Origin of the sequence: Agrococcus sp. DT81.2 (assembly GCF_049844935.1) — a bacterium.
In the GTDB taxonomy this organism is placed as follows: domain Bacteria; phylum Actinomycetota; class Actinomycetes; order Actinomycetales; family Microbacteriaceae; genus Agrococcus.
The window spans coordinates 1-55,707 of record NZ_JBNCLZ010000003.1 but is presented as its reverse complement, the minus strand read 5'-3'; the positions used below and the strand labels follow the sequence as shown (position 1 = coordinate 55,707).

The 55,707-nt window shown below is 72.9% G+C and carries 53 protein-coding genes and 3 tRNA genes (1 of these 56 only partly in view); 21 read left to right on the top strand and 35 right to left on the bottom strand.

Features of this window, described 5'->3' with window-relative positions; genetic code table 11:
* Positions 1 to 14, top strand: the final stretch of a protein-coding gene (locus ACLQ21_RS06610; protein ID WP_425662472.1) for a hypothetical protein. 832 nt of this gene lie to the left of the window's left edge; 14 of the gene's 846 nt are visible here — the last part of the coding sequence; its start codon lies beyond the left edge, outside the window; the stop codon is at positions 12 to 14.
* Between the two features lie 41 nt (positions 15 to 55).
* Here ACLQ21_RS06610 and ACLQ21_RS06605 read toward each other — a convergent pair whose 3' ends face one another.
* The 9 genes from ACLQ21_RS06605 to serS form a co-directional block, all read right to left on the bottom strand.
* Positions 56 to 508: a hypothetical protein gene (locus ACLQ21_RS06605; RefSeq protein WP_425662471.1), complete on the bottom strand. Its 453-nt coding sequence runs from the start codon at positions 506 to 508 to the stop codon at positions 56 to 58.
* A gap of 101 nt (positions 509 to 609) precedes the next feature.
* Entirely contained in the window at positions 610 to 1,038 is a 429-nt protein-coding gene (locus ACLQ21_RS06600; protein WP_425662470.1) for a hypothetical protein, read from the bottom strand.
* A gap of 163 nt (positions 1,039 to 1,201) precedes the next feature.
* Positions 1,202 to 1,274 (bottom strand) — tRNA-Arg (locus tag ACLQ21_RS06595).
* Between the two features lie 92 nt (positions 1,275 to 1,366).
* Entirely contained in the window at positions 1,367 to 1,570 is a 204-nt protein-coding gene (locus tag ACLQ21_RS06590) for a cold-shock protein (protein WP_092666090.1), read from the bottom strand.
* Positions 1,571 to 1,762: 192 nt separating this feature from the next.
* Positions 1,763 to 1,851 (bottom strand) — tRNA-Ser (locus ACLQ21_RS06585).
* Positions 1,852 to 1,948: 97 nt separating this feature from the next.
* On the bottom strand, positions 1,949 to 3,220 hold the full coding sequence (locus ACLQ21_RS06580; RefSeq protein WP_425662469.1) for an LCP family protein: 1,272 nt from the start codon (positions 3,218 to 3,220) through the stop codon (positions 1,949 to 1,951).
* Positions 3,221 to 3,237: 17 nt separating this feature from the next.
* Positions 3,238 to 3,322: transfer RNA gene (locus ACLQ21_RS06575), tRNA-Ser, on the bottom strand.
* Between the two features lie 102 nt (positions 3,323 to 3,424).
* Positions 3,425 to 4,225, bottom strand: a complete 801-nt coding sequence (locus ACLQ21_RS06570) for an HAD family hydrolase (RefSeq protein ID WP_425662468.1) — start codon at positions 4,223 to 4,225, stop codon at positions 3,425 to 3,427.
* The gene (gene serS, locus ACLQ21_RS06565; protein WP_425662467.1) at positions 4,225 to 5,484 is read right to left on the bottom strand and encodes a serine--tRNA ligase; all 1,260 of its coding nucleotides are present in this window, start codon (positions 5,482 to 5,484) and stop codon (positions 4,225 to 4,227) included. Before serS ends, ACLQ21_RS06570 begins: the two co-directional genes overlap by 1 nt.
* Positions 5,485 to 5,577: 93 nt before the next feature.
* Between serS and ACLQ21_RS06560 the strand changes: the two genes are divergently transcribed.
* A complete protein-coding gene (locus ACLQ21_RS06560) occupies positions 5,578 to 6,558 on the top strand; it encodes a diacylglycerol/lipid kinase family protein (protein ID WP_425662466.1) in 981 nt (326 codons plus the stop codon).
* A gap of 8 nt (positions 6,559 to 6,566) precedes the next feature.
* On the opposite strand, the gene ACLQ21_RS06555 is transcribed toward ACLQ21_RS06560, so the two are convergent.
* From ACLQ21_RS06555 to ACLQ21_RS06545, 3 genes are all read right to left on the bottom strand, one after another.
* Complete coding sequence (locus ACLQ21_RS06555) at positions 6,567 to 7,157, bottom strand: putative glycolipid-binding domain-containing protein (RefSeq protein WP_425662465.1); 591 nt, start codon at positions 7,155 to 7,157, stop codon at positions 6,567 to 6,569.
* Between the two features lie 73 nt (positions 7,158 to 7,230).
* On the bottom strand, positions 7,231 to 8,178 hold the full coding sequence (gene pheA, locus ACLQ21_RS06550) for a prephenate dehydratase (RefSeq protein WP_425662464.1): 948 nt from the start codon (positions 8,176 to 8,178) through the stop codon (positions 7,231 to 7,233).
* A gap of 49 nt (positions 8,179 to 8,227) precedes the next feature.
* Positions 8,228 to 9,610, bottom strand: coding sequence for a pyridoxal phosphate-dependent decarboxylase family protein (locus ACLQ21_RS06545; RefSeq protein WP_425662463.1), 1,383 nt, complete (start codon positions 9,608 to 9,610; stop codon positions 8,228 to 8,230).
* A 110-nt stretch (positions 9,611 to 9,720) separates the two neighbouring features.
* Between ACLQ21_RS06545 and pgm the strand changes: the two genes are divergently transcribed.
* Entirely contained in the window at positions 9,721 to 11,379 is a 1,659-nt protein-coding gene (gene pgm, locus ACLQ21_RS06540; RefSeq protein ID WP_425662462.1) for a phosphoglucomutase (alpha-D-glucose-1,6-bisphosphate-dependent), read from the top strand.
* A 206-nt stretch (positions 11,380 to 11,585) separates the two neighbouring features.
* Here the strand turns inward: pgm and ACLQ21_RS06535 are convergent, their stop codons facing one another.
* From ACLQ21_RS06535 to ACLQ21_RS06520, 4 genes are all read right to left on the bottom strand, one after another.
* Positions 11,586 to 12,845, bottom strand: coding sequence for a CapA family protein (locus ACLQ21_RS06535; protein ID WP_425662461.1), 1,260 nt, complete (start codon positions 12,843 to 12,845; stop codon positions 11,586 to 11,588).
* A 45-nt stretch (positions 12,846 to 12,890) separates the two neighbouring features.
* Positions 12,891 to 13,223: a hypothetical protein gene (locus tag ACLQ21_RS06530; RefSeq protein WP_425662460.1), complete on the bottom strand. Its 333-nt coding sequence runs from the start codon at positions 13,221 to 13,223 to the stop codon at positions 12,891 to 12,893.
* Between the two features lie 61 nt (positions 13,224 to 13,284).
* Positions 13,285 to 14,481 (bottom strand): CapA family protein, encoded by a 1,197-nt coding sequence (locus tag ACLQ21_RS06525; protein WP_425662459.1) that lies wholly within the window; start codon positions 14,479 to 14,481, stop codon positions 13,285 to 13,287.
* Positions 14,478 to 15,278: a M15 family metallopeptidase gene (locus tag ACLQ21_RS06520; RefSeq protein ID WP_425662458.1), complete on the bottom strand. Its 801-nt coding sequence runs from the start codon at positions 15,276 to 15,278 to the stop codon at positions 14,478 to 14,480. The genes ACLQ21_RS06525 and ACLQ21_RS06520 overlap by 4 nt, the downstream gene beginning before the upstream one ends.
* Positions 15,279 to 15,389: 111 nt before the next feature.
* Between ACLQ21_RS06520 and ACLQ21_RS06515 the strand changes: the two genes are divergently transcribed.
* Positions 15,390 to 17,168, top strand: a complete 1,779-nt coding sequence (locus ACLQ21_RS06515; protein ID WP_425662457.1) for an MDR family MFS transporter — start codon at positions 15,390 to 15,392, stop codon at positions 17,166 to 17,168.
* 70 nt (positions 17,169 to 17,238) lie between these two features.
* Positions 17,239 to 17,430, top strand: a complete 192-nt coding sequence (locus ACLQ21_RS06510; protein WP_425662456.1) for a CsbD family protein — start codon at positions 17,239 to 17,241, stop codon at positions 17,428 to 17,430.
* A gap of 57 nt (positions 17,431 to 17,487) precedes the next feature.
* On the opposite strand, the gene ACLQ21_RS06505 is transcribed toward ACLQ21_RS06510, so the two are convergent.
* Positions 17,488 to 18,339, bottom strand: a complete 852-nt coding sequence (locus tag ACLQ21_RS06505) for an HpcH/HpaI aldolase/citrate lyase family protein (protein ID WP_425662455.1) — start codon at positions 18,337 to 18,339, stop codon at positions 17,488 to 17,490.
* 59 nt (positions 18,340 to 18,398) lie between these two features.
* Between ACLQ21_RS06505 and ACLQ21_RS06500 the strand changes: the two genes are divergently transcribed.
* Entirely contained in the window at positions 18,399 to 18,620 is a 222-nt protein-coding gene (locus tag ACLQ21_RS06500; protein ID WP_425662454.1) for a hypothetical protein, read from the top strand.
* A 42-nt stretch (positions 18,621 to 18,662) separates the two neighbouring features.
* Positions 18,663 to 18,878, top strand: coding sequence for a hypothetical protein (locus ACLQ21_RS06495; protein WP_425662453.1), 216 nt, complete (start codon positions 18,663 to 18,665; stop codon positions 18,876 to 18,878).
* 8 nt (positions 18,879 to 18,886) lie between these two features.
* On the opposite strand, the gene ACLQ21_RS06490 is transcribed toward ACLQ21_RS06495, so the two are convergent.
* From ACLQ21_RS06490 to ACLQ21_RS06455, 8 genes are all read right to left on the bottom strand, one after another.
* A complete protein-coding gene (locus ACLQ21_RS06490) occupies positions 18,887 to 19,276 on the bottom strand; it encodes an RNA-binding S4 domain-containing protein (RefSeq protein WP_425662452.1) in 390 nt (129 codons plus the stop codon).
* A complete protein-coding gene (gene recQ, locus ACLQ21_RS06485; protein ID WP_425662451.1) occupies positions 19,273 to 21,321 on the bottom strand; it encodes a DNA helicase RecQ in 2,049 nt (682 codons plus the stop codon). The genes ACLQ21_RS06490 and recQ overlap by 4 nt, the downstream gene beginning before the upstream one ends.
* A gap of 109 nt (positions 21,322 to 21,430) precedes the next feature.
* Entirely contained in the window at positions 21,431 to 22,579 is a 1,149-nt protein-coding gene (locus ACLQ21_RS06480) for a serine hydrolase domain-containing protein (RefSeq protein WP_425662450.1), read from the bottom strand.
* 3 nt (positions 22,580 to 22,582) lie between these two features.
* Positions 22,583 to 23,341, bottom strand: coding sequence for an SDR family oxidoreductase (locus tag ACLQ21_RS06475; protein ID WP_425662449.1), 759 nt, complete (start codon positions 23,339 to 23,341; stop codon positions 22,583 to 22,585).
* Between the two features lie 113 nt (positions 23,342 to 23,454).
* The gene (locus ACLQ21_RS06470) at positions 23,455 to 25,650 is read right to left on the bottom strand and encodes a DEAD/DEAH box helicase (RefSeq protein ID WP_425662448.1); all 2,196 of its coding nucleotides are present in this window, start codon (positions 25,648 to 25,650) and stop codon (positions 23,455 to 23,457) included.
* A 198-nt stretch (positions 25,651 to 25,848) separates the two neighbouring features.
* Positions 25,849 to 26,856: a DUF2510 domain-containing protein gene (locus ACLQ21_RS06465; protein WP_425662447.1), complete on the bottom strand. Its 1,008-nt coding sequence runs from the start codon at positions 26,854 to 26,856 to the stop codon at positions 25,849 to 25,851.
* Positions 26,857 to 26,932: 76 nt separating this feature from the next.
* Positions 26,933 to 30,220: an efflux RND transporter permease subunit gene (locus ACLQ21_RS06460; protein ID WP_425662446.1), complete on the bottom strand. Its 3,288-nt coding sequence runs from the start codon at positions 30,218 to 30,220 to the stop codon at positions 26,933 to 26,935.
* 110 nt (positions 30,221 to 30,330) lie between these two features.
* Positions 30,331 to 31,074 carry a MerR family transcriptional regulator gene (locus ACLQ21_RS06455; protein WP_425662445.1) on the bottom strand — a complete coding sequence of 248 codons (744 nt, stop codon included), beginning with the start codon at positions 31,072 to 31,074 and terminating at the stop codon, positions 30,331 to 30,333.
* A gap of 71 nt (positions 31,075 to 31,145) precedes the next feature.
* On the opposite strand from ACLQ21_RS06455, the gene ACLQ21_RS06450 reads away from it, so the two are divergent.
* The 5 genes from ACLQ21_RS06450 (at position 31,146) to ACLQ21_RS06430 (ending at position 34,121) form a co-directional block, all read left to right on the top strand.
* A complete protein-coding gene (locus tag ACLQ21_RS06450; protein ID WP_425662444.1) occupies positions 31,146 to 31,541 on the top strand; it encodes a fluoride efflux transporter FluC in 396 nt (131 codons plus the stop codon).
* Entirely contained in the window at positions 31,538 to 31,912 is a 375-nt protein-coding gene (locus ACLQ21_RS06445) for a fluoride efflux transporter FluC (RefSeq protein WP_425662443.1), read from the top strand. The genes ACLQ21_RS06450 and ACLQ21_RS06445 overlap by 4 nt, the downstream gene beginning before the upstream one ends.
* Before the next feature lie 141 nt (positions 31,913 to 32,053).
* Complete coding sequence (locus tag ACLQ21_RS06440; protein ID WP_425662442.1) at positions 32,054 to 32,275, top strand: DUF3073 domain-containing protein; 222 nt, start codon at positions 32,054 to 32,056, stop codon at positions 32,273 to 32,275.
* Between the two features lie 69 nt (positions 32,276 to 32,344).
* Complete coding sequence (locus tag ACLQ21_RS06435) at positions 32,345 to 33,805, top strand: L-serine ammonia-lyase (protein WP_425662894.1); 1,461 nt, start codon at positions 32,345 to 32,347, stop codon at positions 33,803 to 33,805.
* A 73-nt stretch (positions 33,806 to 33,878) separates the two neighbouring features.
* Complete coding sequence (locus ACLQ21_RS06430; RefSeq protein WP_425662441.1) at positions 33,879 to 34,121, top strand: DUF5652 family protein; 243 nt, start codon at positions 33,879 to 33,881, stop codon at positions 34,119 to 34,121.
* A 54-nt stretch (positions 34,122 to 34,175) separates the two neighbouring features.
* Here ACLQ21_RS06430 and ACLQ21_RS06425 read toward each other — a convergent pair whose 3' ends face one another.
* The 3 genes from ACLQ21_RS06425 to purM all read right to left on the bottom strand — a co-directional run bounded on the left by ACLQ21_RS06425 (position 34,176) and on the right by purM (position 36,509).
* Positions 34,176 to 34,571 (bottom strand): hypothetical protein, encoded by a 396-nt coding sequence (locus ACLQ21_RS06425; RefSeq protein WP_425662440.1) that lies wholly within the window; start codon positions 34,569 to 34,571, stop codon positions 34,176 to 34,178.
* 90 nt (positions 34,572 to 34,661) lie between these two features.
* The gene (locus tag ACLQ21_RS06420) at positions 34,662 to 35,321 is read right to left on the bottom strand and encodes a DUF4190 domain-containing protein (protein WP_425662439.1); all 660 of its coding nucleotides are present in this window, start codon (positions 35,319 to 35,321) and stop codon (positions 34,662 to 34,664) included.
* A 90-nt stretch (positions 35,322 to 35,411) separates the two neighbouring features.
* Complete coding sequence (gene purM, locus ACLQ21_RS06415) at positions 35,412 to 36,509, bottom strand: phosphoribosylformylglycinamidine cyclo-ligase (protein ID WP_425662438.1); 1,098 nt, start codon at positions 36,507 to 36,509, stop codon at positions 35,412 to 35,414.
* A 140-nt stretch (positions 36,510 to 36,649) separates the two neighbouring features.
* On the opposite strand from purM, the gene tdh reads away from it, so the two are divergent.
* The 4 genes from tdh to ACLQ21_RS06395 all read left to right on the top strand — a co-directional run bounded on the left by tdh (position 36,650) and on the right by ACLQ21_RS06395 (position 41,756).
* The gene (tdh, locus tag ACLQ21_RS06410) at positions 36,650 to 37,753 is read left to right on the top strand and encodes an L-threonine 3-dehydrogenase (protein WP_425662437.1); all 1,104 of its coding nucleotides are present in this window, start codon (positions 36,650 to 36,652) and stop codon (positions 37,751 to 37,753) included.
* Between the two features lie 2 nt (positions 37,754 to 37,755).
* Positions 37,756 to 38,934, top strand: coding sequence for a glycine C-acetyltransferase (locus tag ACLQ21_RS06405; RefSeq protein ID WP_425662436.1), 1,179 nt, complete (start codon positions 37,756 to 37,758; stop codon positions 38,932 to 38,934).
* A 162-nt stretch (positions 38,935 to 39,096) separates the two neighbouring features.
* Positions 39,097 to 40,890 carry a hypothetical protein gene (locus ACLQ21_RS06400; protein WP_425662435.1) on the top strand — a complete coding sequence of 598 codons (1,794 nt, stop codon included), beginning with the start codon at positions 39,097 to 39,099 and terminating at the stop codon, positions 40,888 to 40,890.
* Positions 40,887 to 41,756: a hypothetical protein gene (locus tag ACLQ21_RS06395; protein WP_425662434.1), complete on the top strand. Its 870-nt coding sequence runs from the start codon at positions 40,887 to 40,889 to the stop codon at positions 41,754 to 41,756. The genes ACLQ21_RS06400 and ACLQ21_RS06395 overlap by 4 nt, the downstream gene beginning before the upstream one ends.
* A 2-nt stretch (positions 41,757 to 41,758) precedes the next feature.
* Here ACLQ21_RS06395 and ACLQ21_RS06390 read toward each other — a convergent pair whose 3' ends face one another.
* The gene (locus tag ACLQ21_RS06390) at positions 41,759 to 42,619 is read right to left on the bottom strand and encodes an SDR family oxidoreductase (RefSeq protein WP_425662433.1); all 861 of its coding nucleotides are present in this window, start codon (positions 42,617 to 42,619) and stop codon (positions 41,759 to 41,761) included.
* Between the two features lie 127 nt (positions 42,620 to 42,746).
* Here ACLQ21_RS06390 and purF point away from each other — a divergent pair, with 127 nt between their 5' ends.
* The gene (gene purF, locus ACLQ21_RS06385) at positions 42,747 to 44,204 is read left to right on the top strand and encodes an amidophosphoribosyltransferase (protein ID WP_425662432.1); all 1,458 of its coding nucleotides are present in this window, start codon (positions 42,747 to 42,749) and stop codon (positions 44,202 to 44,204) included.
* On the opposite strand, the gene ACLQ21_RS06380 is transcribed toward purF, so the two are convergent.
* Entirely contained in the window at positions 44,197 to 45,333 is a 1,137-nt protein-coding gene (locus ACLQ21_RS06380) for a hypothetical protein (RefSeq protein ID WP_425662431.1), read from the bottom strand. The two genes, purF and ACLQ21_RS06380, sit on opposite strands and share 8 nt — an antisense overlap.
* Before the next feature lies 1 nt (position 45,334).
* On the bottom strand, positions 45,335 to 45,847 hold the full coding sequence (locus ACLQ21_RS06375) for a hypothetical protein (RefSeq protein ID WP_425662430.1): 513 nt from the start codon (positions 45,845 to 45,847) through the stop codon (positions 45,335 to 45,337).
* 132 nt (positions 45,848 to 45,979) lie between these two features.
* On the opposite strand from ACLQ21_RS06375, the gene ACLQ21_RS06370 reads away from it, so the two are divergent.
* Together ACLQ21_RS06370 and ACLQ21_RS06365 are read left to right on the top strand one after the other, a co-directional pair.
* A complete protein-coding gene (locus ACLQ21_RS06370; RefSeq protein ID WP_425662429.1) occupies positions 45,980 to 48,880 on the top strand; it encodes a cation-translocating P-type ATPase in 2,901 nt (966 codons plus the stop codon).
* Between the two features lie 117 nt (positions 48,881 to 48,997).
* A complete protein-coding gene (locus ACLQ21_RS06365; RefSeq protein WP_425662428.1) occupies positions 48,998 to 50,320 on the top strand; it encodes a short-chain fatty acid transporter in 1,323 nt (440 codons plus the stop codon).
* A gap of 117 nt (positions 50,321 to 50,437) precedes the next feature.
* Here the strand turns inward: ACLQ21_RS06365 and ACLQ21_RS06360 are convergent, their stop codons facing one another.
* The 4 genes from ACLQ21_RS06360 to ACLQ21_RS06345 are packed head-to-tail and all read right to left on the bottom strand — an operon-like array spanning position 50,438 to position 53,208.
* Positions 50,438 to 51,448: a hypothetical protein gene (locus ACLQ21_RS06360; protein WP_425662427.1), complete on the bottom strand. Its 1,011-nt coding sequence runs from the start codon at positions 51,446 to 51,448 to the stop codon at positions 50,438 to 50,440.
* A 60-nt stretch (positions 51,449 to 51,508) separates the two neighbouring features.
* Positions 51,509 to 51,871: a sterol carrier family protein gene (locus ACLQ21_RS06355; protein WP_425662426.1), complete on the bottom strand. Its 363-nt coding sequence runs from the start codon at positions 51,869 to 51,871 to the stop codon at positions 51,509 to 51,511.
* A gap of 9 nt (positions 51,872 to 51,880) precedes the next feature.
* The gene (locus ACLQ21_RS06350) at positions 51,881 to 52,732 is read right to left on the bottom strand and encodes a cytochrome c oxidase assembly protein (protein ID WP_425662425.1); all 852 of its coding nucleotides are present in this window, start codon (positions 52,730 to 52,732) and stop codon (positions 51,881 to 51,883) included.
* A gap of 2 nt (positions 52,733 to 52,734) precedes the next feature.
* Positions 52,735 to 53,208, bottom strand: a complete 474-nt coding sequence (locus tag ACLQ21_RS06345; protein ID WP_425662424.1) for a DUF2243 domain-containing protein — start codon at positions 53,206 to 53,208, stop codon at positions 52,735 to 52,737.
* 147 nt (positions 53,209 to 53,355) lie between these two features.
* Between ACLQ21_RS06345 and purD the strand changes: the two genes are divergently transcribed.
* Both purD and ACLQ21_RS06335 read left to right on the top strand, forming a co-directional pair.
* Entirely contained in the window at positions 53,356 to 54,615 is a 1,260-nt protein-coding gene (gene purD, locus ACLQ21_RS06340) for a phosphoribosylamine--glycine ligase (protein ID WP_425662423.1), read from the top strand.
* Positions 54,612 to 55,511, top strand: a complete 900-nt coding sequence (locus ACLQ21_RS06335; protein ID WP_425662422.1) for a phosphoribosylaminoimidazolesuccinocarboxamide synthase — start codon at positions 54,612 to 54,614, stop codon at positions 55,509 to 55,511. Before purD ends, ACLQ21_RS06335 begins: the two co-directional genes overlap by 4 nt.
* Positions 55,512 to 55,707 lie beyond the last annotated feature (196 nt).

Genomic DNA, 55,707 nt, shown 5'->3' with positions numbered 1-55,707 from the left:
GTGCGACAACGTAGCGAGACAGCGCTCCACCGATCGCGCGAGGCCTACCTGCCGATCAGTACCCGCACAGCTCGGGTTCCGCCGCCTCGACGACGATGCGGTACTCCTCGGCCGTCCACCCGTACCGCTCGGCCTGCTCGGCGTGCTCGCCGGCATCGCCCATCCTGCCCTCATCGATGTAGAGGCGATCGCACCACTCGTAGCCCACGCCGACGACGACGTGCCGGAACACCTCGAGCGACTCGCCCTCCGCGGGCGCCAGCGGCGAGCCGGCGGCCGCGAGCTCGGTGGCGACGGACTCGGCGAAGTCGAGCTCCCAGGCTCGGTTCTCGTCCTGCCAACGCTCCTCGACCGCCGGGTCGAACTCGTCGTAGCCCGAGCCGTAGGGCGCTGATCCGCCGACGAAGCCGAAGCCGTAGGGGTCGGATCCCGGCGGCGCGATCACGCAGCCTGAGAGCGCCACCGCGGCGGTTGCGGCGAGGGCGAGCGAACCGAGGGTGCGATGCATCAGCGGCCTTTCAGAGGACGATCGGGCGGCCGCGCTTGGGTGCTCGTCGCTCGAGATCGAGTGTCGCATGACGGGGCGCCGAGATGCCGGCCCGCCGCTCGTCAGCGCGAAGGCGCGTCGACGGCTTCGAGCGGGAAGAAGAGGACCGGCGGGGCGACCGACGGAGCGTCGAACCAGAACAGCGCCGCGTACGAGCCGACGAGGGCGACGCCGACAAGGCTCCACGCCGTCGCGAGCACGAGCCCGCGCACCCGAGCCACGAGCTCGCGATCATGCCGTCGCCACTGCGTGACGATCCAGGCGAGGGCGATCATGCCGACGACGGCTCCCTGCACGGCGGGCATTACCTCGATCACCACCGACCACGCCGGCTCGTCGGCGCTACCGCCGCCGCCACCGCCACCCGATGAGCCGAAGGGACCGGAGAGCACCCACGCGGCCAGCCCAGCACTCACGAGGAACCCGAAGCCCCACTCGCGACGCTCGGTGACGTCTCGCTCGAGCTCGGTCGCGTGGTGAGTCTCGCTCATGTGCTCATCATCACCGCAGCAGGGCCCGGACGCAACGGCATCCGTCACCGCGTGGCCGCGCATCCTCGATCTGCGTGACATAGGCGGACGTCCCGGACGCTCGGAAAACCACGAAGGCCACCTGCTCTCGCAGGTGGCCTTCACTCACTGTCTCAACACAGTGCGCGCCCGGAGGGATTCGAACCCCCAACCTTCTGATCCGTAGTCAGATGCTCTATCCGTTGAGCTACGGGCGCTTGGCCGAACGGCCAGGGATCAGACTACCTGATCCCTGGCCGTCAGCGCGAATCGAGCCGCGTCACGCGCTCAGCGCGTCACGCGACGAGGCTCACAGGGGGCGAATGTTCGCAGCCTGCGGGCCCTTGTTGCCCTCGACGATCTCGAACTCGACTGCCTGAGCCTCTTCGAGGGTCTTGAAGCCGTTGGACTGGATCTGGCTGTAGTGAGCGAACAGATCCTTGCCGCCGTCGTCCGGAGCGATGAAGCCGAAGCCCTTGCCGGAGTCGAACCACTTGACGGTGCCGGTTGCCATAATTCCTTCAATCCTGCTGTGCGGCCTGGGCCGCGTTGAAAAGCGCAGAACAAGAATCGTCCTGCGCCTTGGCCACAGTAGCGTGCTTGACCCCGCCGACGCTGAGAAACTTTCCTCAGGTTCCACCGAGGGCCGCCGCGGGCCGCCCTGAGACGACGAATGCCCCTTCGTGGCGAGACGAAGGGGCAGACGTGGAGACGGAGGGATTTGAACCCTCGGTCCCCTATTGGGGACTCCACCTTAGCAGGGTGGTGCACTAGGCCGGACTATGCGACGTCTCCTGGGCCCACGCGACGCGGGCCGACGGCAAGCCTACCAAAGTCCCGGAGCGGTCTCGGTACAGGCGGCCTGAGCACGAGGGGCCAGCCGCGTTCCCGGTCAGCTTCCGTACGGCACGACGCACGACTGCTGCGACGCATCCTGCCCGACGACGCCGTCGAGCTCGTCGGTCGGCACCGGCGTCTCGGTCGCTCCGGGCGTCTGCGACGGCAGCGGGGTCTCGGTCGCGGCCGGCGTCTCGGTCGGCGCGGCCGAGCCTGTCGGCGCTGGCGTCTCCTCCGTCGAGCCGACGCCGAGGGAGTCCTCGCCCAGGTCGATCGGCAGGTCGAGACGGATGCGTCGCATGAGCTCGTCCGCGCGCTCCGAGTCCGGGATGACGCGGGGTCCGGACGGGACGTTCGGGTAGAGCACGAACTGCATCGTCTCGAGCGGGATGTCGGCGAGCACGCGGGCCATCGACACCATGGTGCCGATCTCGCCGAGGCCGGACGACAGAGTCATGTTCTCGATCGCGACCTGCGCGATGGAGTAGAGCTTCGTGACGTCGGTGAGCACCGCATCCGACTGCAGCGTGCGCACGAGCGACGACAGGAACACCTGCTGCGACGAGATGCGGGCCAGGTCGGAGCCGTCGCCGACGCCGTGGCGGGAGCGAAGGAACGCGAGCGCCTGCTCGCCCTGCAGCTCGTGCGTGCCCGCCTCCTCGACGACGAGTCCCGTGTAGGGATCGTCGATCGGGCCGGCGAAGCACACGGGGACGCCGCCGACCGCGGTCGACATGCTGATGACGCCCTGGAAGGTGATCATCGCGGCGTACGGCACCTCGATGCCCGTCAGGTCGGAGACCACCTCGGCGACGCACGGCAGTCCGCCCCGGGCGAGCGCCTGGTTGAACTGCACGTTGCGGGCGGCGGGCACCGTGTCGCCCGTCTCCGGGTCCTCGCAGGTGGGGAAGTCGACCATCAGGTCGCGCGGGAAGGAGACGACGCGCGCCTGCTGGTGGTCCTCGCTGACGCGCAGCAGCATGGTGACGTCGTTGAGGCTGCCGCCGTCGTACGCGGACTCGCCGAACTGCTCGCCCTGCCCCTCGCGCTGATCGGAGCCGACGAGCAGGATCGTGAAGCCACCCTCGTAGGGCGCGAAGCCGGCCTGCGCCGGCGGCACGTCGGCGGCGAGCTCGACGGTCTCGATGCTCGTGGTGAACCGCAGGATCGAGAAGCCGACGACGCCGACGATCGCGACGAGCAGCACCGCCATGCCGAGCGCGATCCAGCGGAAGACGTGCGCGACGCCCGAGTGGCGGCGCAGCCGTCCGTGGCGAGGCGACATCGACGAGGTGTCGACGACGCTCCCGGTGCGCTCGGTTGCCATGCGTTCTCCTTCTGACGCGGAGGGCGTGGGATTCGAACCCACGAGGCATCGCTGCCCACCGGTTTTCAAGACCGGCTCCATCGGCCGCTCGGACAGCCCTCCCGGCCCCTGACCGCGGCGGCGGGCGGTGGGCCTCCGGACGATTCTACGGCGAAGCCGGGGGGCTCCACTGCGAGCGCTCTCGCGACCGGCTGCGAGCGGCGCTCAAGCGGGGACGAGCAGGCCCTCGAGCACGAGCGCGAGCCCGTCCTCCTCGACCGAACCGGTCACGTCGCTCGCGGCGTCCTTGACCTCGTCGGGCGCCTGGCCCATCGCGACCGCGCGGCCGCCGCCCTCGACGACCCAGCGGAACATGTCGATGTCGTTGCGACCGTCGCCGACCACGACCATCCGGTCTCGCGGGATGCCGAGCTTCTCGCCGACGATCTCGAGCCCGGTCGCCTTGTTGACGCCGTCCGGTGCGATGTCGAGCCACGACGAGTAGCCGATGGCGTACGAGACCTTGTGGAGCCCCATCGACTCGACGATCTCGAGGAACTCGTCGACGTCGTGGTCGGGGCTCATCACGACCACGCGCAGTGCCGGCTTCTCGAGCAGAGCCTCGAACGGCACCATCTCGCCGTCATCGAGGTTCCAGTCGACCATGCCGTTCGTGTAGCGGCGGTGCCCCGTCGGGTCCTCGACCATGAACGAGCCGGTCGGCAGCCCCTGCGCGATGGTCCTGAGCGCTTGCGAGGGGTCGAACGTCTCGACGTGCACGGCCTCGTACGCCTCGCCGTGGCGCTCGAGCACGAGCGCGCCGTTCGCCGCGACGAGGTGGCTCGGCTCGATCCCGAGCCGCACGGCCGTCGACTCGGTGGTGGCCTGCGAGCGGCCGGTGGCCAGCACGACGATGTGGCCGGCGTCGACGACCGCACGCACGGCGTCGAGCACGCGGGGTGCGAGCGAGTCGTCCTCGTGCACGATGGTGCCGTCGATGTCGAGGCCGATGAGCAGGCGCTGCATCAGCTGGGCTCGATCGTGGAGATGCCGCCCAGGTAGGGCTGCAGTGCGGCCGGCACACGCACGGAGCCGTCGGCCTGCTGGTGCGTCTCGAGGATCGCCACGAGCCAGCGCGTGGTGGCGGCGGTGCCGTTGAGGGTCGCGACCGGCGCCGTCTTGCCGGAGTCGGTGCGGTAGCGGGTGCCGAGCCGGCGCGACTGGAAGGTGGTGCAGTTGGAGGTCGAGGTCAGCTCGCGGTACTGCTGCTGCGAGGGGATCCACGCCTCGATGTCGAACTTGCGCGCAGCCGAGGAGCCGAGGTCGCCGGCTGCCACATCGATGACCCGGTAGTCGAGCTCGCACGCCTGCAGCATGCGCTCCTGCAGCGCGCGCATCCGCTCGTGCTCCGCCTCGGCGTCGTCGGGCCGCACGTACGAGAACATCTCGAGCTTGTTGAACTGGTGCACGCGCAGGATGCCGCGGGTGTCGCGGCCGGCGGAGCCCGCCTCGCGCCGGTAGCACGTCGACCAGCCGGCGTAGCGGAGCGGCTGCGAGAGGTCGACGATCTCGTCGGCGTGGAAGCCCGCGAGCGCCACCTCGCTCGTACCGGTGAGGTAGAGGTCGTCGGCGGGCAGGTGGTAGACCTCGTCGGCGTGCTCGCCGAGGAAGCCTGTGCCGCGCATGATCTCGGGGCGCACGAGCGTCGGCGTCATGAGCGGCGTGAAGCCGTCGGCCAGCACGTGGTCGAGTCCCATGAGCATGATCGCGAGCTCGAGCCGCATGCCGATGCCGGTGAGGTAGTAGAAGCGGCTGCCGGCGACCTTGGCGCCGCGCGCGATGTCGAACGCCTTCAGGCTCTCGCCGAGCTCGACGTGATCGCGAGGCTCGAAGTCGAAGCTGCGCTCCTCGCCGTGGGTGGCGAGGGTGACGAAGTTCGACTCCTCCCCTGCCGGCACGTCGGGGTGCACGAGGTTGCCGAGCTTCGAGACCGCCGCGTCGAACGCGGCCTCGGCCTCGCTGACGCGCGCCTGTGCCTCCTTCACACCGGCTGCCAGCGCCCTGCCCTGCTCGATCAGCGCCGCGCGCTCGTCCTTCGCGGCCGCGCCGACGAGCTTGCCGTGGGCGTTCTGCTCGGCCCGCAGTCGCTCGAACTCGGTGATGGCGGCGCGCCGGGCGCTCTCCGCGGCGAGCGCCTCGTCGACGTAGCCGACCGGGTCGCCGCGGCGCTCCTGGCTTGCCTTGACGAGGTCGGGCTGCTCGCGCAGCAGCTGAGAATCGATCACACGCCCAGTCTACGAGCGCGACGCTCCCGCACCCTGCGCACGCGGTGCGCGCGCTCGCGGCTCGTCCGGCGGATCCGGCACTACAGTGCGAGGATGCGCGCTGGCATCGTCTACAACCCCGTCAAGATGGACCGCGACACGCTCGCGCCGGAGATCGAGTCGGTGCAGCCGCTCGAGTGGTCGGAGCCCTTCTGGATCGAGACCGCCGCAGACGACGCCGGTGAGGCGGCCGTGCACGAGGCGCTCGACGCGGGCGTCGACCTGCTCATCGTCGCGGGCGGCGACGGCACGGTGCGGGTGGCGGCGGATGCGGCGACCGGCGCGCGCGTGCCGCTTGGCATCGTCCCGGCCGGCACGGGCAACCTGCTGGCTCGCAATCTCGGCATCGACGTCGCGAACGTGCGGAACGCGGTGCGAACGGCGTTCGAGGGCGACGACCGCGAGATCGACCTCGGCGAGCTCGAGATCCAGTCGCCCGACGGCAGCCGCTCGAAGCACGCGTTCGCGGTGATGGTGGGCTTCGGGCTCGACGCCGAGATGATCGACAAGACCGACGAGGACCTCAAGAAGAAGGTCGGCTGGCTGGCCTACATCGATGCCGCGGGGCGCGTCATCTCGACGCTCGACAAGGTCCGCGTGCACGTGCGGCTCGATGGCGGGCGCACCGTGCGCTCGACGGTGAACACGATGCTCATCGGCAACTGCGGCACGGTCACGAACGGGATCATCATCCTGCCGGACGCCGCGATCGACGACGGGATGCTCGACATCGCGCTCGTGCGGCCGCGCGGCGCGCGGGGATGGCTGCAGGTGGCCGGCTACATCGCCCGCAACAACCTGCTCGTGACGAAGCTGCTGCGTCGCCGCGGTCACCTCGGCCGCCAGCGCAGCGGCGCGGCGCTCGGCTACGGGCAGGCGAAGGAGACGCAGGCGAGGCTCGACGAGCCCCGCGCGGTGCAGGTGGACGGCGATGTCGTCGGTGAGGCGATCGCTCTGCGCGCCGGCATCCGGGAGGACGCGCTCGTCGTGCGGGTTCCCAGGGAGCACGCGCAGGACGAGGGCCCCGCGGTCTGAGGCCCCGCTCAGGGGTCGCGCACGCGCGCCAGCCCCTCGTAGTCGAGCACGACACCGTCGGCGTCGATGGTCAGCGTCGCTGCGAAGCTGCGGTCGGCGCTCGCGTACTGCACCCTGCCGGCGGCGTCGGAGGCGTACAGCTGCACGTCGCGCAGCACCCGCAAAGACGGCACCTCCACCCAGGCGGCGACGATCGCGGTCTCGGCGACCGGCCCGTCGAGCAGCCCGAGCCGACGGATGGGCATCGTGTTCGTCACCGGGCACAGCCCGAGGTCGCAGTCGACGGCTCCGGCCACGACGTCCGGGTCGGCGAGCCCCGGCGGAGGGAGGCGGCGCTCCCCTCGTGCCTCGGCATCGGCGCGCCACCGACCGGCGTCGCTGCGCTCGAGCCGCAGCGATCGCGACCAGCCGTCGCCCTGCACCGCCACCTCGAGCAGGCGCGTCGTCCAGCGCTCGTCGACGTCGAGGCGCCAGGCGAGCGCGTAGCCGGCGGTGGTCGACGAACCGTGGCCCCGGATGCCGCCGGCGTCGACGGACAGCACGGCACGGTCGGTGCGACCGGGGTCGTCGACACCGATCCAGGTGCGATCGATGAGCACGGCGCGCACGCTACTCGCCGCCGGTGCCGACTGCCAGGGGTCCTCCCCGTGCGCCGGCTCGGCGCGAGCCGCCTCAGGCTCCGGCGGCGTCCGGCTCGCCCGCGATGAGTCCGCGCAGCCAGTCGCGTGCCTCCTCGAACGAGCGGTCCGAGTAGCGGCGCTCCACATGGATCCGCTGGCCGTCGGCGCGCGGGTACGAACCGAGGAACGTCACCGAGGGGCTGAAGCGCTTCAGGCCGAGCAGCGCATCCGCCACGCGCTCGTCGCGGATGTGGCCGTCGGCGTCCATCACGAAGCGGTAGCGGCCGAGCCGGTCGCCGATCGGCCTGGACTGGATGAGCGACAGGTTGACGCCACGGGTCGCGAACTGCTCGAGCATGTCGAGCAGCACGCCGGGCTGGTCGCTCGGCAGCTCGACGACCAGGCTCGTCTTGTCGGCGCCGGTCGGCTTCCCCGGGGCGCCGGCGCGACCGACGTAGAGGAAGCGGGTGACCGCATCCGGATTGTCACCGATCCGGTCGGCGAGCACGTCGAGGCCGTCGACCCACTGGCTGATCGTCGGTGTCGAGAGCGCGGCCTGCGCGGTGCCGGAGCCCAGCTCGGCCGCGGCCGTCACGTTCGACGCCGCCGGCAGGTGGGCGCGGCCCGGCAGCTCGCGCTGCAGCCAGCCGCTGCACTGCGCCCACGCGACCGGGTGCGCGGCGACCACGCGGATGTCGTCGAGCCGCGTGCCGGCGGGCGCGACGAGCGAGAAGTTCACGCTCACGACGTGCTCGGAGATGATGCGGATGCCGGGGGTCGCGGCGAGCGCGTCCTGCGCGGCCGTGACTCCGCCCTCGATGGAGTTCTCGATCGCGATCATCGCGGCGTCCGAGCGACCTTCGGAGACCGCCGTGAGCGCCTCGGCGACGTTCGCGACCGGCACGCGCTCCGTGCGCTCGAGGCCTGGCACCTGCTCGAGCGCCGCCTCGGTGAAGGTGCCGCGGGGCCCGAGGAACGTGACGGCGCGCGGCTGGAGCATGCGACCAGCCTACGGTCGCGCCATCCTGCCCCGGCGCCGTGGCGCCGGCTCAGCCCGCGGCGAGCGAGCGGATGGCCGCGAGCGTGCGGTCGATGTCGGCGGGCGTCGTCGCCCACGACGACATCGCGCACCGGAGCGCCGCCCTGCCTCGCCACTGCGCGCCCGTGACGACCGCGGTGCCCTCCGCGAGGATCGCGGCGCCGAGCGCCGTCGTCTGCTCGTCGGTGGGCATCCGGAACATCACCTGGGTGTAGTCGACCTCGTGCAGCAGCTCGATGCCGTCGATCGCAGCGAGCCCCTCGGCCATCGCTCGCGCGTTGGCGTGCAAGCGCTCGATGAGCTCGACGACGCCGGTGCGGCCGAGGCTGCGCAGGGCCGCCCAGGCCGGCACGCCGCGCGCGCGGCGCGACAGCTCCGGGGTGACGTCCCACGGGTCGAGGCCGGTGTACACGAGGTAGTCGCCGCCGGTGCGGAGCGCCGCGATGGAGTCGGCGGGGTCGCGCACGATCGCCATGCCGCAGTCGTAGGGCACGTTGAGCGTCTTGTGCGCGTCCGTGGCCCACGAGTCGGCGGCCTCCATGCCGGCGGTCAGGTGCGACAGGCGCGGGCTCGTCGCCGCCCACAGCCCGAAGGCGCCGTCGACGTGCACCCACGCGCCGTGCTCGCGCGCGATGGGGATGAGCGCGCCGAAGTCGTCGAACGCGCCCGTGTGCACCTCGCCCGCCTGCAGGCAGACGATGAGCGGCTCCTCGCTCTCACCGAGCGCCGGCTCGAGCGCCTCGGGGAGCATCCGCCCGTCGTCGTCGGCGGGGACGACGATGATGTCGGCGCGACCGATCCCCAGGAATCGCACGGCCCTGTCGATCGACCCGTGCCGGTCCGCGCCGACGACGACGCGCACCCTCGGCGCACCGCGGAGTCCCTGCTCGCCGTGATCCCAGCCGGCACGGGCGAGCACGGCGCTGCGCGCCGCCATCAAGCACGCGAGGTTCGCGATCTGGCCGCCGGTGACGAAGCCGACGCTCGACCCCTCGGGCAGTCCGAAGAGGTCGAGCATCCACTGCCCGGCGATGCGCTCGAGCGCGACGGTCGTGGGCGTGAGCATCGCCGAGCCGGAGTTCTGATCCCACGCCGAGACCAGCCAGTCGGCGGCGAGCGCCGCCGGCAGCGTCGCGCCGATGACGAAGCCGAAGAAGCGGCCGCCGGGGATGCCGACCAGGCCTGGCCCCGCGCCGGCCGCCAGCTCGCCCACGACATCCGCCGGGTCGAGCCCCTCCTCGGCAAGCGGGCCGCCGAACGTGTCGAGCATCTCGTCGAGCGTCGCGCGCGGCCACACGGGCCGGTCGTCGAGCGAGCGGAGCCAGTCGAGGGCCGCCGCGTGCGCGGCTTCGAGCGCCCTCGAGCGGTCGTCCGCGCCCTCGCCGTCGTCCACGCGCGCCAGTGTGGCATCGGGGCGCGTGGCCGACAACGGGTCTCTTCGCGCCTGCGCAACCTGACAACCGGCTCCTCGCCCGCTGGGCGCCGCGATGCTTGGATGGGGCCATGACCCGAGCAGGCACCGTCGCCCAGCCCCAGGACCTCATCGATGTCGCCGCGCTCGAGCGCGCCTACTTCGAACTGCGGCCCGACGTGACGAACCCCGACCAGGCGGTCGCGTTCGGCACGAGCGGCCACCGCGGCAGCGCGTTCGACACGGCCTTCAACGAGGCGCACATCCTCGCGATCACGCAGGCGATCTGCGAGTACCGCGCGTCGCAGGGCACCACGGGACCGCTCTTCATCGGCCGGGACACGCACGCCCTCTCGCTGCCGGCCGAGCGCACCGCGCTCGAGGTGCTCGTGGCGAACGGCGTCCGGGTGTGCGCGGACGCCCGGGGCTCGGTGGCGCCGACCCCCGCGGTGTCACGCGCGATCCTCGCGTACAACGCGGACGCATCCGAGACCGCCGACGGGAATGGAGACCGCGCGGACGGCATCGTCGTCACCCCCAGCCACAACCCGCCGCGGGACGGCGGCTTCAAGTACAACCCGCCGCACGGCGGCCCCGCTGACTCCGACGCGACCGGCTGGATCGCGAAGCGCGCGAACGAGCTCATCGCGGGCGGCCTCGAGGGCGTGCAGCGGCTCGAGGTGACGGGCGGCAGCGACCCGCGGGTCGAGCTGTACGACTTCCGCGAGGCGTACGTCAACGCGCTCGGCGGCGTCATCGACTTCGAGGCGATCAAGGCGAGCGGCATCCGCATCGGCGCCGACCCGCTCGGCGGCGCGGCCGTCGACTACTACGGCGCGATCGCCGAGCGCTACGGCATCGATCTGACGGTGACGAACCCGACCGTCGACCCGACGTGGGCGTTCATGACGCTCGACTGGGACGAGAAGATCCGCATGGACTGCTCGAGCCCCAACGCGATGGCCTCGGTGCTCGCCCGCCGTGACGAGTTCGACATCCTCACCGGCAACGACGCCGACGCCGACCGGCACGGCATCGTGACGCCCGACGGCGGGCTCATGAACCCGAACCACTTCCTCGCGGTCGCGATCGAGTACCTCTACGCGCACCGCCCGCAGTGGCGGCCCGACGCGGCGATCGGCAAGACGCTCGTGTCGTCGTCGATGATCGACCGAGTGGCGGAAGCCCTCGGCCGGCGGCTCTGGGAGGTGCCGGTCGGCTTCAAGTGGTTCGTGCCCGGGCTCGTCGACGGCTCGGTCGGATTCGGCGGCGAGGAGAGCGCCGGGGCGTCGTTCCTGCAGGCGGACGGCACCGTCTGGACGACCGACAAGGACGGCATCCTGCTGTGCCTGCTCGCGTCGGAGATCCGCGCGGTCACGGGCAAGAGTCCCTCGCAGCTGTACGGCGAGCTGACCGAGCGCTTCGGCGCGCCGGTCTACGAGCGCGTGGATGCGCCGGCGACGCGTGAGCAGAAGGCGCGGCTCGGCAAGCTGTCGGGCGACGCGGTCACGGCGACCGAGCTCGCGGGCGACCCGATCGTCGCGAAGCTCACGGAGGCACCGGGCAACGGCGCCGCGATCGGCGGGCTCAAGGTCGTGACGGAGCGGGCGTGGTTCGCGGCCCGGCCGTCGGGCACCGAGGACGTCTACAAGATCTACGCCGAGTCGTTCGCGGGCGCCGACCATCTGCGGCAGGTGCAGTCGGAGGCGAAGGCGATCGTGGACGCGGCGCTGGCGGCTCCCGCCGGCTGAGCCGCTCGCTGAACGCGGCAGCTCCGTTTCGACACGCTCAGCTCGCTTCGCGCGCGGAGCGGCTCAACGAGCGGAGAGGGCGCCGCCCCGCTGGCTGAGCCAACTCGTGCGGCATGCCAGGACCCGCTCGAGCGACGGGGACCCGCTGCACCGATCGGGACCCGGTGCACCGGGTCCCGATCGGTGGACGGGGTCCCGCGGGGCGGTCAGCGGGCGAAGGAGTCCGTGACGATGCGCACGTCGGGGCCGAGCACATCCGTCACGAGGGCGACGCCCGACTCGACCGTCAGCTCGTTGCGCCACGCCGAGCGCGTGATGGGCTCGGCGGCGTCGACGAGCGGATGCAGCTGCAGGTTGCGGCGGTGGATCCAGTCCTGCGACACGAACTGCTGCGGCGTGAGGTCGAAGTGCATGTACAGCGGCACCGCGGCGGGGTCGACGACCTCGACCTCGCCACCTGGCACGCCGACGAGGTCGAACTGCGCGACGGCGCTCACGACGCGCGGGATCGCCATCTGCGTGGTGAGCGCGTTGCCGATCGAGTAGTAGACGAACGCGCGCGAGCCGTCGGCGCGCGACAGCCACTCCGCCTCCTGCAGCACGTGCGGATGCGTGCCGATGATCACCTCGGCACCCAGGTCGGCGAGCCGCTGCGACTGCTCGCGCTGGCGGTCGTTGACGACGCCCGAGTACTCGTCGCCCCAGTGCACCGCGACGATCGTGGCGTCGGCGATCTCCTCGGCCTCCGCGAGCTGCTGGTCGACGAGCGGATCGTCGAGCCAGGTGACGACGGTGTCGTTCGTGGGCGTGTTCGAGAGGTCGACGAAGTTCAGGAACGCGACCGTCAGCGGGTGCTCGCCGTCTGTGGGCACCTCGGCCGTCGGCACCGCCGCCTGCTCGGCCTCCGAGCGGAACGCGCCCGAGATGAGCAGCGGGTCGAGCTCGTCCCACACCGCCCGAGTGCGGTCGACGCCCTCCTGGCCGCGGTCGAAGGTGTGGTTGTTGCCGAGCCCGATCGTGTTGCAGCCGGCCGCCGCGAGCCCCTCCGCGAACTCGACCGGCGCGTTGAACGCCGGGAAGTACGTCAGCCCCAGCTCGACACCGGCTGACGGCGCCTCCTGGTTGCAGTAGACGAGATCGCTGTCCTCCCAGATCGGGCGGGCCGCGTCGAAGAACTGCGCGTAGTCGTAGCTGCCGTCGGGCTGCTGCGCATCCATCGTCACCGAGTCGTGCGGCAGCATGTCGCCCATCGCCGACACCGACACCGTGCTCGGCTCGGGCGTCGGGGACGGCGTGGCGGATGAGGTCGGCTCGGTGACCGGGTCGCTCGCGACCGGTGCGGGGTCGAGCGAGCCCTGCGCGCAGCCGCTCAGCACGAGCGCGGCGGCCGTGGCCGCCAGCACTCCCCGACCGGCCCGGGCTGCGATGCCGCCCGCCGAGGAACCGCTGCTGCCCGCCGTGACCATGGCACCAGGCTAGGCCCAGGGCAGTTCCGGGGCGGGGTCGGGTCGTCAGCTGCCGCCGAAGTACCAGAAGAGCACGAGCAGCACCACGATCGCGATGACCGCGAGCGTCCAGTCGCCGCCGGCCGACGGACGGCCGCTCGAGCCGCGGGAGCGATGCGACGAGCGCGGGCTCGAGCCCCAGCTCCACGAGCCGCCGGAGCGACCTGACGAGCCCGAGCCACCTGACCAGCCCGAGCGACCCGACGAGCCCGACCGGCCGAACGAGCCGCCGCCGCCCGACCGCGAGCCGCCGCCGAAGAAGCTGCGGGAGCCACCGCCGAAGCCGCCGCCACCGCCGCGCCTGCCGCCCCCGCCGATCGATCGTCCGATTTTCGCCATGGCTGCAGGCTAAGGCAGCGTCGCTGCGATCCGCCCGGGTCGCGGGGTCGCGGGTGCGGTGTCAGGGCTCGACGAGCGTCACCTCGGGACCGAGCGCCGCGGCGATCGCGGCCCGCTGCTCGTCGACGGTGGTCTCCCACGCCGAGCGCGCGAGCGGCTCCGCGGCATCGCGGAGCAGGTAGAGGTGCGGGTTCGAGCGCGTCGCGAGGTTGCCCGCGCGGCGGTCGGCGACCGTCCAGTCGAAGTGCATGTAGATCGGGATCGCTCGCGGGTCGCGGATCTCGACCTCGCCGCCCTCGACGACGATGTCGAACTGGCCGATCGCGCTGAACACGCGCGGCACGTCGACCTGCGACGAGAGCGCGTTGCCGAGCGAGTACCAGACGAGCGTCCGGCCGCCGTCGTGCTCGATCCACTCGACCGGCTCGAGCACGTGCGGATGCGTGCCGACGATGACGTCGGCGCCGAGCGACGCGAGCCACTCGGCCGTGCTGCGCTGCGACGCGTGGACGGTCGGCGCGTACTCGACGCCCCAGTGCGCGGCGACGATCACCACGTCGGCCTCCGCGGTCGCCCGCGCCATGAGCGCCTCGACGATGGCGCGGTCGGAGAGCATGGTGAGGCTCGTCGCGGGACCGGCGATGTTCGTGAGCGCCGTCGCGGAGACGAACGCGATCCTGACGCCGTCGACCTCGGTGATCGCGGGCCGCAGCTGCTCCTCGGCCGAGCGGGCGGTGCCGTGCCAGATGACCGGCAGCGTGTCGAGCACGTCGAGCGTGCCCTCGAGGCCCGGCACGCCGGCGTCGAGGGCGTGGTTGTTGGCGGTGCTGAGCGCGTCGCAGCCGGATGCGGCGAGGTCGCGCGCGAACGCGCCGGGCGCGTTGAAGGCGGGATACGCCCGCACGCCGAGCATGTCGCCGGCGACCGGCGCCTCGAGGTTGCACGTGACGAGGCCGCTCGACTCGAGCACGGGGGTGACGTCGCTGAAGTACTGCGCGAAGTCCCAGCCATCGCCGGCGCGGGCGCCGTCCAGGATCGTCTGGTGCGGCAGCATGTCGCCGAGCGCCGAGACGCGCACGACCGTCGCATCGCTCGTCGGCGACGCGGTCGGCACCGACTCCACGGACGGCACCGACTCCGCGGTCGGCGCGGCGGGGGTGGTCGTCGCCGCGCTCGGGGACGCGACCGGCTCGGGCGCCGCGGTGCAGCCGGCGAGCCCGACCACGGCGATCGCGACGATCGCCGCCGGCAGCCTCACGACGCGTCCTCGGCATAGGCGGGCGCGGGCTCGAGGCCGAAGTGCTCCTCGAGCGTCCGGGTGCCCCGCTCGTGCATCGCGGTCGACACCTCGGCGCCGACGAACCGCAGGTGCCACGGCTCCCACGCGTAGCCGGTCACGGCATCCGCACCCTCCGGGTAGCGCACGACGAAGCCGAACTCCCACGCGTGCTCGGCGATCCACCGGCCGGCGGCGGTCTCGCCGAAGCAGTGGTCGAGCCTGCACAGCTTCGCGGTCGACATGAGGTCGATCGCGAGCCCGGTCTGGTGCTCGGAGTGCCCGGGTCTGGCGCTCGTGGTGTCGGCGGCGGCCTGCCCGAAGCTGGCGATCGCGTTCTGGTAGTACTGCGCCTGCAGCGCGAAGGAGCGGTAGGAGGAGGTCACGAACGTGCCCTCGCCCACCTCCGCGCGCATCGCGGCGTCGAGCTCGGCGAGCGCCGCGTCGAGCTCGGGGCGCACGACCTCACCGCCCTCCTGCGCGGTCGAGACCGGCACGAGCTCCGGCGCGAAGTCGGGCGGATCCATCGGCCGCAGCTTGTTCACCACCACCTGCAGGCTGCTCGCGGTCGAGACGTCCCACTCGGGCGCCGGCTGCTCGGGCTCCGCGGTGACCGGTCCGCTCTCGCTCGGCGATGCGCTCGCGCTCGCCGCGGGGGCGGACGCGGTCGGGGCGGATGCGGCGGGCGACGCGGGCGGGCGCGTCGGCTCCGGGGTCGCGACGGTCGCGCATCCGCTCACCATCAGCGCCGCGGCGAGCGCCGCCATCACCCTTCGCACCGCACCATCGTGGCACGCGGGTCGGCGCGGCCAGCGACTCCTCGCCGGAGGTGGCGCAGAGGGCATTCCATTCGCTAGACTAACGATCTCTCTCTACCGAAGGATCCCTCCATGCCGCAGCGCGACCCGCGCTCCGTCGAGCCTGCCGAGCCCGACGCCCCCCTCATGTCCCGCCGCCAGATCATGCTCGTGCTCGTCGGGCTGATGATGGCGATGTTCCTGTCGTCGCTGTCGCAGACCGTCGTCGGCACCTCGATGCGCACGATCGCCGACGACCTGCATGGCCTCGACCTGCAGGTGTGGGTCGTGACGGCGTTCCTCATCGTCTCGACCATCGTCACGCCCATCTACGGCAAGCTCAGCGACATCTTCGGCCGTCGGCCGCTGTTCATCATCGCGATCGTGCTGTTCCTGGTCGGCTCCATCGCCTGCTCGTTCGCGGTCGACATGGTGCAGCTCGCCGCGTTCCGCGCCCTGCAGGGCCTCGGCGCCGGCGGCCTCATGTCGCTGCCGCTCACGATCATGGGCGACGTCCTCAGCCCCCGCGAGCGCGCGAAGTACCAGGGCTACTTCCTCGCCGTCTTCGGCATCTCGTCGATCATCGGCCCGCTGATCGGCGGCGTGTTCGCCGGCGAGGAGCAGATCCTCTTCCTCGACGGCTGGCGCTGGGTCTTCCTCTTCAACCTGCCCATCGGCGCCGCGGCGCTGTGGATGGTGTGGCGCTACCTGCACCTGCCGGCCCACCACGAGCGCGTGCGCATCGACTGGTGGGGCGCGGCGCTGCTGGTGGTCGGCGTCGTGCCGCTGCTGCTCGTGGGCGAGCAGGGCCGGGAGTGGGGCTGGGGCTCCCTCGCGTCCATCGCCTGCTACGTCGTCGGCGTGGTCGGCATCGCGCTCTTCATCTGGGTCGAGCACCGCATGGGTGACGCCGCGCTCATCCCGCTGAAGCTGTTCCGCAACCGCACGTTCTCGATGGCGACGCTGCTCGGCGTCTTCACCGGCTTCGGCATGTTCGCGGGCATGATGATGATCCCGTTCGTGCTGCAGATCGTGCACGGCATGAACCCGACCGAGGCGGGCCTGTCGACGCTGCCGATGATCCTGGGGCTCATGATCGCCTCGATCGGCTCGGGCCAGGTGATCGCGCGCACCGGCCGCTACGGGTTCTTCCCGGTGCTGGGGCTCGCGGTCATGGCGGTCGCCTACGGCGTGCTCGTGACGCTGCAGTACGACAGCCCGCTCTGGATCCTGCTCGTCGGGCAGCTGCTCCTCGGGCTCGGCCTCGGCCAGCTGATGCAGACGCTCACGATCGCGTCGCAGAACTCGGTCGAGCCGAAGGACATGGGCGTCGCGACGAGCGCCGCGACCTTCTTCCGCCAGCTCGGCGGCACGGCCGGCGTGGCCGTCGTCTTCTCGATGCTGTTCGCGCGACTGCCGGAGACGCTGCAGGCGGCGTTTGGCAGGCCGGACCTGCGCGCCGACCTCGCGGTCGCGCTCGAGGACCCGGCGGTGCTCGCCGACCCCGGCAACGAGCGCATCCTCGGCATCCTGCAGGACCCGTCGCAGATCGGCACCGCGCTCAACGAGGACTCGTCGTTCCTGAACACCGCGGACCCCCGGCTCGCGGCTCCGTTCCTCGACGGCTTCTCCAATGCCACGACGGGCCCCTTCTGGGTCGCGCTCGCCGTCGTCGGCGTCGCGCTCGTGCTCGCGTTCTTCTTCAAGGCGCCGCCGCTGCGGCAGAAGTCCGCGATGGAGGAGGCGATGGAGGCACGCGCCGCGCAGTCGCAGCTGGAGGCTGACGCAGCGGCTCCGGGATCGGTCTCCCCTCCCGTCACGACGTCGTCGAACCCGGTCATCCGCCCAGGGGCGAGGCCTGGAGCATCCTGATTGCACTCCCAGGTTGCGCGCCTACGTTGGCACAGGGAGCAAACGACTCCCAATGATCAAGGAGGTTGAGATGGGTCTCGACGACAAGATCTCGAACGCAGCCAAGGAGACCGTGGGCAAGGCCAAGGAAGGCATCGGCGACGCCACGGACAACGAGCGCCTCGAGGCGGAGGGCCACAAGGACCAGGCCGCCGCCAACGCGAAGCAGGCTGGCGAGCACGTCAAGGACGCCGCGGACGACGTCCGCGACACCTTCCGCTGAACCTGACGGACGAGTGAAGGGCGGGGCGCATGCGCCCCGCCCTTCCGCATGCCCGGCTCAGTAGTTGAGGCTGTCGAGCTCCGCCGCCTCGGCCTGGATGCCGAAGTCGCGCGCCTGCGTCTGGATCTTCTGCGCGCGCGCGAGCCGCGGCAGATCGCTGCCGTCGGTGATCTTGCCGCCCGACTCCTCGAACGCCCGCACGAACGCGTGCGCCCATGCGACGTCCTCGGGGCTCGGCGCGAGCCCCGCGTTGATGGTGGGCGCCTGCGTGTGCGTCAGGCACAGCTTGCCCGACATCCCCATCTCCTTCGCGAGCCGCGTGCCGTCGGCGAGCGCGTCGGTCGAGAGCGTCGGCCCGTCGATGGGCGCCGGCAGCCGAGCCGCTCGCGAGGCGATGACGAGCTGCGAGCGCGCGTACGCGAGCGCCACGGGGTCCTCCCCGGTGGCGGTGTCGCGCTTGAAGTCACCGGTGCCGAACGCGATGCGGAACGTCGAGGGCGCGTTCGCGATCTGCTCGACGTGCAGCACGCCGCGCGCGGTCTCGACCAGGGCGAGGATCCGCATGCCCTCCGGCAGGCGGTCGGCGGTGTCGTGCACGTGGCTGGAGGACTCGGTCTTCGCGAGCATCACGCCCTCGAGCCCCGGCACGTCCTTGAGCGCTGCGCAGTCGGTGCTCCAGAACTCGCTCGCGGCATCGTTGATGCGGACCCAGGCGCGGTGGCCGCTCGAGAGCCACGCGACCGTGTCGTCACGGGCCTGGGCCTTGTCCTTCGCGGCGACGGCGTCCTCGATGTCGATGATGATCGCATCCGCCTCGCTCTCCTGCGCGATCTGGAAGAGCTCGGGCCGCGAGGCCGGGACGAGCAGCCAGGAGCGGGCGATCACGGGCGAGATGTCTGGGCGAGGCACGTGCTCGAGCCTACCGAACGCGCTCCGCGGCGGCGCGGGCCGGCCGCTACGCTCGCAGCATGGGAGCCGGGATGCTGACGCCGCTCGTCGTGCTCATGCTGCTCGCCGGTGCGGCCGCGATCGCGGGCGGGATCGTGCTGCTCGTGCTGGGATCCCGGCGCCATGACGACTCGACATCGCGACCGCTGCTGGCGTTCGGCGTGACGGCGCTCGTGATCGGCACCGCGCTCGCCGTGCCGTCGCTCCTCGCGCTGCTGGCGCCGCTCGCCGCGGCGCGGTGAGCCGCGCCGAGCAGTCAGACCTGAGCATGGTTCACTGAGGCCATGCCCGCGCCGTTCGCCGCCCTGCTCGCCCTGTTCGCCATCGCCGTCGTGGTGCTCGTCGTCGGCATCGTCATGAGCATCCGCGGCACCGGCTCGACGCCGCGGGTCGGCGGGTGGCTCGCGATCATCAGCGGCCTCGTCGCCCTGTGCTTCGGCGTCGTGCTCGGCATCTCGCTGATCGGCTCGGCCATGGACGACGTGCCGGGCATCTGGTAGCGGGCGACTCAGTCCCGGCCGCGCAATCGGTCGATCTCACGCCGCTCGCGGCTCGACGGCCGGCCAGCGCCGCGCGGCCGATGCGGCACCTGCGCCGCCTCGATCGCGGTGGGGCGCGCGGGCGAGCGATCCTCGTACGCCTCGACGGCGATCGCGGCGCCCACGCGCTTCGACAGCAGTTGCCGCACCACCACGACGCGGTCGAAGCCCGAGATCCGCACCCGCACCTCGTCGCCGATGCGCACCGGCTGCGCCGCCTTCGCGGCCTGGGCGTTGAGCTTCACGTGCCCGCCGCGGCACGCGGCCGTCGCGGCCGCACGCGTCTTCAGCAGCCGCGCCGCCCAGATCCAGACGTCGAGCCGCACGGAGCCGGGCGCGCCCGATCCCTGGGCGCTCACGACGCCGCCAGCACCTCGAGCACGGCGTCGCCGTAGCGCTCCAGCTTCGCCTCGCCCACCCCCGAGATGCTCGAGAGCTCGACCATCGTCGCCGGCTTGCGCTCGGCGATCGCCGCGAGCGTCTTGTCGTTGAAGACGACGTACGCGGGCACCGCCTGCTCCTTCGCGGTCGTGGCACGCCAGCTGCGCAGCGACTGGAAGCGCTGCTGCTGCACGTCATCGAGCTGCACCGCGCTCTCGGAGCGGCGCGCCGCCTTCGCGGGCGCCTTCGTCTCGTGCCGCAGCCGCACCTCGCGCTCGCCCGCGAGCACCGAGGCAGACGCATCCGTGATCGCGATCACGCCGTACTCGCCCTGCACCTTCAGCAGGCCCTGCGCGAGCAGCTGCCGCACGATGCCACGCCACTGCGCGGCGGGCAGGTCGCTGCCGATGCCGTAGGTCGCGAGCCGGTCGTGCCCCTGCGAGCGGATGCGCTCGGTGTCGGCGCCCACCAGGATGTCGACCAGGTGGCCAGCGCCGAACGCCTGACGCCGCTCGCGCTGCAGGCGCACGACGGTCGAGAGCAGCTTCTGCGCCGGCACCGTGCCGTCGTAGGACTCGGGCGGCGTGAGGCAGGTGTCGCAGTTGCCGCACGGCTCGCTCGGCTCGCCGAAGTAGGCGAGCAGCTGCTGGCGGCGGCACTCGACCGTCTCGCACAGCGCCAGCATCGCGTCGAGGTGCAGCGTCTGGTTGCGCTTGCGCTGGGCATCGCCGTCGCCGTCGGCGATCATGCGCCGCTGCTGCACGACGTCCTGCAGGCCGTACGCGAGCCACGCGGTCGACGGCTCGCCGTCGCGGCCCGCACGGCCGGTCTCCTGGTAGTAGCCCTCGACCGACTTCGGCAGGTCGAGGTGGGCGACGAAGCGCACGTCGGGCTTGTCGATGCCCATGCCGAACGCGATCGTGGCGACCATCACGACGCCGTCCTCGCGCAGGAATCGCTGCTGGTTGGCGGCGCGCGTGCCGGCGTCGAGGCCCGCGTGGTACGGGAGCGCGTCGATGCCCTGCGTCCGCAGCCAGGCCGCGGTGCCCTCGACGGACTTGCGCGAGAGGCAGTAGACGATGCCCGCCGCGCCGGGGTGCTCATCGCGGATGATGCGCAGCAGCTGCGCCTTCGCGTCCTGCTTGGGTGCGATGCGGTACTGGATGTTGGGCCGGTCGAAGCTCGAGACGTAGACGCGCGCGTCGTGGAGTCCCAGCCGCTCGACGATCTCGGCGCGCGTCTCGGCGGTCGCGGTCGCGGTGAGCGCCACGCGCGGCACGTGCGGCCAGCGCTGCCCGAGCACCTGCAGCTGCAGGTAGTCGGGGCGGAAGTCGTGGCCCCACTGGCTCACGCAGTGCGCCTCGTCGATCGCGAACAGCGCGATCGGTGCGGCGTCGAGCAGCGTCTGCGCGACCGGCAGCCGCTCGGGGGCGAGGTAGAGCATGTCGAGCTCGCCGGCGAGCAGGCGACGCTCGACCTCGCGGCGCTCGTCGATCGACTGCGTCGAGTTCAGGTAGGCGGCGCGCACGCCGAGCTGCTCGAGCGCGTCGACCTGGTCGTGCATGAGCGCGATGAGCGGGCTGATGACGACACCCGTGCCCTCGCGCACGAGCGAGGGGATCTGGTAGCAGAGGCTCTTGCCGCCGCCCGTGGGCATGAGCACGACCGTGTCGCGGCCGGCGACGACGTCGTCGATGATCTGCGCCTGCTCACCGCGGAAGGCGTCATAGCCCCACACCCGCGTGAGCGCCTCGAGCGGGGTGGCCGCCTTGGCGGTCGCTGCGATCCCCGGCGCACGAGCCGCCTGCGGCCGGGCTGGGCCGCGGGTCGCCGTGCGCGTCGCCCCGGCCGAGCGGGCGGTGGGTCCGCCGGTCGCGCGGCCGGTCGCCGCGCCGAAGGGTGCGTCGTCGTCCGACGGGGGCACCCAGCCGTCGTCCGGAGCACCGCCCTGCCAGGTGTCCCAGGGCTCCGGCGCGTCGTCGTCGCTCGGCGGTGCCCACTCGTCGTGCCTCGCGTCCGTCACGCGTCCCCCTTCGCGGCCGTCACCCATCCAGCCTAGGCCGCGCCACGCACACGCCATGCCGGGTCGCGGCGACGGTGGGGACGCGCCTGGTCGGTCAGCGCCGCGGCGGTCAGCGCCGCGCCCGCGTGGCCGCGAGCGTCAGCATCGGCACCATGCGCTCGGCGTCGTCGGCGCCCGCGAGCTCGCGCTGGGTGAGCCACACGGCGACCTGCCCCGCGGCCGGGTACACGTACAGCGCGGTGCCGGAGCCGCCGATCCAGCCGTAGCGACCGAGCACCTCCCACGGCCGGCGCTCGACGACGTCGACGCTGCCGCCCAACGACCACGATTGCCCCTCGAGGAACGGCTGGTCCAGGGCGGAGGGCTCGCCCGGCGCGAGCAGCCGCGCGACCGACGCCGCACCGAGCACCCGGCCGCCGGGACCCTCGCCGCCGTCGACGAGCATCCGTCCGAACGCCAGCAGGTCGTCGGCCGTCGAGACGAGGCCCCCGGACCCCGACTCGAACACGATCGCTCCCGTCCAGGCGCCGTCGGGCTCGTCGGTCGGCTCGAGGCCCTCGCCCCGCGGCGTGTAGGCGGTCGCCGTGCGCGCGACCTGGTCGGGGCGCAGCCGGAAGCCGGTGTCGGCCATGCCGAGCGGGTCGAGGATCGTGTCGGCGAGCACCTCGCCGAGGCTGCGCCCGGCGGCGCGCGCCAGCAGCACGCCGGCGATGTCGAAGCCGGTGTTGTAGGTCCAGCCGTCGCCCGGCTGGTGCGCGAGCGGCAGCCGCCCCGCTTCGGTGAGCCACGAGTCGGGCGACGGCCAGCCGACCGGGGTGTCCGGACCCTGGTGCAGCCGCTGCACGAGCGCCTCGGCGAGCGGCGTCGCCATGTCGTCGGTGAAGCCGAGCCCGCCGCGCAGCGAGAGCAGGTGCTCGACCAGCACGGGCCGCTCCGCCGGCACCGTGTCGTCGAGCTCACCGCCGGGATGGCGGAGCACCCGCAGTTCGGCGAGCTCCGGCAGCCAGTCGGCGACGGGAGCGTCGAGGCGGATGGTGCCCCGCTCGACGAGCGCCATCGCGGCCGCGGCGATGATCGGCTTCGTGACGGATGCGATGCGGAAGACGGTGTCGCGCGTCATCGGTGCGACGCCGATCGTGCGCTCCCCCGCCACGGCGACGGATGCGGCGTTGCGGTCGGCGATGGCCGCCACGGCTCCGGGCACGCCGTGCCGCTCCACCGCCTCGTCGGCGATCGCCTGCAGCGCCGCGTCGAGCATGGCTCAGCGCCTGCGCGCCAGCCATTCCTCGAACGTGACCCGGCCCTTGCGCTGCTCGGTGAGGTTCGCGCCGCTGCGGAGGTAGTCGAGCATCGACGGCGGGAACGGGCCGTTGACGATGTGCCCTCGAGCACCGGTCGCCGACTGCCAGGCGCGGGCGAGCTCCCGCGAGACCCGCACCTGCGGTCCGGCGAAGTCGATGATCTGCTCCCCCGACGGCGCCGTCGCCTCGTCGGCGACGAGATCCGCGACCTCGCCGACGTCGACGGGCTGCAGCCGGCCGCCGAGGAACACCGGGATCGCGCCGACGGCGGCGCCGGTCTCGAAGAAGTCGACCGACCACTCGTGGAACTGCGCGGCACGGACGATGCAGACCTGCATCGAGGAGCCCAGATAGGTCAGCTCCTGCTCGTGCTTCTTGCGGTGGTACTGCAGCTTCGAGCGCTCGACGCCGAGGATCGACAGCAGCACCGCGCGGCCGACGCTTGCGCGCTCCGCGGCCGCGACGACATTGCGGGCGCCGATCGTGAAGGGCCGCAGGTCGAGCGGGTTGCGCGAGTTCGAGGCGTCGACGACCGCGTCGGCGCCGTCGAGCGCGGCGTCGAGCCCCTCGCCCGAGACGATGTCGGCCCGCACGCCCGGCGCCCCCGCGATGGCCTTCCCCGAGCGCGACATGGGCACCGCCTGAGCGCCACGCCTGCCCAGCGCACGGACGATCGCCGCGCCAGCATTCCCGGATCCACCGACGACGACGACGCGCATGCCCTCACGCTACGCCAGCGCCCGCACAACGCAAGCCCGCGGGCCTCCGGATGCGGCAGACGGCCCGGATCCTGAGGATCCGGGCCGTCGTGGCGCTGTGGGCTTGGCGGGGGCTAGCTCGCCGGGGTCGCTGCCAGCTCGCGCTCGGGCGAGACCGGCGGGACCGTCAGCGTGTCGAGCAGCTCCGAGCTGGGACGCACGGGGATCATCGGCGCCTTGATCTCGGCGCGCTGCAGCAGGTCCTGCATGCGCTTCCGGCGCGCGGGAGCGATCACGGTGACGACCCGGCCGTTGTTGCCCGCGCGGCCGGTGCGACCCGAGCGGTGCAGGTACGTCTTGTACTCGTCCGGCGGGTCGGCCTGCACGACGAGCGCGACATCGTCGATGTGGATGCCGCGGGCGGCGACGTCGGTCGCGACCAGCACGTCGATCTTGCCCCGGCGCAGCTTCTCGAGCGCCCGGTTGCGCTGCGACTGGTTCAGGTCGCCGTGGAGGCTCGCCGCCTCGATCCCGGCGTCGTCGAACTGCTCTGCGAGCCGCTCGGCGTAGGCGCGGGTGCGCGTGAAGACGATGATGCGACCCGGGTTGCGCACGATCTGCTCGAGCACGGCGTCCTTGTCGAAGCGGTCGGCGACGAGCACCTGGTGCTCGATCGTCGAGGTCTCCTGGTCCTCGCCCGCGACCTCGTGCACGGCCGGCTGCGGCAGGAACTCGCGCACGATGGTCGCGACCTCCGAGTCGAGCGTCGCCGAGAAGAGCAGCTTCTGGCTGCCCGGTCGGGTGCCGCGGAGGATGCGCTGGACGGGCTCGAGGAAGCCGAGCTCGCACATGTGGTCGGCCTCGTCGACCACCGCGATCTCGACGCCGCCGAGCTTGAGGCGGCCCTGCTCGACCAGGTCCTCGATGCGGCCGGCGGTGCCGATGACGATGTCGACGCCGCGGCGCAGCGCCTCCACCTGGCGGTCCTGCTTCACGCCGCCGACGATGACGGTCGTGAAGATGCCGACGGCGCGGCCGAGGCCCATGACCGTGTGGTTGATCTGCTGGGCCAGCTCGCGTGTCGGCGCCAGGATGATGGCGCGCGGCGGGCGGCCGATCTCACGCCGCTCGGGGCGGTTGCGCATGAGCAGCTCGATGATCGGTGCGCCGAACGCGATGGTCTTGCCGGAGCCGGTGCGGCCGCGGCCGAGCACATCGCGGCCCGCGAGCACGTCGGGGATCGTCGCTGCCTGGATCGGGAACGGCGTCGGCGCGCCCATCGACTTCAGCGCGCCGGCGATGCCGGTGCCGAGGCCGAGGTCGGCGAAGGTGATGCCCTCGATGTCCTCGGCGCGGGTCGCCTGGGCCTCGAGGCGGTCGAGCACGACGTCCTCCTTCGGCGCGAAGGGCTTCGAGTCGGCCGACGGGTAGTACGTGCTGTCGCGCCGGGGGCGGTCGTCGAAGCTGCGCGGACGCTCGTCCCGGCGGGGGCGGTCGTCCGAGCGGCGGTCGTCGCGCGCCGGGCGGCGGTCGTCGAAGCGGCGCTCACCGCCGCGGTCATCGCGAGCGGGACGACGGTCACCGAAGGAGCGGTCATCGCGCGCCGGACGGCGGTCGTCGAAGCGACGGTCGCCGCCGCGGTCGTCACGAGCGGGACGACGGTCACCGAAGGAGCGGTCATCGCGCGCCGGACGGCGGTCGTCGAAGCGACGCTCACCCGAGCGGTCGTCGCGCGCGGGGCGGTCGCCGAAGGTGCGGTCGTCACGAGCCGGACGGCGGTCGTCGAAGCGACGCTCGCCACCGCGGTCGTCGCGCGCAGGACGGCGGTCGTCGAAGCGACGCTCGCCACCGCGGTCGTCGCGCGCGGGACGGCGGTCGTCGAAGCGACGCTCGCCACCGCGGTCGTCACGAGCAGGACGGCGGTCGTCGAAGCGACGCTCGCCGCCGCGGGAGTCGGGAGCGGCGCCACGGCCGCGGCCGTTGTGCTCGTCGCGGGCGCGGTCGAAGCCGCGGGGGCGCTCGCCGCGGTGGAGGCGGTCGTCGCGCTGGTGGTCGCGGCCGCCCTGGGCGCCGCCACGGGTGCGGAACGCCGGGCCGCGGCGGTCGCCGCGCTCCTCCGGCGGGGTCCAGTTGGGGCGGCGCGAGGCGCCGTCGGCCGAGCGGCCGGGGCCGGCCTGGTCGCGGCGGTCCCGGTCGTCGCGGCTCCAGCGGCCCTTCGAGGGCTGCTCGTCGCGGTGGCCGCGGTGCCCGGGGCTGCGGGAGCCGGGGCGGTTCGGCTGTCGGTCGGTCGGTCGTTGTGCGCCGTGCGGGCGCTGTTCATTCCGTGCCATTGCTCATCTCGGGATTGCGCGCAAGAGCGGCTTGCGCGGGTCTGCCGCAGTCATCGCGGATCGTGTGGTCGACCGCGAGGATGCTCGCGGGAACTCCGGCCGCGGCGACACTCCATGTGGCGCACAAGTACACGCCTGTCCCGAGCCGACCTAGCCACCTTACGGCAAGGGCCGACCCGGCGACAGGGGCAATCAGGCTCAGCCCGGCAGGTCGTGCGCTCGCGCACCCTGCCGCAGCACCGATGACGACCACTGCCTGCCGTCGAACCAGCGCGCATCCGCACGCCGGTACGGGTCGGGGTACCAGCCGGCCGGCGCCTGACCGGTGCTCGCGCCGGGAAGGAGGCCGACCGGCTCGGGCGCGCCGTCGTCGGACGATGGCGCCGGCTGCTGCGGCGCACCCTGCGCGGCCGCCTGAACCGCGGCCTGCGCGCGCTGCTGCTCGACCCACGCCTCGTAGGCGCGCGCCTGCGCCTGCAGCGCCTCGCGCTCGAGCCGGTCGAACTCGGCGGGCGTCGGGATGGGCGGAGGCTGCCGATCCCCGGCGACGACCGGGCGCCCGTAGACGTCGAGCTCCACCGGCGGCTGCGGGCGCTGCCCGAAGGACGGGCCGCTCGACGACGGCGGCTGCGTGGGCGAGCCCGCCGACGGCACGACCGGGTCGACGAGCGCACCCTGCCGGTGGCCGAACGACGAGGGCTGCGCCGGCACGGATGCGGTGGATCCGGGCGTCGGACCGACCGCCGGCGTCGGCGCGGCCGGCCGCGGTGCTCCGGGGCTCATCACCCGCAGACCGGCTTGCGCGAGCTGGCGGCCTCCGCCGACGTGCGGCGTCGGCACCGAGGACGGCGCCGGAGCGGCGAGCGTGCGCGCATCGCGCGCGGCGTAGTAGTGCATCGACGAGTCGGCGGGCCACTGGCCGTCGATGCGCAGGTGCGAGGCGCCGCCCGGCTGCAGGGGCGGCACGAACGTCAGCCGCGTGCCCGTGCCCGCCGGCGCGCGCACTGTGATCATGGCGCCCTCGACCTGACCGGAGGTGCGGGTCACGAAGACCGTCACGGGCAGGTCACCCGCGGGCACGTGCAGGGTGATGTCGCCCCAGTCGAGCGGCACCCGCAGACCGCCGACGTCGAGCGTCGGCGGCTGCCGGTACTCGTCCAGGCGGCCGTCCTGGCTCGCGCAGTGGACGATCAGGAAGCTGGGCACCGGCATCCTCCTTCCGGGCGGTCGACGGGCAGGACCAATACAAGCAATGCGCGCCACGCATCGCCTGTGAGTGCTGTCAGCGTGCGCTGGCCGCCGCCAGCTCGCCGCGCCGCTCGGCGCGGGTTCCGGTGCCCGCCCGGACGCGACGGCGCTCGATCGCTCCCTCGACCACGAGGTAGAGCACGGGCAGCACCACGAGCGTCAGCACCGTCGACGAGATGAGGCCCCCGATGACGACGATCGCGAGCGGCTGCGAGATGAAGCCGCCCTGCCCGGTCAGTCCCGCGGCCATCGGGATGAGAGCGAAGATCGTCGCGGCCGCGGTCATGAGGATGGGCCGCAAGCGCCGCTCCGCGCCCTCGACGAGCGCCTCGCGCACGCTCAGCCCGCGATCCCGGTACTGGTTGACGAGGTCGATGAGCACGATCGCGTTCGTCACGACGATGCCGACGAGCATGAGCACGCCGACCATCGACGCGACACCGAGCGGCACGCCGGTGATGAGCTGCATCGCGATCGCGCCGGTCGCCGCGAAGGGCACCGACACGAGCAGCAGGAACGGCTGGAGCAGGCTCTTGAACGTCGCCACCATGACGACGTACACGAGCAGCACGGCGATGAGGGCCGCGATCCCGAGCTGCGTGAACGCATCCGTGATCTGCGTCGCGACACCGCCGACCGAAGCGGTGGCGCCGTCGGCGAGCTCGAGCCCGTCCAGCGCCTGCGCCACGCCGCCCGAGACTCCGCCGACGTCCGCCGCGTCGGGAGTGACGGTAACGGTCGCGGTGCGGGCGCCGTCGCTCGTCGAGATCGACACGGGCCCCTCGATCTGCGTGACCTCCGCGACGTCCGAGAGCGGCAGCGGGCCGGTCGGCGTCGGCAGCTCGAGCTCGCGCAGCTCGTCGAGCGTGCCGGCCGGCGCGATCGCGTCGAGCCAGATGCGCACGAGCGCGCCGTCGAGCTGGATCTCCCCCACCGGCGTCGGCTGCATCGCCTGCGCGACGAGGCCCGAGACGGCGGCCTCGCTGAGCCCGAGGCTCGCGGCGAGGTCGCGGTCGACGGCCACCTGCACGAGGGGCTGCGCGCCCTCGAGCGAGTCGGTCACCTGCGCGACGCCGTCGAGGCCGGTCACGGCGTCGACGACGGATGCGGTGGCCGCGTCGAGCGCGTCGGGCGTCGGCGCCTGCACGTCGATGTCGATGTCGCTGCCGCCGAGCCCCGCCGACTGGCCGACGGTGATGTCGCCCTCGGCGCCGTCCGCGGTCGCGAGGATGCGCTCGCGCAGCGCCGGCATGTCCGTGCCCTCGGCCGCGATGACGCCGTAGCGGATGCCGCTGCCGCCACCGCCGCCGGTGAACGCGGCGAACTGCGACGCGCCGCTCGAGACCGTGGCAGAGACCGTCTCGACGCCCTCGAGCTGCTCGAGTTCGGCCGTGAGGGATCCGGCGGCGTCGAGCTGCGCGTCGAGCGACGCCCCGGGCTCGAGCTCCTGCGAGAGCTGCACGGTCGTCTGCCCGTCGTCTCCGAGGAAGTTCGTGGCGATGAGCGGCAGCGCCGCGACGCTCGCGCCGAGGATGACCGCGGCACCCGCGAGCACGATCCACGGGTGGCGCAGCGTCGCGAGCAGGATCGGGCGGTAGCCGCGCCGCAGCCGGTCAGGCCGCTCCGGCACGTCGACGGGCGCAGGCTCGGCGACGGTCGCGATCGGCGCGCTCGCGGGCGCGCTGCGCCGCCCGAGCCGGCCGAGCAGCGAGCGCCGCGTCGGCCGCGCGTCGGCTGCGGCGGGGCCGTGCGCAGTGCCTTGGGCGGCTTTCGCGGCCGCGGCCTCGGCGGCGACGACCTCCTTCGGCCGCTTGAGCAGCCACGACGCGAGCACCGGCACGATGGTCAGCGCGACGACGAGCGACGACAGCAGCGCGAGCGTGACGGTGAGCGCGAACGGCCGGAACAGCTCGCCGGTGATGTCGCTGACGAACGCGAGCGGCAGGAACACGATGACGGTCGTGACGGTCGACGCCGTGATCGCGCCCGCGACCTCGCGCACCGCATCCACGATCGCCCTCGACTTCGACGCCGTGAACGCGAGGTGCCGCTTGATGTTCTCGATCACCACGATCGAGTCGTCGACGACCCGGCCGATGGACAGCGTGAGCGCGCCGAGCGTCAGGACGTTGAGCGAGTACCCGGCACCCCACATGCCGATGAACGTCATCAGCACCGAGATCGGGATCGACACCGCGGTGACGAGCGTGGACCGCAGCGACCAGAGGAAGACGAGGATGACGAGCACGGCGAAGAAGAGGCCGAGCACGCCCTCGACCGCGAGCGCCTCGATCGAGTGCTCGATGTAGGGCGCCTGGTCGAGCACCGTCGTGAACGTGACGCCCTCGCCGAGCTCCGCCTGCAGGCCCGGGAGCAGCGCCTGCACTGCGCGGGAGACGTCGACCGTGTTCGACGCCTGCGTCTTCGTGATCGAGAGGATGATCGCGGGCTCGCCGTCGACGAGCGCGATCGAGCTCACCGGGTCCTGCTCGAGGGCGACCTCGGCCATGTCGCCGATCGTGATCGTCTCTGTCGCGGGCGGGGCGTTGGCGGGGTTCGCGGGGTCGGGCTCCGCGGCCTGCTCGCGGCTGAGCGGCAGGCTCGCGACGTCGTCGACGGAGCCGAGCCGCTCGCCGATCTGCACGCTCAGCGTCTGGTCGCCGTCGTCGACGGTGCCGCCGGGCAGCAGCTGGCCGTGCTCGTCGATCGCCTCGGTGATGTCGAGCCGGGAGAGACCCGCTGCGGTGAGCGCCGCGTCATCCGGGTCGATGGTGATGCGTTGGCCGGGCGCGCCCTGCAGCTGCACCGCGCGGACGCCGTCGGTGCGCTCGAGCTGGGGCACCGCGATCGTCTCGATGCGGTCGACGAGCGCCGACTGCTCCCCCGGCCCCGAGATGGCGATGCGCAGCACCGGGAAGTCGGCGATCGAGCCCGTGAGCACCGTCGGCTCGGCGTTCTCGGGCAGCTGGGAGAGGATGCGGTTGACCGCCTGCTGCACGCGCTGCTCGGTCGTCGGGATGTTGATGCCGTAGGTGAACTCGGCGAACACCACGCTCGAGCTCGTCGACGACGTGCCGGAGGTGCCCTCGAGCCCCGGCACCGACTGGATGGCGCGCTCGATGGGGCCGGTGACGTCCTCGCTCATGATCTCGGGGCTCGCGCCGGGCAGCGTCGTCGTGACGACGACCGCCGGCAGCTCGAGCTCCGGCGTCAGCTCGGTCTTGAGGTTGGCGAGGGCGACCCCGCCGAAGATCGCGATGCACAGCGTCGCGAGGACGATGAGCGCTCGGTTCTTCAGGCTGGCGAGCGAGAGCAGATGCACTCGCGCATCCTCTCACCGTCCGCCATGGGGCGGATGGGGGCCGGCGCCCCGCATCCGCCCCTGGGTCCGATCGGCCGCGCCCCGCGGTGGGCGCGCGGGAGCGCAGCCCGCTACTGCCTGCGCTTCGCCGCGAACGCCCGCATCGCGTCGCGCACGTACTCGGCGCCCTCGGTGCCGCCGTAGTTCGCGGCGAACCGCTCGTCGGCGACGTACATGTCGCCGAGCCCGGCGAACATCTCGACGTCCGGCTCGGCCGTCTGCCAGCCGGCGCCCACCCAGCGGTAGTGGCGCTCCACGAGCGCCTGCACGCGCTCGGAGTCGACGCTCTCGCCCGCCTCGCGCGCCGCGGCGTAGCCGCCGGCGACGTCGAGGTGCTCCTGCTGGAAGCGGCGCTTGTCGTCCGCCGACATGCGCTTCCACCAGTCCTGGCCGCGCTTCCACGCGTCGGCGCCCCAGCGCTCGGTGACCTCCTGCTCGTACTGGCTCTGGTCGAACCCGTCGAGCGCTTCCTCTGCCGTCATGGCGGCTCCCTTCTCTCGTGCCCGCAGCGTCTGCTCGACGGCGCGGATCTGTCTGCGGATGCGGTCGGCCTCGCGCTCGAGGTCGGCGAGGTGCGCCGCGAGCGCGTCCTCGTCGGATGCGCGCTCGAGGCTGTCGGCGATCGCGGGGATCCCGACACCCAGCCCGCGCAGCAGCAGGATGCGCTGCAGGCGGGCGAGCGACGCCTCGTCGTACCAGCGCATCCCGCCCGCGTCGGTGCGGGCGGGGGCGAGGATGCCGACGGCGTCGTAGTGCCGCAGGGTGCGGCTCGAGACGCCGGCGAGCTTCGCGATGCGCTGGATCGACCACTCCATGACGACGACGCTAGAGGTTGACGCAACGTCAATGTCAAGCCGCCCGCGGGCGCCCGACCTACGCTTCTCTCATGCCGCTCGCCCGCTCCCTGCTCGCCGTGGCGGTCGGCGGCGCGATCGGCACTGCGGCGAGGGCGCTGCTCGAGTCCAGGATCTCCGACTGGTGGGCGCTGCTCGTGGTGAACAGCCTCGGCTGCGCGCTGCTCGGCATCTCGGTCGCCGCCCTCGCGAGCGCTCCCGACTGGCTCCGGCACGGGATCGGCGCGGGCCTGCTCGGCGGCTTCACCACCTTCAGCGCGGTCGCCGTCGCGAGCGTCTCCGCGGGCGGAGCGAGCGGCGGATGGTCGACGCTCGTGCCGGCGCTCCCGGGCATCGCGCTCGCGCTGGGGATGCTCGCGGCCTGCCTGCTCGCGGCGTGGGCCGGCCTGCTGCTCGGTCGCCGTCTCGTCAGGGAGCGCTCGGCATGACGCCGCTCGAACTGCTGGGCGTCGCGGTCGCGGGCGGCGCCGGCGCGGTGGTGCGCTTCCTGGCCGGCGCCGCGCTGCGCGAGCGGCCGGTGCGCGCCACGATCGCCGTCAACCTGGTCGCGAGCCTGCTCGCCGGCATCCTCACGGGCCTGCTCGTGCTCGACGACACGTGGCGGGCCCTGCTCGTCACCGGCTTCTGCGGCGGCCTCTCCACCTACTCCGCATTCGCCGTCCAGGCGGTCGAGCAGCTGGACGGGCGCCGCGGCGGCCGGGCGCTCACGACGATCGCGGTCACCGTCGTCGGCGGCGCGATCGCCGCATCCGCGGGTCTGCTGCTCGGCGCGCTGCTCGTGCCGGCGGTCGCGGCATAGCCCCGCGGAACCCCATCCCCACGCATGGCGGCGCCACAGCCGACCGGCGGGCGCGATGCTACGATGGAGGTTGGACTTATCACCGCAGTTCTCTCACCGTTCGTCGGCTCCGCGCCGACGCCGTCCGCAAGGGGGTCCAGCATGGGACGTGGTCGCCAGAAGGCCAAGCACACGAAGCTGGCGCGCGAGCTGAAGTCGTTCAGCCCGAACATCAACTACAACATCCTGGCTGCAGAGCTGGGCGCCGCCCCCGCGGACAACTCGGAGGCCGACAAGTGGGCTGACTACGCCCAGTACGAGTCGGGCTCCGAGGCCGAGGACGACGACTACGCTGACGAATACCAGACGGGCCGCAGCGCCTGAGCCGCACCCGGCTCCGCTGCGCTTGACGCGAAGGAGCCGATCGTGACCTCGCACGTCCCCACCGCCCCGCTGAACGCGCCCGCCGCCCTCGGCAGGCATGCGACCGAGACCGCACCGGTCTTCGAGTCGCTCTCGGTGCTCGACCTGTTCAAGATCGGCATCGGACCCTCCTCGTCGCACACCGTCGGCCCCATGCGGGCGGCGCTCGACTTCGTCGTGCAAGCGGATGCGTCGGGCCGCTTCGACGACATCGTGCGGCTCCGCGTCGACCTGTTCGGCTCGCTCGGTGCGACCGGCTCCGGGCACGGCACCGACACCGCCATCATGCTCGGCCTGTCAGGACTGGCGCCCGACACCGTCGAGACGCCGCAGATCGCCGACACCCTCGAGCGCATCCGGGCGAGTTCCGAGCTGCTGCTCGCCGGCCGACGAGCCGTGCCGTTCGACGAGGCGAAGGTGTTCGTGTTCCGCCCGCTCACGGTGCGGCCCGAGCATCCCAACGCGCTGCGCATCACCGCCTACGACGCCGACGACGAGACCGTCGCGAGCGCGGGCTACTACTCGGTCGGCGGCGGCTTCGTCATGCGGCACGACGAGGGCGATGTGCTCTCCCCCGTGCCGGCGCCCGCGGTGCAGGCGCACCCGGTGCGCTACCCGTTCACGCACGGCGACGAGCTCGTCGCGCGCTGCCGCGAGACCGGCCTGTCGGTCGCCGAGCTCATGCTCGAGAACGAGACGGCCTGGCGCTCGCGCGAGGAGACCATCGAGCGGCTCGAGCGCATCTGGGCCGTCATGCAGGAGTGCGTCGCGCACGGCATCGAGACCGACGGGATCCTGCCGGGCGGTCTCAACGTGAAGCGCCGCTCCAAGGACTGGCAGGCGAAGCTGCTCGAGCGCGACGCCGCTCCGAAGACGGGCAGGCCCGACCTGCTCGAGGGCATGGAGTGGGTCAACCTCTACGCCCTCGCCGTGAACGAGGAGAACGCCGCCGGGGCGCGCGTCGTCACCGCGCCCACGAACGGCGCCGCGGGCATCATCCCCGCCGTCATGCACTACGCCGACCGCTTCGCGAACTGCGTCGACGACGAGGTGCCGTGGTCGGTGCGATTCCTGCTGGTCGCCGGCGCGATCGGCATCATCATCAAGTCGAACGCGTCGATCTCGGGCGCGGAGGTGGGCTGCCAAGGCGAGGTCGGCTCGGCGTGCGCGATGGCCGCCGCCGGCTTCGCCGCCGTGCTGGGCGCGACGCCCGAGCAGATCGAGAACGCCGCTGAGATCGGCATCGAGCACAACCTGGGCCTCACGTGCGACCCCATCAAGGGGCTCGTGCAGATCCCGTGCATCGAGCGCAACGCGATGGCGAGCGTCAAGGCCATCAACGCGGCGCGCATGGCGCAGCAGGGCGACGGCACGCACTACGTCAGCCTCGACACCGCCGTCGAGACCATGCGCCGCACTGGCGCCGACATGAGCGACAAGTACAAGGAGACCTCGCTCGGCGGGCTCGCCGTGGCGTTCATCGAGTGCTGACCGGCGCGAGCCGGGCACTCGCTGCGGCGACCTCGGGCTGGTGCCGGGACGCCTCCCGTGCGACAGTCGGCGCATGAGGACGCGCGCCATCGACGAAGCCAGGCTCCGCCACGAGCTTGCGAGCCCGCCGGGCCGCGGGCTGCTCGCCGTCGCGGTGGCGTGGAGCCTGGCGTGGAAGGGTGCGTCGCTGTGGCGCGCCGCCCAGGATCGCAGCAAGCCGTGGTTCGTGACCCTGCTGGTGACGAACACGCTCGGCGTCCTCGACGCCGTCTACCTCTTCGGCGTCAGCCCCGCCCGCCGCGACCGCCGGGACTGAGCCTCGGGAACGCGTGAGGGCCCGCCGGTCGGCGGGCCCTCACTCGTCGATGGCCTAGCTGGTGGTCGCGTACGGCGCGACGACGGCGGCGAGGATGCCGACCAGCACCACCGGCCAGAAGATGAACGCCCAGATGAAGCCGAGGATCGAGGTCACGAGGCCCCAGATCGCCATGGTCTTGCCGGCCGGCTCCTTCGCGAGCCCGATGCCCGACAGGACGCCGCCCGCGATCGCATTGATCCAGATCGGGATGATGATGCTCGAGATGCCGAGGATGAGGCCCCACATCGACAGCTTGCGGGAGGTCGAGGCCGGGAGGGCGCCGTAGCCGCCGTAGCCGGGCGCGGAGCCCGGCTGGCCGGCGGCGGATCCGGGCTGGCCGGGGGCGGAGCCTGGCTGGTACGGCTGGTAGCCGCCCTGAGCGGGCTGCTCGGGAGGGGTGTAGGTCATGGCTGGTTCCTCGCGTGACGGGGTGCTGGTGCAGGGGGCGCCTGACAGCGCCCGCCCCAGCGTACGGCCGATCGCGGGTCGAGCGGCAGGTCAGGCGTTCAGCGTGAAGAGCATCGCCCCGAGCACACCGAACAGCGGCAGCATGTAGAAGAGCAGCACCCACAGGAGCCCGATCACCGACGTGACGAGCCCGATGATCGCCATCGCCTTGCCCGCCGGCTCTCGGCGCAGCGCGATGAAGCCGAACACGATGCCGATGATCGGCACCACGACGAGCGTCCACGCGAACAGGAACGAGCACAGCCCGAGCACGAGCGCGGTGATCGACAGGCCGCGCTGCGGCTGCGGCGCGTAGGCGTACACCGGCGTCTGATAGACGGGCACGCCGTACGGCGTCACGTTCGACGCCTGCGCGGCAGCGGGGTGGATGAGCGGGGCGTCGCGACCGTCGAGCGCCGGGGCGAAGCGGGTGCCCGGGAACGGTGGCGCATAGCCGGGCGCCGTCCGGGAAGCGGCGTGCGAGGCGCCGATGCCGGCGCTCCCGTGCCGGGGGTCGTTGTACTGCTGCGGCGCGCCGTACTGGGGCGGCGCGTAGCGCTGCTGCTGCACGGCACGCGGCGGCACGCGTGACGGCGACCCCTGCGGCGTGCGCGGCGGCGGCTGCCGAGCGGTGTCGCCCTCCGTGGGCGGCGACTGCTCCGACACCGGGCCCGAGTCACGGGGCCGGTGGCGATCGGCGTCTGACTGCATCCCGTTCCCCCCTCGTTCCGGTGGCATGCTCGGTCGAATCACGGGCCACCGTACGCCGCCCGCGTCAGAGTCTCCTGGACGTCTGGTATGTCAGCGGTAGGTGCCGGTCAGGCGCACGGCACCGCCGTCGACGCCCTTCGCGCCCTGCACCCAGCCGACGGCGTCGGGCGAGGCCGGGCCGGCCGCATCCACTCGACCGACCGTCATGGCGGCGATGCCCGCGTGCTCGCTCGCGGCGACGACCGCCGCGGCGTCGGCCTCGTCGACGACGACGAGCATGCCGAGGCCCAGGTTCCAGGTGCCCTCTGCCTGCGTGAGCGGGAAGCCGCCCAGCTGCGCGAGCGCGTCGAACACGGCCGGCACCTGCCAGCCTCTGCGGTCGATCTCGACCGCCATTCCCTGCGGCAGCACTCTGGCGAGGTTCGCGGCGATGCCGCCGCCGGTGACGTGCGAGATCGACCGGATGCCGAGGCCCTGCTCGAGCATGCCGAGCAGCGGCAGCGTGTAGAGGCGTGTGGGCTCGAGCAGCACCTCCGCCGCCACGCCGCCGAGCTCGTCGACGCGGTCGGTGAGGGCGATGCCGCGCTGCGCGAGGATGTGCCGCACGAGCGAGAAGCCGTTGGAGTGGAGCCCGGACGATGCCATCGCGACCACGTGGTCGCCGGCGCGCACGCGCTCGGCACCCAGCACCGCATCCGCCTCCACGATGCCGACGGCGGCGCCCGCGATGTCGTAGTCGTCGGGCTGCATGACGCCGGGATGCTCGGCCGTCTCGCCGCCGACGAGGGCGGTGCCGGTCGCCGCGCACGCCTCGGCGATGCCGCGCACGATGTCGGCGATGCGCTCGGGCACGACTCGGCCGCACGCGATGTAGTCGGTCATGAACAGCGGCTTCGCGCCCACCACGACGATGTCGTCGACGACCATGCCGACGAGGTCCTGGCCGATCGTGTCGTGCTTGTCGACCGCCTGCGCGAGCGCGATCTTCGTGCCGACCCCGTCGGTCGACGTCGCCAGCAGCGGCTTCGCGTACGAGCCGGCGGCCGAGAGGTCGAAGAGGCCGGCGAAGCCGCCTACGCCGCCGAGCACGCCCGGGCCGTGGGTGCGCGACACCGCGACCTTCATGAGCTCCACCGCGCGGTCGCCCGCCTCGGTGTCGACGCCGGCGGACGCATACGGATCGGTCATGCCCCCAGGCTACCGAGCCGCCGATCTTCTCAACGTCGCCAGTGGTCGCACGGCCGCCATGGCGCCTCGAGCGACCACTGGCGACGTTGAGAAATGCCAGGATGGGGGCGGCACACCCACCACCGTCGACGGAGACGCCCATGCATGCACTGGTGACTCGAGGCAGGCCCGGACTCGAGCTGATCGAGCTGCCCGAGCCCGAGACCCCCGCAGGCCATGTCAAGGTGCGCGTGCTGCGTGCAGGCATCTGCGGCACCGACCTGCACATCGATGCGTGGGATGCGTGGGCCGAGTCCGCGGTCACGCCGGGCCTCACCGTCGGGCACGAGTTCTGCGGCGAGATCGTCGAGGTGGGCGAGGGCGTCACCGACTTCGCCGTCGGCCAGATCATGTCCGGCGAGGGCCACGTCGTGTGCGGCCACTGCCGCAACTGCCGCGCCGGCCGCCGTCACCTCTGCATCCGCACGTCGAACCTCGGCGTGCAGCGCAACGGCTGCTTCGCGGAGTACGTCGTGCTGCCGGCGACGAACGTCTGGGTGCACCCGGGGGTCACCGCGGCGACCGCGACGTCGGACGAGCTCGACGTCTTCGGCCTCTACGACCCGTTCGGCAACGCTGTGCACACGGCGCTGAAGTTCCCGGTCGTCGGCGAGGACGTGCTCGTCACCGGCGCGGGCCCGATCGGCCTCATGGCGGCGATGGTCGCCCGGCATGCCGGCGCGCGCCACATCGTGATCACCGACATCGCGGAGCCGCGCCTCGAGCTCGCCCGCTCGCTCGGCTTCCGCGCGCTCAACCCGCAGGGCGCTCACGACGACAGCGCGGCGCCGAGCGGTGCCAATCCATTGCGGGCCGTGCAGCGCGAGCTCGGCATGCAGGAGGGATTCGACGTGGCCCTCGAGATGTCGGGCTCGCCCTCCGCGCTCGTCGGCATCATCGAGAACCTCAACTTCGGCGGCCGCATCGCGATGCTCGGCCTGCCCTCGAAGCCGATCGAGGTCGACTTCGGCAAGGTCGTCTCGCACATGCTGACCATCCAGGGCATCTACGGCCGCGAGATGTTCGAGACCTGGTACGCCATGGCGGCGATGGCGCAGACGGGTCTCGACGTCTCGCCCGTCATCACCGACCGCTTCGCGTTCGCCGACTGGCAGGCCGCGTTCGACCGCGCCCGCTCCGGCGCCGCGGGCAAGGTCATCCTCGACTTCACCACCGACAGCAGCACCGACCCTGAGGGAGCCTGACCGTGTTCTCCGCCCGCGCATCCATCACCGCAGAGCTCGACGAGATCGAGGCCGCCGGCCTCACCAAGCACGAGCGCCCGCTCGACTCCCCGCAGTCGGCGACCGTGACCGCCGGCGGCACCGAGGTGCTCAACTTCTGCGCCAACAACTACCTCGGCCTGGCCGACCACCCGCGCGTCGTCGAGGCGGCCAAGGCGGCGCTCGACGAGTGGGGCTTCGGGATGGCGTCGGTGCGGTTCATCTGCGGCACGCAGACCCAGCACCTCGAGCTCGAGTCGCGGCTCGCCGACTTCCTGGGCCAGGAGGCGTGCATCCTCTACTCGTCGTGCTTCGACGCGAACGGCGGGCTGTTCGCGACGCTGCTCGGCGCCGACGACGCGGTGATCTCCGACGCGCTCAACCACGCGTCGATCATCGACGGCATCCGGCTGTCGAAGGCGGCCCGCTACCGCTACGCGAACCGCGACATGGCCGAGCTCGAGGCGAGGCTGCAGGAGGCGGCCGGCGCCCGGCGGCGACTCATCGTCACCGACGGCGTGTTCTCGATGGACGGCTACCTCGCGCCGCTCGAGGCGATCTGCGACCTCGCCGAGCGCTACGACGCCATGGTGATGGTCGACGACTCGCACGCGGTCGGCTTCACCGGGCCGACGGGCGCCGGCACACCCGAGCTCGCGGGCGTGCAGGACCGCGTCGACATCATCTCGGGCACCCTCGGCAAGGCGCTCGGCGGCGCGTCGGGCGGCTACATCGCAGCGCGGGCCGAGATCGTCGACCTGCTGCGCCAGCGCTCGAGGCCGTACCTGTTCTCGAACGCGCTCGCGCCGTCGGTCGTGGCGGGCTCGCTCGCTGCGCTCGACCTCGTGGAGGGCGCGGGCTCCCTGCGCGAGCGGCTGCAGCGCAACACGCTGCGCTTCCGCGAGGGCATGGAGGCGGCGGGCTTCGAGCTGCTGCCGGGAGAGCACCCCATCACCGCGGTGATGTTCCACGACGCCCGGCTGGCCGGTCGCATGGCGGATGCGATGCTCGAGGAGGGCGTGTACGTCACTGCCTTCTCGTTCCCGGTCGTGCCCAAGGGCGAGGCGCGCATCCGCGTGCAGCTGTCTGCCGCGCACTCCGACGACGACGTCGACCGGGCGGTCGCCGCGTTCGCCGCCGCTCGGCAGCGCGTCGACGGCTGACGGACGGATCGCGCGCGGGAGCACCGCCCCGCGACCGAGGATCGATCGACCCTCAGGGCACCCTGCGCATCGTGCAAGGGGCATGGACGGCCGCCCTGCTCGTGCCTACGCTCGACGCCAGAGCCCGCGTGGTCGTGGCTCCCGAGGCGGGAGGGCTGCCTGATGTTCGAGGTCGCGGTACCTGCGCGGCGGATCCGCCGCCGAGCCGGAGCCGCTGCGGCCGTGCTCGCCTCGCTCGCCGTCGCGGCGATCGCGGTGCCGCTCGTGCAGCACTCCGCGACGCTGGCCTCGGCGACGCAGCTGCAGGACGGCACCCTGGCCGCTGCCGGCCTCGGATCGATGGGCGGTCTGCCTGAGGGCGCGCCGCTCCCGCCCACCGACGCACCCACCGCGAGCGCCGCCGGCGTCGCGGCGTTCGGTGACGGCGCGACGGTCTCCGTCACGAGGTTCGACGGCGCCTCGTCGCCCGGGTCGACCGAGCCAACAGGGTCGACCGAGTCGACCGTCGAGCTCGGCGACGAGGCGCGCGACCTCTCGCTCTCGCCCGGCGGCGACCTGCTCGCGGTCGTCGACGCGTCGGGCACGCTCTCGCTCATCGACATCGCCGCCCCGGTCGCGACCGAGCTCGCGGCCGCGGATCTCGGTGTCAGCGACGTCGCCGAGGCGACCGTGGCCATCAGCGCCGACGGGTCGGTCGTCGCGGCGGCGGTCTCGGCCGCCCAGCAGATCCTGCTGCTCGGCCGAGACGGGGGCCAGGTCCGGGAGGTCGACGTCGGCCTGCCGGTCTCGGAGCTCGCGTCCGGACCCTCCTCCCGGGTGTACGCGCTGGCCGATGCCGCGCTCGTGGTGGTCGATGCGGCTGGAGGGAGCATCGTCCGCTCGGTCGCCGCGCCGACGAGCGGGACGACCGGCCTCGCGCTCGTCGACGGCGGCGAGTCGCTCGCCATCTGGAGCGACGAGCGACTGCTGCTCCTCGACCCGATCTCGCTGGACGCGGATGCCGCCTACGACCCGACGGCCCCCGTCTTCGGCGTCGCCGATGGACCGGCCGCCGGGACCCTCATGGTGGGGCTCGGCGGGGAGGCGCCCCGCATCGCCTTGGTCGAGCTCGCATCCGGAGCGACGCTCTCGGAGATCGCGATCGACGAGCGCCTCGGCGCGATGCCGTCCCCGCCCGCCATCGGCGCAGCGAGTGAGGACGGGTCGCTCTTCCTCGCGACGCCCGTGGGTGCCGTCACGGGCAGCTGGGATGCGTCTCGCGTGCCCTGGCCGCTCTGGTGGGCGGGCGCCGCCCTGCTCGCGCTGCTGGCCGCGGTCTTCGCGATCGTGGCGCTCTCCGCCGATCGTCTCGGCGCCCGAGCACAGCGCCGTGCGCTCGCGGCGCTCCGTGCCGAGGCCGAGCGGCGGCCGCGGACCACTCCGCAGCCGGAAGTCGATGCGGTGCCCGCGCTCGCGCCGCCCGCCGCGGAGAGCGAAGCGCCGGTGGAGACGCCCGCGCCGGCGATGAGCCCACCGTCCGAGGCCAGGGCCGGCACCGTCGTCGCGAAGCGACCCGTCGCACCCGTCGCCCCGGCCGGCAGGATCCAGGACCGGATGAGCGCGCTCGGCTTCGCCATCACGGTGCCCGCCGACGCGCAGCGCGTCATCGAGCTGGTGCGCACCGAGGCGGAGCGCGGCAGCGACGGTGCGACGGAGCTGCGCATCGACAAGGTGTTCGACGAGGGCGCCGTCACCGGCAGCGTCCACAGCTCCGGCGAGCGGACCGCGACGTTCGTCCTCTGGCTCGACCCCGTCCCGAGCGGCGGGACCCGCGCGAACTTCCGGGTGGAGTGGTACGCCGCGACACGACCGACCACGCTCTCGATCCCCGTCGGACCGAAGGACAGCGTCGCGTACGGGCCGCTCCGCGACTTCGCCTCCCGGCTCGCCGGCAGGCTCGAGGAGGAGCAGGCATGAAGCCCGCGCGTGGACGCATGGGCGCCTTGAGCGTCACCGTGGTGCTCTCGTGCTTCGTGGCCGGCTGCAGCGCGGCGCCGTCCGTGCGCATGGAGCCCGTGTCCGAGCCGGCGCAGGAGCTGCCGCTTCCCGGGGCTGTAGCCGCGCCGAGCGCGGGCGAGACGCCCGCCACCGGCGCGGCGCGCGTCCAGCTGACGGAGGAGGAGCTCGGCTACATCGACCGGCTCAGCGAGACGGGCTACTGGGATGTGCACGACGGCACGGTCTGGCAGTACCTCGTCACCACGTCGGCAGGGTTCGAGGTCGACGCGACACGCACGTCCCGGGTCGTCGCCGTGCGGGACAGCGGCGTCGACGTCAGCGTGACCCAGCGGTACAGCTTCGTCGACGGCCGGTTCGACCCGGTGACCATCGTCTCCGAGGCCCGAGCGGAGGCCGACGGCTCCTACAGCGAGAACCTGCAGCTCGGCTTCAACCAGGCATGGCGGCAGGCACCAGACCCGGTCTTCGACGTCGACTTCACCATCCCGAGCGCCTCTCGGCTGCAGCACGCGAGCGCGCCCGCCGAGCCGATCGAGATCGGGCCGCTCGGCACCGGACGGTTCGCGGAGTTCGAGGACTCCACCCGCACGATCCGCGCCGCCGGCGCGGGCGAGATGCCGGTGCTGGGCGCGACGCGCGACGTGGTGTGCTTCGCCGAGGTGCGCGCCGGCGAGGTCGAGGCGCCCGACGGCACGATCACCGCCTTTGAGCGACGCTCCGACCTGTGCTTCGTGCAGGGCCTCGGCCTCGTCAGCAGCCGCACCCAGGCGGGTGGCGCCTGGGAGGAGTGGACGCTGGTCGCATCGACCTCCAAGCGCGCCTGAGGTCAGAACACCGGCTTGCCGCCGGTGACGCCGAGCACCGTGCCCGAGACGTAGCTCGCCTCGTCGCTCGCGAGGTAGACGAAGGCCGTCGCGACCTCGATCGGCTGCCCAGGGCGGCCGAGCGGCGCGTTCATGCCGAAGTCCTTCACGCTCGGCTTCGTGGCCGGCTGCAGCGGCGTCCAGATCGGACCCGGTGCGACGGCGTTGACGCGGATGCCGCGCTCGCCGACCTGGGTCGCCAGGTTCACCGTGAAGTTGTTGATGGCCGCCTTCGTCGAGGCGTAGTCGAGCAGGGTGTCGGAGGGGTCCACCGCCTGGATCGAGGAGCAGTTGATGATGCTGGCGCCCTCGCCGAGGTGCGGCAGCACGGCCTTCGTGAGGTTGAACATCGCGAAGATGTTCGTCTCGAACGTCTGGCGCAGCTGCTCGTCGGTGATGTCGGAGAGCGACTCCTGGGCCATCTGGTAGCCCGCGTTGTTCACGAGGATGTCGAGGCCGCCGAGCGCATCGACCGCCTGCTGGGCGAGCTCGATGTTCGCCTGCTCGGTGCGCTGATCCGTCGCGATGAGCACGGCGCGTCGACCGGCCGCCTCGATGTGCGTGCGGGTCTCCTCGGCGTCGTCCTGCTCCTGCGGCAGGTAGGCGATCGCGACGTCGGCGCCCTCCTTCGCGAAGGCGATCGCGGTCGCGCGACCGATGCCGGAGTCGCCGCCGGTGACGAGCGCGCGCTTGCCCTCGAGCCGGCCGCGGCCCGTGTAGCTCGTCTCGCCGTGGTCGGGCAACGGCTGCAGGTCATCGGTGCGGCCGGGCCACTCCTGAGTCTGCTCTGGCAAGTTCTTGATCGATTCGGTGTCGAAGCGCATGTACCCCACTCTGCTCCCGCTCCCTGGACGTCCCGTGAGCGGCTGGACGCATCCGCCGACCGCGACCGGGCGGCACACGCCGGTCGTTAGACTGGCATCCTCCCCCCGCGACAGAAGGAGCTCGCCTGTGTGCGGCATCGTCGGCATCGTCTCGGACTCCAGCGTCAACCAGCAGGTCTACGACGCACTCGCGCTCCTCCAGCACCGCGGGCAGGACTCCACCGGCATCGCCACCGCCGAGGCGCGCTCGATCCACGTGAAGAAGGCGAAGGGCCAGGTGCGCGAGGCGTTCCGCACGCGCGACATGCGGGCGCTGCTCGGCAACCTCGGCCTCGGTCACGTGCGCTACGCGACGCGCGGGGAGGCGGCCAACGAGCTCGAGGCGCAGCCGTTCTATGTGAACGCTCCCTACGGGATCGTGCTGGTGCACAACGGCAACCTCACGAACACGCGCGAGCTCGAGCAGGAGCTCGCGACCGTCGACCACCGGCACGTCAACACCGGCAGCGACACCGAGATGCTCGTCAACGTGCTCGGCTCCGAGCTGCAGGCGCTCGTCAAGGGTGGCGACCTCGACGCCGACCGGCTCTTCATGGCCGTGCGCCGCGTGCACGAGCGGGTCGAGGGCTCCTACGGGGTCATCGCGCTCATCGCCGGCCACGGCCTGCTCGCGTTCCGCGACCCCTTCGGCATCCGTCCCCTCGTGCTCGGCTCGCGAGTGGGCGAGAGCGGCCGCACCGAGTGGATGGTCGCGAGCGAGTCGGTGGCGCTCACGGGCTCGGGATTCCACCTGGAGCGCGACGTCGCGCCCGGCGAGGCGATCTTCATCACGCCCGACGGCGAGCTCGCCGCGGCGCAGACGCACGACTCCCCCGTGCTGCTGCCGTGCGCGTTCGAGTACGTGTACCTCGCGCGCCCCGACTCGGTCATGAACGGCATCAACGTCTACGAGTCGCGGCTGCGCATGGGCGAGCGGCTCGCCGACACGATCGCGAAGTACACGCCGGCAGGCAACATCGATGTGGTCATGCCCATCCCCGACTCGTCGCGGCCCGCCGCGATGGAGGTCGCCCGCCGGCTCGGCATCGAGTACCGCGAGGGCTTCTACAAGAACCGCTACGTCGGCCGCACCTTCATCATGCCGGGGCAGCAGGAGCGCAAGAAGTCGGTGAAGCAGAAGCTCAACGTGCTCGAGAGCGAGTTCCGCGGCAAGAACGTGCTCGTCGTCGACGACTCGATCGTGCGCGGCACCACGAGCCGCGAGATCGTCGAGATGATGCGCTCCGTGGGCACGAACTCCGTCACCTTCACGTCGGCGGCGCCGCCGGTGCGGTACCCGCACGTCTACGGCATCAACATGCCGTCGCGCTCCGAGCTCATCGCGTCCGGCCGGTCCATCCCGCAGGTGAACGAGGCGCTCCGCAGCGACTTCCTCGTCTACCAGGAGGTGGAGGACCTGCAGCGCGCCATCCTCGACGGCTCCGACGTCGAGGGCCTCGACCTGTCGTGCTTCACGGGCGAGTACGTGACCGGCACCGTCACCGCCGAGTACCTCGACTGGGTGGAGCGCACGCAGCTCAGCTAGCCGGCTGCCGGTCGGGCGCCGACAGCAGGGCGGGCGCCCACATGCCCAGCCCGGCGACCAGGCACGCGAGCGCCGCGGCGAGCACGGCGTCGGGCAGCGGCACTGCGGCGAGCAGCAGGCCGGCGAGGGCGGCGCCCGCCGCGCCAGCGAGCGCCAGCACGGCTGGCGTCGCGCGCGACAGCCCCAGCTCGGAGCGACGCGCGAGCTCGGCGAGCGCGACGGCTGCCGCGAGCGCGCACCCGAGGACCGCTGCCGCCGCGAGGTCGAGGGCCCCGGGCCGCGCGACCGGCGCCGCGAGTGCCGCGACGCCGCCGAGGGTCGCGAGCGCGGCCGCGGCCCGGGGCCTCGGCAGGAGCCGCTCGGCGAGCCGCGCGAGCGGCGGGCCGGCGACGGCGCCGATCGCGAGCGTGAGCGCCGCGGGGCCCGCCGGCGCGGGCTCGTCGGCGCCGAGCGCCGAGAGCGCGGGCCTCAGCGCTGCCATGGCGACCGCCCCGGCGGCCGCGAGCACCAGCAGGCCCAGCAGCGCACGCGGTGCCGGGGCGGCGACGGCCGGCATGCCTTGGACGCGATCCCGGATGCCCGATCCGAGGCCTTGTGGCCACGCGCCGGATCCGGCGACCGCGAGCAGGGCGAGCGAGAGCAGCTCCAGGGCGACGGCCGTCGCGAGGAGCGCCCAGAACGTGATGGCGGGCGACGGGGCGGCTGCTGCGACGAAGGCCGCGCCGACCGCGGCGGCGAGCAGCGTGGGCGCGGCGCGGACGCGCGGCGCGAGCGTCGGGTCGCGGACCGCGGCGGCCGCCATCGCGGCGCTGTGCGCGCCGGCGGCGAGCCCGAGCGCGGCGACCGGCGCGACACCGACAGGCTCGCCGAACAGCGCGAGTGCGGCGGCAGCGGCGATCGCCAGCGCGGCGACGACCCCGGCCGCGAGCGCGAGCGGGCGGGCGCCCGCGATCCGCGGCAGGAGCAGGCCGACAGCGGCTCCGGCAGCCGCGAGCGCGCCGCCGAACGCGAGCGCGAGCGATCCGCCGTCGTGCCGCAGCGCATCCGTCGCGATGGCGGTCATCGCGAGGCCGATCGCCGTCCAGGCGAGCGCATGCGCCAGCCCGAGCCGCGCGCGCCGAGCCGGCATGTCAGCCCTCGCGCGGGCGGTCGTCCTCGGGCGCAGCAGCGCGCTGCGGGGTGGCGCCATCGTCGGCCGCCGGCTCGAGGGGCGCGAACGCCGCCTCGCCCACGTCGGCCGGAGACGCCTCCAGCGCCTCCGCGTCACGTGTCTCGATCCGCTCGGCGAGCACCGTGCGCGTGCCCCTCGAGAGCGAGCGGTCGACGATGATCGCGACGATCGCCCCCAGCACGCCGCCGACGACGAAGCCGACCACGAGCATGAGGCCGATGACGGGCGTGGTGTCGACCTGCTGGCCCGTCGCATCGGCCGACGGACCGACGCTCGAGGTGAGGATCCAGGCGGCGACGATGCCGACGAGCGCGCCGATGGCCGTGAAGACGCCGTACTTCGGTGAGCGGCGCACGGTCACGCGCAGCTCCTCGTGCGACTGCTGCGACGGCGACGCCCCCGTGGGCGGCACTGCGCCGCCGGCCGGCACTGCGCCGTCGTCCTGCGGGGCCTGATCGGGCGTCGCGTCCATGCCGTCCAGCATCCCACGCGGGTGCGCAGCCAGGCGCGGCGCCGCGCCTGGCCGGGTGCGCGAGCAGCCGATAGCGTGCGGGTGAGCCCACCGCCCGACAGCGCGGCATCGCGTCAGGACAGGAGCCCGATCGTGACCGACAGCCCCCGATCGCCCCGGACGGAGTCGGGGGCTGGCGACGACGCGGTCGAGTGGACGCTCCTCGATACCGGAGCCGCGGCGCGCGAGGCAGGCACCGACCCGCAATCCGGGCTGAGCGCGGATGCGGTGGGCGAGCGCCGGGAGCGATGGGGCGCGAACGAGCTCGATGCCGCGCCGCCGGAGCCGGCGTGGCGGCGCATCGCGCGGCAGTTCGCCGATCCGCTCATCGTGCTGCTGCTCGTCGCCGTCGCCATCTCGACCGCGGCGTGGCTGTTCGAGGGCGCGCACGGCGCACCGGTCGACGCGATCGTCATCCTGCTCGTCGTGATCGCCAACGCCCTGCTCGGCTACGCCCAGGAGGCGAAGGCAGCGGATGCCGTGGCGGCGCTGAAGGACATGACCGCCGTCACCGCCTCGGTCGTCCGCGACGGCCGCATCGAGCGGGTGTCGGCGGCCGAGCTCGTGCCCGGCGACCTCCTCTCCCTCTCGGAGGGCGACTCGGTCGGCGCCGACGCGCGCCTGCTCACGTCGTCGTCGCTGCAGATCGCCGAAGCCGCGCTCACCGGTGAATCGGCGCCGGTGACGAAGTCGACGAGCCCACTCGCCGGGCCGGTGCCGCTCGGCGATCGCACGAACATGGTCTTCAAGGGCACCGCCGTCACGCAGGGCGTGGGCCGAGCCGTCGTCACCGCGACCGGGATGCGCACCGAGATGGGCAAGGTCGCGGCCCTGCTCGCCGACACCGAGCAGGAGCCCACGCCGCTGCAGCGCGAGATCGCCCGCGTGGGCCGCACGCTCGGCATCGCCGTCGTCGTCATCGCCGCGGTCGTGATGCTCGCGATCGGCCTCACGAGCGGCATCCGCTCGGTGCAGGACGCCGTCGACGTGCTGCTCGTCGGCGTCTCGCTCGCGGTGGCCGCCGTGCCGGAGGGGCTACCGGCGATCCTCTCGGTCGTGCTGTCGATCGGCGTGCAGGCGATGAGCGAGCGCGGCGCGATCGTGAAGAACCTGTCCTCGGTCGAGACGCTCGGGTCGGCATCCGTCATCTGCTCCGACAAGACCGGCACCCTCACCCGCAACGAGATGACGATGCTCAAGGTGCACTCCCGCTCAGGCGTCGCTGACATCTCCGGCGTCGGCTACGCCCCCGACGGCGACGTGCTCGTCGAGGGCAAGCCGCTGCTCGAGCAGGATCCGGAGCTCGACCTGCGCGAGGAGGACATCGTCGTGCTCTCCGGCGGCACCCTCGCCTCGAACGCCGAGGTGCGGCAGGACGACGACGGCAGCTGGGTCGTGGTCGGCGACCCGACGGAGGCGGCCTTCGTGGTGGCGGAGCGCAAGGCGGGCCTCAGCGAGCGACGCCGGCAGCGGTTCACGCGCATCGGCGAGGTGCCGTTCACGTCGGAGCGCAAGCTCATGTCGGTGGTCGTCGAGGATGCCGAGGACCGCATCGCGGGCCGGCCGCGGCCGGTGCTCATCTCGAAGGGCGCGCCGGACGTGCTGCTCGAGCGCTGCTCGCGCACGCGGCGCGGGCTCGAGCTCGAGGCGCTCACGCCCGAGGACCGGGAGGGGGTGCGCGACGACGTCGCGTCGATGTCCGCACAGGCGCTGCGGACGCTCGCCGTCGCCTACCGCCCGCTCGAGCCCGAGGAGCTCGCCGCCGCGACCGGCCCTGACGGCGTCTTCGACGCGGAGGCCGGGCTCGCGCTCGAGCGCGACCTGATCCTCGTCGGCACGGTCGGCATCATCGACCCGCCGCGCAGCGAGGCGGCCGACGCGGTCGCGCAGGCGCGCGGTGCCGGCATCCGCATCGTCATGATCACGGGCGACCACCCCGCGACCGCGCTCCGCATCGCGCAGGAGCTGGGCATCACCGACGGAGGCCGCGCCGTGGCCGGCCCGGAGCTGGATGCGATGGACGAGGATGCGCTGCGCGCGGCCGTGCGGGAGACGTCGGTCTTCGCGCGCGTCGCGCCCGAGCACAAGCTGCGCATCATCGAGGCGCTGCAGGCGGACGGCCACATCGTGTCGATGACCGGCGACGGCGTCAACGACGCCCCGGCGCTGCGCAAGGCCGACATCGGCGTCGCGATGGGCATCACGGGCACCGAGGTCTCGAAGGAGGCCGCCGCGATGATCCTGACCGACGACGACTTCGCCACGATCGTGGCGGCGGTGCGGCAGGGCCGCGTGATCTTCGGCAACATCCGCAAGTTCCTGCGCTACCTGCTCTCGTCGAACATGGGCGAGGTGTTGACGATGCTGCTCGGCGTGCTGCTCGCCGGCTTCCTCGGGCTCACCGGCGAGGGCGACGCGATGGTCGTGCCGCTGCTGGCGACGCAGATCCTCTGGATCAACCTCGTCACCGACTCGGGTCCCGCGCTCGCGATGGGTGTCGACCCCGAGACGGAGGACGTGATGGCGCGGCCGCCGCGAGCACGCGACGACCGAGTGATCGACGGGCGGATGTGGGGATGGATCGTCTCGATGGGGGCGGCGATGGCGGTGGTCACGCTGCTCGCGATCGACATCCACCTGCCGGGCGGGCTCGTGGAGGGCGGCGAGAGCGTCGACACCGCCCGCACCGCGGCCTTCACCACGCTCGTGCTCGCGCAGCTGTGCAACGCGCTCAACGCCCGCTCCGAGTCGGCATCCGCCTTCACGGGGCTGCTCGCGAACCGCTGGCTGTGGGCGGCGATCGCGTTCGGCGTCGTCACACAGGTGCTCGTCGTGCACGTGCCGCTGCTGCAGGCCGCGTTCGGCACGGCGCCGCTCTCGCTCGCGCAGTGGCTCGTGTGCCTCGGGCTCGCGTCGTGCGTGCTGTGGCTCGACGAGCTGCGCAAGCTCGTGGTGCGCGCTCGGGGCCGGGACGGCGCCTCGCCCCTCCGCTGATCGCTAGTGTCGGTCTTGGTCCCCTAGGCCCATTACCGATCTCCGCACACAACGAGGTGAAGCATGTCGAACGCCCCTGTCGATACCCAGCGATCCGGCGCCCCGCTGGCTCGGGCCATGCGGCCCATCAACACCGTGGTCGAACGGTGGATCCCGTCGGCGCTCGTCTTCGCCATCGTCCTCACGCTGATCGTCGCGCTGCTCGCGCTCACGGTCACGCAGACGAACCCGGTCGAGCTCGTCAAGGGCTGGGGCGATGGACTGTCGGGCCTGCTCGCGTTCATGACGCAGATGGCGCTCATCCTGCTGCTGGGTCACATGCTCGCCAACACCCGCCCGGTGCGGAAGCTGCTGACGCGGCTCGCGGCCCTGCCGCAGACGCCGGTGCAGGCGTACCTGTTCGTCTTCGTGATCGCGGCGGTCGCGTCGCTCATCACCTGGGGCCTCGGCCTCGTCGTCGGCGGCCTGCTGGCACGCGAGGTCGCCGCCTCGGGCAGGGAGCGGGGGCTGCGCCTGCACTTCCCGATGCTGGTCGCCGCCGGCTTCTCGGGCTTCGTCGTGTGGCACATGGGCTACTCGGGCTCCGGCCCGCTCACCGCGGCGACCCCCGACTCCTTCATCGCCGAGCACCTCGGCGGCCAGGTCATCCCCGTCACCGAGACGACGTTCGCGCTGCCGAACCTCATCGGCGCGGTCGCGACCATCGTCGCGGTCGCCGTCGCCCTGTCGCTCGTGGCGCCGCGCGGCAGCGATCGGATCGTGGAGCTCGAGATCGACGCGCGCGAGCAGCTCGTCGAGCACGAGGAGGAGGTCGTCACGCCCGCCGACCGGATCGACGCGAGCCGCATCGTGACGATGCTCGTCGGTGCAGCGCTCGTGTTCTACCTCGTCGTGCACTTCGCGCAGGGCGGCACGATCACGCTCGACATCGTCAACTGGTCGTTCCTGGCGCTGATCTTCCTGCTGGTGCGCAGCCCCTTCGAGGTCATCCGGCTCACGAAGGAGGCCGCGTCGAACGTCGGCGAGATCCTGCTGCAGTTCCCGCTGTACGCCGGCATCCTCGGCATGATGACCGCATCCGGCCTCATCGCGGTGTTCTCGGATGCGTTCGTCGCCATCGCGACGCCGCAGACGTTCGGCATGCTCGCGCTGCTCTCCGCGGGGCTCGTGAACTTCTTCGTGCCCTCCGGCGGCGGGCAGTTCGCGGTGCAGGCGCCGATCCTGCTCGACGCGGCCGAGCGCATCGGCGTCGACCCGGCGATCCCGATCATGGCGGTGGCGTACGGCGACCAGTGGACGAACATGATCCAGCCGTTCTGGGCCCTGCCGCTGCTCGCGATCGCTGGCCTCAAGATGCGCGACATCCTCGGCTACACGACCGTGACCCTGATCGCCTCCGGCATCGTCTTCGCCGCGGTGCTGTTCTTCTGGTCCCTTTAGCGACGGACCCCACCGCCCGCCCCGTCGAACTTCCCCGAACCGCGGGAATCGGGCCGCGAAGCCCCGAGTTCGGGGAAGTTCGACGGAAGGCGCGGGCGGCTGCGGCGGCGTGAAGCGTCAGTGGCGACGGGCGAGCAGCGAGTTGAGCCGTAGCGACGTCTTCGACACCGACGAGGCGCGCAGCGACGAGCGCGTGAGCGACGAGGCATGGCGGCGCACTCGCTCGCCGTCGGCACGGTCGAGGCGCCCGATGAGGGCGGTGACGTCGTCGGATGGGTTCGGCAGCTGCCGCTGCTGGACGCGCGCCGCCTCGTCGTTCGCGGCCTGCCGCACGCGCTGCGCCGCCTGGATGCCGGCGTCCTGCAGCTGACCCGCCTGCTGCACGCGGCTGTCGACCCGCTGGCGGAGCTGCTCGATGCGGCCGAGCCGCTCGCCGCCAGGTGCGTGGTGCTCGCGCGGCTGCTGCGCAGGCTGCTGGTGCGGCGCCGGCTGCGACTGGTGCTGCGCAGGCTGCTGGTGAGGGGCGGGCTGCGACCGGTGCTGCTGCGGCTGCTGCTGCTGCCGCTGCGGTTGCTGCTGCTGCGGCGAGCGCTGCTGCTGCGTCGGGCGCTGCTGCTGCGGGTGGCGCGGCGGCTGCTGCGGGGCGGCCGGCTGGCCGGCGCGGCGCTCGCGCTCGCTCTCGACCTGGCGGCCGAGCGACTCGATGCGCTCGAACCAACCCTGCTGCGACGACGGCTGGAGGTGCTCCGCCTGCGCGCGCGCCTCGCCGTAGCGCTGGCCGACCTCGCGGCGGGCGTCGGCGTAGCGCTGCCCGGCCTCGTGCCGCACCTGCTGCACGCCGCCGCGCAGCTGCGCCTGCGCGCGCTGCGTGGCGCCGCGCGCGACGGAGCGCAGCGCGCCGAAGCCGCCGCGCAGCATCATGAGGCCCACGAACGAGGCGCCGCCGGCGAGCAGCAGCGGCAGCAGCGCCGTCTCGAGCGCGCCCTCGACCCCGATCAGGACCGCCGTCTGCGCCACCCAGCTGAGCCACTGGAAGAGCGCGGGGACGCCGTTGAACAGCAGCACGATGCCGATCACCATCACGACGAGCGGACCGATGAACCCCATTGGGCGGACGACCTGGGCCATGTGCTCAGTATGGGCCCCGTGGCGCTGCTGTGGGCGCCCGGATGCGCGGGGATCGCCGCGCTAGCGCTCCGCTCGCACGAGCGGCAGCCACGGCGACACGTCGGCGCGCACGCCCGAGGCGCGCACCGCGCCGCGACCCACGGCATCCGCCCACGGCTCGGCGCCGGTCGCGAGCGCGAGCCAGGTCGCGGCATCCGTCTCGACGACGTTCGGCGGCGTGCCACGCGTGTGCCCGGGCCCCTCGACCGCCTGCACGGCGCCGAAGGGCGGCACCCGCACCTCGACGCTCTTGCCCGGCGCCCGCTCGGCGAGGCACTGCAGCGTGTACCGCACCGCGAGCGCCCGGTCGGACCTGCCCGCGTCGGGCTCGAGCGCGGCGGTCACGGCAGCCATGCCGTCGAGGTCGGGGATGCGCTTCGCCACCCTGCCAGGCTACGTCGTCGCCGCCACGGGCACCGCTCCGGGCCGCGGCCGCGTGGCGGCGAACCAGCCGAGACCCAGCAGCACCATGAGCGTGACGTCGACGGCGTCGCCGCCGTAGTACATGACCTGCGAGCCGACCTGCGCGTCGAGCGCGTCCACACCCGCGGGCGGATGCCCGTAGAGCCGCTTCGCAAGCATCGAGTGCACCGCGATGAACGCGATGAGCACCGCCGCCCGCACGGCCAGCGATGCGCGGTGAGGGTCGGGGTCGCGCCCGACGATCGACGCCGTGAAGACGTAGCCCGCGAGGAAGATGTGCAGGTGCACGACCGCGTGCACGATGGCGGAGCCGTGCATGAGCGCGAAGAGGCCGGCGTCGTCGGATGCGGTCGGGCCGAGCCCGGGACCGTAGAGCAGCCACAGGCCGCCCGCGTTGAGCACCGCCGCGACGATCGGATGCGTCACCCATCGCACCACGGGCGAGCGCAGCAGCCGGGAGAGGGCACGGGCGTCGTCGACGGGCAGTGCTCGCAGCGCGAGCGTCACCGGGGCGCCCAGCACGAGCAGCAGCGGCGCGAGCATGCCGAGCAGCAGGTGCCCGACCATGTGCGCCGTGAAGCTCTCGTGCGCGGCACGGGCGATCGGCCCGAGCGCAAGCGCGGCGCAGACGATGCCGGCGAACCAGCACAGCGTGCGGCCGAGCGGCCACGGGCTGCGTCGGCGTGAGGTCCACAGCGCGATCGCGTAGAGGGCCGCGGCGACGCCGACCGCCGCGAGCGCCGCACCCTCGAGGAGCGCCCACGCGTCGACATCCGTCGCCGTGCCATGCACGTGCCCAGCCGACGCGAGCGTCGCTCGCATGCTCACTCGCGAGTGCGCGTGCGCCAGAGGATGACGAGGCCGACCGCGAGGGCGATGGCCGAGCCGCCGAACCAGGCGAGGTCGTAGGGCAGCAGGTCGACGTCGTAGCGGATCTGGTGGAGGCCGAGCAGCTTGTGCAGGATGCCGGCGTCGAGGATCTGGAAGCCGCCGAGCCCGGCGAGCACCGCGCCCCACCAGCGTGTCCACGCGATGCCGCCACGCCGGCCGGCGTCGGCGAGCAGGAACAGCCCCGCCACGGTCATGCCCCACGCCACGGCGTGGAAGAGCCCGTCGGCGGCGAGCGCGACCTCCAGAGTGGAGAGGTCGTAGAAGTGGTGCCACTGCAGCACGAGGTGGAAGATCAGCAGGTCGATGACCGACGCGGCGATGCCGGCGCCGAACAGCAGCCCCGAGCCGATCAGGCGGCGATCGGAGCGCGCGGCGGGTGACGCGAGTGCGGCGGTGGTCGTCGCCATCGGGGCCTCCTCCGTCCGATCTGTCCCCCATTCTGAGCGGCGCGCATCCCGCCCACAATCGGCGCGCATCCAGGCTTCGCCTCGAGCGCCGGGCAGCCGAACCACCCCGCGCGCGAGTCGGACTCCCCTGGTTCGTACAATGGGCGGGTGCGGATCCTGGTTCTCGGCAGCGGCGCGCGCGAGCACGCCATCATCGCGGCACTCCTTGCGGAGGGTGGCCACGAGATCACGGCCGCGCCCGGCAACGCCGGCATCGCGGCGGAGGTCGAGACGGTGCGCGTCGACATCAAGCACCCCGACCTCGTCGCCGAGTTCGCCGCCGACGGCGGCTTCGACCTCGTCGTGATCGGTCCGGAGGCCCCGCTCGTCGCGGGCGTGGCGGATGCGCTGCGCAAGGCGGGCGTGCCCGCGTTCGGCCCGACGAAGGCGGCGGCCGCGATCGAGGGCTCGAAGTCGTTCGCGAAGGACGTCATGGCCCGCGCGGGCGTGCCGACCGGCACGGACTCCATCGCGCGGTCGCTCGACGACGTGCGTGCCGCGCTCGACGCATCCGCTCCCCCGTGGGTGCTGAAGGCCGACGGCCTCGCCGCCGGTAAGGGCGTCATCGTCACCGACGACCGCGCCGCGGCCGAGGCGCACGCCGAGGCGTTCCTGCCCGACGGGCCGCTGCTCATCGAGGAGTACCTCGCCGGACCCGAGGTGAGCCTGTTCGTGATCACCGACGGCGTGCACGCGGTGCCGCTCGCGCCCGCGCAGGACTTCAAGCGCCTCGGCGACGGCGACACCGGGCCCAACACCGGCGGCATGGGCGCGTACTCGCCGCTGCCGTGGCTGGCCGGTCGCTTCGGCAGCGAGGCAGCGTTCGTCGACGAGGTCGTGCGCACCGTCGCGCTGCCCACGATCAAGGCGATGGCCGATGCCGGCACGCCGTTCGTCGGGCTCCTCTACTGCGGGCTCATCGTGACCGATGACGGCGTGAAGGTCATCGAGTTCAACGCCCGCTTCGGCGACCCGGAGACGCAGGTCGTGCTGCCGCGGATCGAGTCAGGCCTCGCGGACGTGCTGCTGGCCGCCGCGAACGGCTCGCTCGACACCGCACCGCCGCTGCGGTGGAAGGACTCGGCCGCCGTCACGGTCGTGCTCGCGAGCGAGGGCTACCCGGGCGACCCCATCACCGGCCGGCGCATCACGGGCGTCGACGAGGCGATGGCGCTCGAGGGCGTGCAGGTGCTGCACGCCGCGACCGGCGCCGGCGAGCTCGGGCTCACCGCGACGGGCGGCCGGGTGCTCAACGTGGTCGGCACCGGCGCGACGATCGCCGAGGCCCGCGAGCGCGCCTACGCGGGCCTGGGGCGCATCGGCCTCGAGGGCGGGCAGGCGCGCACCGACATCGCCGCGCGGGCATGACCGAAGCGGACTCGGCCGCCGCTGAGCGGGAGACGCTGCTGGCGGCCGGGTGGGAGCTCGCCTACAGCGGCAAGGTGCGGGAGCTGTACGTGCCCGCGGGTCTCGACCTCGGGACCGCGCCCGAGATGCTCATGGTCGCCTCGGACCGCGTCTCGGCGTTCGACCACGTGCTCGAGCCCGCGATCCCGGGCAAGGGCGAGCTGCTGACGACGCTCACGCGCTGGTGGATCGACCGGCTCGGGCTGCCATCGCAGCTCGCTGCCGACGCCGACGCGCGGACGCCCGAGGTCGTGCGAGGGCGCGGGATGCTCGTGCGCACCCTCGACATGCTGCCCGTCGAGTGCGTGGTGCGCGGCCGCGTGACGGGTTCCGGCCTCAAGGAGTACCAGCAGGTCGGCGCGATCTCGGGCGTCGCGCTGCCTGCGGGCCTCGTCGATGGCGACGCCCTGCCGACGCCGATCTACACGCCCGCCTGGAAGGCGCCGCAGGGCGAGCACGACGAGAACGTCTCGTTCGAGCGCACCGTCGAGCTCGTCGGCGCGGAGGATGCCGCCGCGATCCGCGACCTGTCGCTGCGCGTGTTCGAGCAGGGCGCCGCGATCGCGGCCGAGGCCGGCCTGGTGCTCGCCGACACGAAGTTCGAGTTCGGGCGCGACCGCGTCACCGGCGAGCTCGTGCTCGCAGATGAGGTGCTCACGTCGGACTCGTCGCGCTACTGGGATGCGGCGCCGCTCGCGGAGGGCCGCGTCGAGTCGTTCGACAAGCAGATCGTGCGCAACTGGCTCTCGGAGCACTGGGACGGCGAAGGCGTGCCGCCCGCGCTCCCCGCCGAGGTCGTCGAGCGCACGGCGGCGCGCTACCGCGAGCTGCTGGAGCGGCTGACGTCGGCCGGCTGAGCCGCCCACCGCAGGTATAGGGGGATGTGCTCGCACGAGTCGCGCTTTCGAGCCGGTCGCCCTATACCTGACGAGCCGGAGCTCCTTCCGCTGGTTGAGCCGCGCCGACGCCGAAGGCGGGCGGTTTCCAGGGTCTAGTGCAACGCGGTGTCTTCTGTCGGGGTTGAGAGTAGTCGGGCGAGGACTTCGGCTGGGG

Bases quoted from the DNA above. Each gene is read 5' to 3' on its own strand.
- ACLQ21_RS06345 (WP_425662424.1), bottom strand. From the start codon at position 53,208: ATGGCGACGACCACCGCCGCACTCGCGTCACCCGCCGCGCGCTCCGAT.
- ACLQ21_RS06350 (WP_425662425.1), bottom strand. From the start codon at position 52,732: ATGCGAGCGACGCTCGCGTCGGCTGGGCACGTGCATGGCACGGCGACG.
- ACLQ21_RS06530 (WP_425662460.1), bottom strand. From the start codon at position 13,223: ATGGCGAAAATCGGACGATCGATCGGCGGGGGCGGCAGGCGCGGCGGT.
- ACLQ21_RS06375 (WP_425662430.1), bottom strand. From the start codon at position 45,847: ATGGACGCGACGCCCGATCAGGCCCCGCAGGACGACGGCGCAGTGCCG.
- ACLQ21_RS06395 (WP_425662434.1), top strand. From the start codon at position 40,887: ATGAAGCCCGCGCGTGGACGCATGGGCGCCTTGAGCGTCACCGTGGTG.
- ACLQ21_RS06445 (WP_425662443.1), top strand. From the start codon at position 31,538: ATGACGCCGCTCGAACTGCTGGGCGTCGCGGTCGCGGGCGGCGCCGGC.
- ACLQ21_RS06510 (WP_425662456.1), top strand. From the start codon at position 17,239: ATGGGTCTCGACGACAAGATCTCGAACGCAGCCAAGGAGACCGTGGGC.
- ACLQ21_RS06425 (WP_425662440.1), bottom strand. From the start codon at position 34,571: ATGACCTACACCCCTCCCGAGCAGCCCGCTCAGGGCGGCTACCAGCCG.
- ACLQ21_RS06590 (WP_092666090.1), bottom strand. From the start codon at position 1,570: ATGGCAACCGGCACCGTCAAGTGGTTCGACTCCGGCAAGGGCTTCGGC.
- ACLQ21_RS06470 (WP_425662448.1), bottom strand. From the start codon at position 25,650: ATGGCACGGAATGAACAGCGCCCGCACGGCGCACAACGACCGACCGAC.
- ACLQ21_RS06450 (WP_425662444.1), top strand. From the start codon at position 31,146: ATGCCGCTCGCCCGCTCCCTGCTCGCCGTGGCGGTCGGCGGCGCGATC.
- pheA (WP_425662464.1), bottom strand. From the start codon at position 8,178: ATGCTCCAGCCGCGCGCCGTCACGTTCCTCGGGCCCCGCGGCACCTTC.
- ACLQ21_RS06570 (WP_425662468.1), bottom strand. From the start codon at position 4,225: ATGCAGCGCCTGCTCATCGGCCTCGACATCGACGGCACCATCGTGCAC.
- ACLQ21_RS06500 (WP_425662454.1), top strand. From the start codon at position 18,399: ATGGGAGCCGGGATGCTGACGCCGCTCGTCGTGCTCATGCTGCTCGCC.
- ACLQ21_RS06455 (WP_425662445.1), bottom strand. From the start codon at position 31,074: ATGGAGTGGTCGATCCAGCGCATCGCGAAGCTCGCCGGCGTCTCGAGC.
- purM (WP_425662438.1), bottom strand. From the start codon at position 36,509: ATGACCGATCCGTATGCGTCCGCCGGCGTCGACACCGAGGCGGGCGAC.
- ACLQ21_RS06400 (WP_425662435.1), top strand. From the start codon at position 39,097: ATGTTCGAGGTCGCGGTACCTGCGCGGCGGATCCGCCGCCGAGCCGGA.
- ACLQ21_RS06535 (WP_425662461.1), bottom strand. From the start codon at position 12,845: ATGGTCACGGCGGGCAGCAGCGGTTCCTCGGCGGGCGGCATCGCAGCC.
- ACLQ21_RS06600 (WP_425662470.1), bottom strand. From the start codon at position 1,038: ATGAGCGAGACTCACCACGCGACCGAGCTCGAGCGAGACGTCACCGAG.
- ACLQ21_RS06580 (WP_425662469.1), bottom strand. From the start codon at position 3,220: ATGGCAACCGAGCGCACCGGGAGCGTCGTCGACACCTCGTCGATGTCG.
- ACLQ21_RS06420 (WP_425662439.1), bottom strand. From the start codon at position 35,321: ATGCAGTCAGACGCCGATCGCCACCGGCCCCGTGACTCGGGCCCGGTG.
- ACLQ21_RS06605 (WP_425662471.1), bottom strand. From the start codon at position 508: ATGCATCGCACCCTCGGTTCGCTCGCCCTCGCCGCAACCGCCGCGGTG.
- ACLQ21_RS06495 (WP_425662453.1), top strand. From the start codon at position 18,663: ATGCCCGCGCCGTTCGCCGCCCTGCTCGCCCTGTTCGCCATCGCCGTC.
- ACLQ21_RS06560 (WP_425662466.1), top strand. From the start codon at position 5,578: ATGCGCGCTGGCATCGTCTACAACCCCGTCAAGATGGACCGCGACACG.
- ACLQ21_RS06515 (WP_425662457.1), top strand. From the start codon at position 15,390: ATGCCGCAGCGCGACCCGCGCTCCGTCGAGCCTGCCGAGCCCGACGCC.
- ACLQ21_RS06430 (WP_425662441.1), top strand. From the start codon at position 33,879: ATGAGGACGCGCGCCATCGACGAAGCCAGGCTCCGCCACGAGCTTGCG.
- ACLQ21_RS06365 (WP_425662428.1), top strand. From the start codon at position 48,998: ATGCGGCCCATCAACACCGTGGTCGAACGGTGGATCCCGTCGGCGCTC.
- ACLQ21_RS06440 (WP_425662442.1), top strand. From the start codon at position 32,054: ATGGGACGTGGTCGCCAGAAGGCCAAGCACACGAAGCTGGCGCGCGAG.
- ACLQ21_RS06335 (WP_425662422.1), top strand. From the start codon at position 54,612: ATGACCGAAGCGGACTCGGCCGCCGCTGAGCGGGAGACGCTGCTGGCG.
- ACLQ21_RS06380 (WP_425662431.1), bottom strand. From the start codon at position 45,333: ATGCCGGCTCGGCGCGCGCGGCTCGGGCTGGCGCATGCGCTCGCCTGG.
- ACLQ21_RS06480 (WP_425662450.1), bottom strand. From the start codon at position 22,579: ATGCTCGACGCGGCGCTGCAGGCGATCGCCGACGAGGCGGTGGAGCGG.
- ACLQ21_RS06390 (WP_425662433.1), bottom strand. From the start codon at position 42,619: ATGCGCTTCGACACCGAATCGATCAAGAACTTGCCAGAGCAGACTCAG.
- ACLQ21_RS06360 (WP_425662427.1), bottom strand. From the start codon at position 51,448: ATGGCCCAGGTCGTCCGCCCAATGGGGTTCATCGGTCCGCTCGTCGTG.
- tdh (WP_425662437.1), top strand. From the start codon at position 36,650: ATGCATGCACTGGTGACTCGAGGCAGGCCCGGACTCGAGCTGATCGAG.
- ACLQ21_RS06475 (WP_425662449.1), bottom strand. From the start codon at position 23,341: ATGCGCGTCGTCGTCGTCGGTGGATCCGGGAATGCTGGCGCGGCGATC.
- pgm (WP_425662462.1), top strand. From the start codon at position 9,721: ATGACCCGAGCAGGCACCGTCGCCCAGCCCCAGGACCTCATCGATGTC.